This window comes from Mesorhizobium sp. RSR380A (assembly GCF_054719385.1).
Window position 1 is genome coordinate 4,851,802 of sequence record NZ_JBTTIB010000001.1, and the last position, 54,004, is coordinate 4,905,805.

Annotated in this window: 56 protein-coding genes, 1 pseudogene and 1 riboswitch (2 of these 58 running past the window's edge); of the genes and pseudogenes, 29 read left to right on the forward strand and 28 right to left on the reverse strand. The window is 64.6% G+C overall.

Annotation, left to right across the window (positions count from 1 at the left end; all coding sequences use genetic code 11):
• On the reverse strand, nt 1-181 hold the start of the coding sequence (dinB, locus tag ACYG9Z_RS23370) for a DNA polymerase IV (RefSeq protein WP_023751858.1). It extends 1,061 nt beyond the left edge of the window; 181 of the gene's 1,242 nt are visible here — the first part of the coding sequence; its start codon is at nt 179-181; the stop codon falls past the left edge of the window.
• A 233-nt stretch (nt 182-414) separates the two neighbouring features.
• On the opposite strand from dinB, the gene ACYG9Z_RS23375 reads away from it, so the two are divergent.
• The 3 genes from ACYG9Z_RS23375 (at nt 415) to ACYG9Z_RS23385 (ending at nt 1,697) form a co-directional block, all read left to right on the forward strand.
• Nucleotides 415-651, forward strand: coding sequence for a hypothetical protein (locus ACYG9Z_RS23375; protein ID WP_023670353.1), 237 nt, complete (start codon nt 415-417; stop codon nt 649-651).
• Between the two features lie 153 nt (nt 652-804).
• Complete coding sequence (locus ACYG9Z_RS23380; protein ID WP_023751859.1) at nt 805-1,212, forward strand: heme-copper oxidase family protein; 408 nt, start codon at nt 805-807, stop codon at nt 1,210-1,212.
• A gap of 263 nt (nt 1,213-1,475) precedes the next feature.
• Complete coding sequence (locus ACYG9Z_RS23385) at nt 1,476-1,697, forward strand: hypothetical protein (RefSeq protein WP_023670355.1); 222 nt, start codon at nt 1,476-1,478, stop codon at nt 1,695-1,697.
• Between the two features lie 393 nt (nt 1,698-2,090).
• On the opposite strand, the gene ACYG9Z_RS23390 is transcribed toward ACYG9Z_RS23385, so the two are convergent.
• On the reverse strand, nt 2,091-2,420 hold the full coding sequence (locus tag ACYG9Z_RS23390) for a hypothetical protein (protein WP_023705173.1): 330 nt from the start codon (nt 2,418-2,420) through the stop codon (nt 2,091-2,093).
• A gap of 160 nt (nt 2,421-2,580) precedes the next feature.
• Between ACYG9Z_RS23390 and ACYG9Z_RS23395 the strand changes: the two genes are divergently transcribed.
• The 4 genes from ACYG9Z_RS23395 to ACYG9Z_RS23410 all read left to right on the forward strand — a co-directional run bounded on the left by ACYG9Z_RS23395 (nt 2,581) and on the right by ACYG9Z_RS23410 (nt 4,198).
• Complete coding sequence (locus tag ACYG9Z_RS23395) at nt 2,581-2,883, forward strand: hypothetical protein (protein ID WP_023684824.1); 303 nt, start codon at nt 2,581-2,583, stop codon at nt 2,881-2,883.
• Between the two features lie 339 nt (nt 2,884-3,222).
• Complete coding sequence (locus tag ACYG9Z_RS23400; protein ID WP_023670359.1) at nt 3,223-3,552, forward strand: DUF1236 domain-containing protein; 330 nt, start codon at nt 3,223-3,225, stop codon at nt 3,550-3,552.
• A 98-nt stretch (nt 3,553-3,650) separates the two neighbouring features.
• The gene (locus ACYG9Z_RS23405; RefSeq protein WP_023670360.1) at nt 3,651-3,866 is read left to right on the forward strand and encodes a hypothetical protein; all 216 of its coding nucleotides are present in this window, start codon (nt 3,651-3,653) and stop codon (nt 3,864-3,866) included.
• A gap of 92 nt (nt 3,867-3,958) precedes the next feature.
• Nucleotides 3,959-4,198, forward strand: coding sequence for a DUF2934 domain-containing protein (locus ACYG9Z_RS23410; protein ID WP_023740111.1), 240 nt, complete (start codon nt 3,959-3,961; stop codon nt 4,196-4,198).
• A 155-nt stretch (nt 4,199-4,353) separates the two neighbouring features.
• Here the strand turns inward: ACYG9Z_RS23410 and ACYG9Z_RS23415 are convergent, their stop codons facing one another.
• Both ACYG9Z_RS23415 and ACYG9Z_RS23420 read right to left on the reverse strand, forming a co-directional pair.
• Nucleotides 4,354-4,605, reverse strand: a complete 252-nt coding sequence (locus tag ACYG9Z_RS23415; RefSeq protein ID WP_023684826.1) for a hypothetical protein — start codon at nt 4,603-4,605, stop codon at nt 4,354-4,356.
• A gap of 265 nt (nt 4,606-4,870) precedes the next feature.
• A pseudogene (locus tag ACYG9Z_RS23420) lies at nt 4,871-5,260 on the reverse strand (GSU2403 family nucleotidyltransferase fold protein); the annotation flags it as partial.
• Between the two features lie 210 nt (nt 5,261-5,470).
• Nucleotides 5,471-5,583: riboswitch (TPP riboswitch) on the forward strand.
• On the opposite strand from ACYG9Z_RS23420, the gene ACYG9Z_RS23425 reads away from it, so the two are divergent.
• The 4 genes from ACYG9Z_RS23425 to ACYG9Z_RS23440 all read left to right on the forward strand — a co-directional run bounded on the left by ACYG9Z_RS23425 (nt 5,574) and on the right by ACYG9Z_RS23440 (nt 9,063).
• Nucleotides 5,574-6,182, forward strand: coding sequence for a YkoF family thiamine/hydroxymethylpyrimidine-binding protein (locus tag ACYG9Z_RS23425; RefSeq protein WP_023751860.1), 609 nt, complete (start codon nt 5,574-5,576; stop codon nt 6,180-6,182). Its footprint overlaps the riboswitch before it by 10 nt.
• Before the next feature lie 255 nt (nt 6,183-6,437).
• On the forward strand, nt 6,438-7,280 hold the full coding sequence (locus ACYG9Z_RS23430) for an ABC transporter permease (RefSeq protein WP_023689011.1): 843 nt from the start codon (nt 6,438-6,440) through the stop codon (nt 7,278-7,280).
• A complete protein-coding gene (locus tag ACYG9Z_RS23435) occupies nt 7,277-8,059 on the forward strand; it encodes an ABC transporter ATP-binding protein (RefSeq protein ID WP_023695506.1) in 783 nt (260 codons plus the stop codon). The genes ACYG9Z_RS23430 and ACYG9Z_RS23435 overlap by 4 nt, the downstream gene beginning before the upstream one ends.
• On the forward strand, nt 8,056-9,063 hold the full coding sequence (locus ACYG9Z_RS23440; RefSeq protein WP_023672481.1) for an ABC transporter substrate-binding protein: 1,008 nt from the start codon (nt 8,056-8,058) through the stop codon (nt 9,061-9,063). Before ACYG9Z_RS23435 ends, ACYG9Z_RS23440 begins: the two co-directional genes overlap by 4 nt.
• A 168-nt stretch (nt 9,064-9,231) precedes the next feature.
• On the opposite strand, the gene ACYG9Z_RS23445 is transcribed toward ACYG9Z_RS23440, so the two are convergent.
• Nucleotides 9,232-9,894, reverse strand: a complete 663-nt coding sequence (locus ACYG9Z_RS23445) for a LexA family transcriptional regulator (protein ID WP_023672482.1) — start codon at nt 9,892-9,894, stop codon at nt 9,232-9,234.
• Between the two features lie 80 nt (nt 9,895-9,974).
• On the opposite strand from ACYG9Z_RS23445, the gene ACYG9Z_RS23450 reads away from it, so the two are divergent.
• The 3 genes from ACYG9Z_RS23450 to ACYG9Z_RS23460 all read left to right on the forward strand — a co-directional run bounded on the left by ACYG9Z_RS23450 (nt 9,975) and on the right by ACYG9Z_RS23460 (nt 12,003).
• Complete coding sequence (locus ACYG9Z_RS23450; RefSeq protein WP_023672483.1) at nt 9,975-10,349, forward strand: hypothetical protein; 375 nt, start codon at nt 9,975-9,977, stop codon at nt 10,347-10,349.
• Between the two features lie 86 nt (nt 10,350-10,435).
• Entirely contained in the window at nt 10,436-11,128 is a 693-nt protein-coding gene (locus ACYG9Z_RS23455) for a GcrA cell cycle regulator (protein WP_023693856.1), read from the forward strand.
• Between the two features lie 275 nt (nt 11,129-11,403).
• On the forward strand, nt 11,404-12,003 hold the full coding sequence (locus ACYG9Z_RS23460) for a DUF6456 domain-containing protein (RefSeq protein ID WP_023751861.1): 600 nt from the start codon (nt 11,404-11,406) through the stop codon (nt 12,001-12,003).
• A 65-nt stretch (nt 12,004-12,068) separates the two neighbouring features.
• On the opposite strand, the gene ACYG9Z_RS23465 is transcribed toward ACYG9Z_RS23460, so the two are convergent.
• On the reverse strand, nt 12,069-12,377 hold the full coding sequence (locus tag ACYG9Z_RS23465) for a hypothetical protein (protein WP_023693854.1): 309 nt from the start codon (nt 12,375-12,377) through the stop codon (nt 12,069-12,071).
• A 203-nt stretch (nt 12,378-12,580) separates the two neighbouring features.
• Here ACYG9Z_RS23465 and ACYG9Z_RS23470 point away from each other — a divergent pair, with 203 nt between their 5' ends.
• Nucleotides 12,581-13,465, forward strand: coding sequence for an NmrA family NAD(P)-binding protein (locus ACYG9Z_RS23470; protein ID WP_023751862.1), 885 nt, complete (start codon nt 12,581-12,583; stop codon nt 13,463-13,465).
• A gap of 57 nt (nt 13,466-13,522) precedes the next feature.
• On the opposite strand, the gene ACYG9Z_RS23475 is transcribed toward ACYG9Z_RS23470, so the two are convergent.
• Nucleotides 13,523-14,320 carry a COG3904 family protein gene (locus ACYG9Z_RS23475; RefSeq protein ID WP_156931521.1) on the reverse strand — a complete coding sequence of 266 codons (798 nt, stop codon included), beginning with the start codon at nt 14,318-14,320 and terminating at the stop codon, nt 13,523-13,525.
• Nucleotides 14,321-14,437: 117 nt separating this feature from the next.
• Nucleotides 14,438-15,712 carry a DUF763 domain-containing protein gene (locus ACYG9Z_RS23480; RefSeq protein WP_023751864.1) on the reverse strand — a complete coding sequence of 425 codons (1,275 nt, stop codon included), beginning with the start codon at nt 15,710-15,712 and terminating at the stop codon, nt 14,438-14,440.
• Between the two features lie 244 nt (nt 15,713-15,956).
• Here ACYG9Z_RS23480 and ACYG9Z_RS23485 point away from each other — a divergent pair, with 244 nt between their 5' ends.
• Nucleotides 15,957-16,949 carry an HNH endonuclease gene (locus tag ACYG9Z_RS23485; protein WP_023751865.1) on the forward strand — a complete coding sequence of 331 codons (993 nt, stop codon included), beginning with the start codon at nt 15,957-15,959 and terminating at the stop codon, nt 16,947-16,949.
• A gap of 49 nt (nt 16,950-16,998) precedes the next feature.
• Here the strand turns inward: ACYG9Z_RS23485 and ACYG9Z_RS23490 are convergent, their stop codons facing one another.
• Nucleotides 16,999-18,957, reverse strand: a complete 1,959-nt coding sequence (locus ACYG9Z_RS23490; protein WP_023751866.1) for an acyltransferase family protein — start codon at nt 18,955-18,957, stop codon at nt 16,999-17,001.
• A gap of 461 nt (nt 18,958-19,418) precedes the next feature.
• Between ACYG9Z_RS23490 and ACYG9Z_RS23495 the strand changes: the two genes are divergently transcribed.
• Nucleotides 19,419-19,772 (forward strand): cupin domain-containing protein, encoded by a 354-nt coding sequence (locus tag ACYG9Z_RS23495; protein WP_023672492.1) that lies wholly within the window; start codon nt 19,419-19,421, stop codon nt 19,770-19,772.
• A gap of 692 nt (nt 19,773-20,464) precedes the next feature.
• Here the strand turns inward: ACYG9Z_RS23495 and ACYG9Z_RS23500 are convergent.
• The 4 genes from ACYG9Z_RS23500 to ACYG9Z_RS23515 form a co-directional block, all read right to left on the reverse strand.
• On the reverse strand, nt 20,465-21,292 hold the full coding sequence (locus tag ACYG9Z_RS23500) for a metal ABC transporter permease (protein ID WP_023685454.1): 828 nt from the start codon (nt 21,290-21,292) through the stop codon (nt 20,465-20,467).
• Entirely contained in the window at nt 21,276-22,070 is a 795-nt protein-coding gene (locus ACYG9Z_RS23505) for a metal ABC transporter ATP-binding protein (RefSeq protein ID WP_023685455.1), read from the reverse strand. Before ACYG9Z_RS23505 ends, ACYG9Z_RS23500 begins: the two co-directional genes overlap by 17 nt.
• Before the next feature lie 26 nt (nt 22,071-22,096).
• Complete coding sequence (locus ACYG9Z_RS23510) at nt 22,097-22,978, reverse strand: metal ABC transporter solute-binding protein, Zn/Mn family (protein WP_460222852.1); 882 nt, start codon at nt 22,976-22,978, stop codon at nt 22,097-22,099.
• 300 nt (nt 22,979-23,278) lie between these two features.
• Nucleotides 23,279-24,340 carry a maleylacetate reductase gene (locus ACYG9Z_RS23515; protein WP_023743878.1) on the reverse strand — a complete coding sequence of 354 codons (1,062 nt, stop codon included), beginning with the start codon at nt 24,338-24,340 and terminating at the stop codon, nt 23,279-23,281.
• Between the two features lie 309 nt (nt 24,341-24,649).
• Here ACYG9Z_RS23515 and ACYG9Z_RS23520 point away from each other — a divergent pair, with 309 nt between their 5' ends.
• The 6 genes from ACYG9Z_RS23520 (at nt 24,650) to ACYG9Z_RS23545 (ending at nt 31,564) form a co-directional block, all read left to right on the forward strand.
• Entirely contained in the window at nt 24,650-25,534 is an 885-nt protein-coding gene (locus ACYG9Z_RS23520; protein ID WP_023702911.1) for an AraC family transcriptional regulator, read from the forward strand.
• 229 nt (nt 25,535-25,763) lie between these two features.
• On the forward strand, nt 25,764-26,828 hold the full coding sequence (locus ACYG9Z_RS23525) for an ABC transporter substrate-binding protein (protein ID WP_023751868.1): 1,065 nt from the start codon (nt 25,764-25,766) through the stop codon (nt 26,826-26,828).
• Between the two features lie 151 nt (nt 26,829-26,979).
• A complete protein-coding gene (locus ACYG9Z_RS23530) occupies nt 26,980-27,804 on the forward strand; it encodes an ATP-binding cassette domain-containing protein (protein ID WP_023688990.1) in 825 nt (274 codons plus the stop codon).
• The gene (locus ACYG9Z_RS23535) at nt 27,801-29,060 is read left to right on the forward strand and encodes a sugar ABC transporter permease (RefSeq protein ID WP_023695496.1); all 1,260 of its coding nucleotides are present in this window, start codon (nt 27,801-27,803) and stop codon (nt 29,058-29,060) included. The genes ACYG9Z_RS23530 and ACYG9Z_RS23535 overlap by 4 nt, the downstream gene beginning before the upstream one ends.
• A gap of 27 nt (nt 29,061-29,087) precedes the next feature.
• Nucleotides 29,088-29,816 carry an SDR family oxidoreductase gene (locus ACYG9Z_RS23540; protein WP_023751869.1) on the forward strand — a complete coding sequence of 243 codons (729 nt, stop codon included), beginning with the start codon at nt 29,088-29,090 and terminating at the stop codon, nt 29,814-29,816.
• Nucleotides 29,817-29,956: 140 nt separating this feature from the next.
• Complete coding sequence (locus ACYG9Z_RS23545; RefSeq protein WP_023751870.1) at nt 29,957-31,564, forward strand: FGGY-family carbohydrate kinase; 1,608 nt, start codon at nt 29,957-29,959, stop codon at nt 31,562-31,564.
• 10 nt (nt 31,565-31,574) lie between these two features.
• On the opposite strand, the gene ACYG9Z_RS23550 is transcribed toward ACYG9Z_RS23545, so the two are convergent.
• Genes ACYG9Z_RS23550 through ACYG9Z_RS23575 form a run of 6 tightly spaced genes read right to left on the reverse strand, consistent with a single transcriptional unit; the run spans nt 31,575 to nt 37,427 of the window.
• On the reverse strand, nt 31,575-32,504 hold the full coding sequence (locus ACYG9Z_RS23550) for a phosphatidate cytidylyltransferase (protein ID WP_023751871.1): 930 nt from the start codon (nt 32,502-32,504) through the stop codon (nt 31,575-31,577).
• Nucleotides 32,505-32,524: 20 nt separating this feature from the next.
• Nucleotides 32,525-33,193, reverse strand: a complete 669-nt coding sequence (locus tag ACYG9Z_RS23555) for a lysophospholipid acyltransferase family protein (protein WP_031198069.1) — start codon at nt 33,191-33,193, stop codon at nt 32,525-32,527.
• A 3-nt stretch (nt 33,194-33,196) separates the two neighbouring features.
• On the reverse strand, nt 33,197-33,631 hold the full coding sequence (locus ACYG9Z_RS23560) for a hypothetical protein (RefSeq protein ID WP_023751873.1): 435 nt from the start codon (nt 33,629-33,631) through the stop codon (nt 33,197-33,199).
• A gap of 10 nt (nt 33,632-33,641) precedes the next feature.
• Nucleotides 33,642-34,997 carry a phosphatase PAP2/dual specificity phosphatase family protein gene (locus ACYG9Z_RS23565; protein WP_023751874.1) on the reverse strand — a complete coding sequence of 452 codons (1,356 nt, stop codon included), beginning with the start codon at nt 34,995-34,997 and terminating at the stop codon, nt 33,642-33,644.
• Between the two features lie 4 nt (nt 34,998-35,001).
• Nucleotides 35,002-36,783: a bifunctional alpha/beta hydrolase/class I SAM-dependent methyltransferase gene (locus ACYG9Z_RS23570; RefSeq protein WP_031208640.1), complete on the reverse strand. Its 1,782-nt coding sequence runs from the start codon at nt 36,781-36,783 to the stop codon at nt 35,002-35,004.
• Between the two features lie 41 nt (nt 36,784-36,824).
• Nucleotides 36,825-37,427: a CDP-alcohol phosphatidyltransferase family protein gene (locus tag ACYG9Z_RS23575; RefSeq protein WP_023703071.1), complete on the reverse strand. Its 603-nt coding sequence runs from the start codon at nt 37,425-37,427 to the stop codon at nt 36,825-36,827.
• A 240-nt stretch (nt 37,428-37,667) separates the two neighbouring features.
• Here ACYG9Z_RS23575 and ACYG9Z_RS23580 point away from each other — a divergent pair, with 240 nt between their 5' ends.
• Genes ACYG9Z_RS23580 through ACYG9Z_RS23590 form a run of 3 tightly spaced genes read left to right on the forward strand, consistent with a single transcriptional unit; the run spans nt 37,668 to nt 40,427 of the window.
• The gene (locus ACYG9Z_RS23580) at nt 37,668-38,651 is read left to right on the forward strand and encodes a sugar phosphate isomerase/epimerase family protein (RefSeq protein ID WP_023695492.1); all 984 of its coding nucleotides are present in this window, start codon (nt 37,668-37,670) and stop codon (nt 38,649-38,651) included.
• A 13-nt stretch (nt 38,652-38,664) separates the two neighbouring features.
• On the forward strand, nt 38,665-39,540 hold the full coding sequence (locus ACYG9Z_RS23585; RefSeq protein WP_023730361.1) for a MurR/RpiR family transcriptional regulator: 876 nt from the start codon (nt 38,665-38,667) through the stop codon (nt 39,538-39,540).
• Nucleotides 39,537-40,427 (forward strand): ribokinase, encoded by an 891-nt coding sequence (locus ACYG9Z_RS23590; RefSeq protein ID WP_023751875.1) that lies wholly within the window; start codon nt 39,537-39,539, stop codon nt 40,425-40,427. The genes ACYG9Z_RS23585 and ACYG9Z_RS23590 overlap by 4 nt, the downstream gene beginning before the upstream one ends.
• A 140-nt stretch (nt 40,428-40,567) precedes the next feature.
• On the opposite strand, the gene ACYG9Z_RS23595 is transcribed toward ACYG9Z_RS23590, so the two are convergent.
• The gene (locus ACYG9Z_RS23595) at nt 40,568-41,068 is read right to left on the reverse strand and encodes a hypothetical protein (protein WP_245259886.1); all 501 of its coding nucleotides are present in this window, start codon (nt 41,066-41,068) and stop codon (nt 40,568-40,570) included.
• Between the two features lie 68 nt (nt 41,069-41,136).
• A complete protein-coding gene (locus tag ACYG9Z_RS23600; protein ID WP_023730364.1) occupies nt 41,137-42,108 on the reverse strand; it encodes a LysR family transcriptional regulator in 972 nt (323 codons plus the stop codon).
• A 106-nt stretch (nt 42,109-42,214) separates the two neighbouring features.
• On the opposite strand from ACYG9Z_RS23600, the gene ACYG9Z_RS23605 reads away from it, so the two are divergent.
• Nucleotides 42,215-43,225 (forward strand): zinc-dependent alcohol dehydrogenase family protein, encoded by a 1,011-nt coding sequence (locus ACYG9Z_RS23605; protein WP_023751876.1) that lies wholly within the window; start codon nt 42,215-42,217, stop codon nt 43,223-43,225.
• 184 nt (nt 43,226-43,409) lie between these two features.
• On the opposite strand, the gene ACYG9Z_RS23610 is transcribed toward ACYG9Z_RS23605, so the two are convergent.
• The 3 genes from ACYG9Z_RS23610 to ACYG9Z_RS23620 are packed head-to-tail and all read right to left on the reverse strand — an operon-like array spanning nt 43,410 to nt 47,181.
• Nucleotides 43,410-45,710: a xanthine dehydrogenase family protein molybdopterin-binding subunit gene (locus ACYG9Z_RS23610; RefSeq protein ID WP_023751877.1), complete on the reverse strand. Its 2,301-nt coding sequence runs from the start codon at nt 45,708-45,710 to the stop codon at nt 43,410-43,412.
• Nucleotides 45,707-46,690, reverse strand: a complete 984-nt coding sequence (locus tag ACYG9Z_RS23615; protein WP_023705139.1) for an FAD binding domain-containing protein — start codon at nt 46,688-46,690, stop codon at nt 45,707-45,709. The genes ACYG9Z_RS23610 and ACYG9Z_RS23615 overlap by 4 nt, the downstream gene beginning before the upstream one ends.
• Nucleotides 46,687-47,181, reverse strand: coding sequence for a (2Fe-2S)-binding protein (locus tag ACYG9Z_RS23620; protein WP_023705138.1), 495 nt, complete (start codon nt 47,179-47,181; stop codon nt 46,687-46,689). Before ACYG9Z_RS23620 ends, ACYG9Z_RS23615 begins: the two co-directional genes overlap by 4 nt.
• 459 nt (nt 47,182-47,640) lie before the next feature.
• Between ACYG9Z_RS23620 and ACYG9Z_RS23625 the strand changes: the two genes are divergently transcribed.
• Entirely contained in the window at nt 47,641-48,258 is a 618-nt protein-coding gene (locus ACYG9Z_RS23625; protein ID WP_023709407.1) for a TetR/AcrR family transcriptional regulator, read from the forward strand.
• A gap of 9 nt (nt 48,259-48,267) precedes the next feature.
• Here ACYG9Z_RS23625 and ACYG9Z_RS23630 read toward each other — a convergent pair whose 3' ends face one another.
• Nucleotides 48,268-50,364 (reverse strand): alpha/beta fold hydrolase, encoded by a 2,097-nt coding sequence (locus ACYG9Z_RS23630; RefSeq protein WP_023705137.1) that lies wholly within the window; start codon nt 50,362-50,364, stop codon nt 48,268-48,270.
• A 134-nt stretch (nt 50,365-50,498) separates the two neighbouring features.
• Between ACYG9Z_RS23630 and ACYG9Z_RS23635 the strand changes: the two genes are divergently transcribed.
• On the forward strand, nt 50,499-50,861 hold the full coding sequence (locus tag ACYG9Z_RS23635) for a hypothetical protein (RefSeq protein WP_023733969.1): 363 nt from the start codon (nt 50,499-50,501) through the stop codon (nt 50,859-50,861).
• 24 nt (nt 50,862-50,885) lie between these two features.
• Here the strand turns inward: ACYG9Z_RS23635 and ACYG9Z_RS23640 are convergent, their stop codons facing one another.
• The 3 genes from ACYG9Z_RS23640 to ACYG9Z_RS23650 form a co-directional block, all read right to left on the reverse strand.
• Nucleotides 50,886-51,191, reverse strand: a complete 306-nt coding sequence (locus ACYG9Z_RS23640) for a hypothetical protein (protein WP_023727043.1) — start codon at nt 51,189-51,191, stop codon at nt 50,886-50,888.
• A gap of 14 nt (nt 51,192-51,205) precedes the next feature.
• Entirely contained in the window at nt 51,206-53,755 is a 2,550-nt protein-coding gene (locus ACYG9Z_RS23645) for a caspase family protein (RefSeq protein WP_023751879.1), read from the reverse strand.
• Between the two features lie 242 nt (nt 53,756-53,997).
• On the reverse strand, nt 53,998-54,004 hold the 3' end of the coding sequence (locus ACYG9Z_RS23650) for an ROK family protein (RefSeq protein ID WP_023751880.1). The gene runs 1,229 nt beyond the window's last position; 7 of the gene's 1,236 nt are visible here — the last part of the coding sequence; the start codon falls outside the window, past its right edge; it ends in the stop codon at nt 53,998-54,000.

A 54,004-nucleotide genomic window follows, 5' to 3' on the forward strand; every position in this document is an offset into this window, starting at 1 on the left:
GCTCGCGCGCGCGTTGTCCGGGCATGCCGCCGCGCACGCCGAAAACCCTGGCTTCGTAGGAAGCGGCAAGCACGACGCCGCCGCCGACGGCGATCGGCTTGCCCCTGAGCGCCGGGTCGAGCAGCTGCTCGACCGAGGCGTAGAAGGCGTCGAGATCCGCATGCAGGATGGTGGGCTCCATCCCGACCGTTCCCTTTGCGGCGTTGCAGCATTAGCCGCGTCTGTTGTGAGAGGCGTTTTTGCCGAACAAATAGAGAACAAACAGGGCCTATTGTCAAGCGAAGCGGTTGTCGCCGGCCGGCCCGTTCCAGGTCGGGCTGTCGAGTGCTCCGCCTGGGCATCGGACCTGCGGAACATTGTCTCTCGCCTCGGCGTTCATATCCGCGACGGGACGCTGTTTTTGTGGAGGCCGGTATGGGCCAGTTCGAGATGATCGACCTCGTCAGCGTCATTGACGCCTGCACGAGCGATCGCGTTGCCGGGCACTGCGTGTCAATGGCCAGGGCGGTGGAGGAGTTGCGAGTGCTGACCGGTGATTTCGTATCGCCGGACGAGACGGTGGCCAACGCGCTGTCGGCAGTGGCGCTGGGGCGCGGCTGCGCGGTGGTGTTCGACGAGCGAGCGGGCGCCGACATCTTGCTGACGCCGTAGCGGGGCGGCGCCGGGTTGTGGCAGCCAGAAAAGTCGAACAGCGTGCAAAAAGCTGTGCAGGCATGGCCCATAAGCGCGGCGTGGAAAATTTCTGCGCGTGGGTGTATTCTCCAGGACGCAAGCGGTCGCAGACCGCATAGGGGGAGAAATGACATGCCGAGGATTTCGGAACTCTTTTTCAAAACTGCCATCTTTTTCCTGATGTTGGGGATTGCGGCCGGCCTGCAGATGGCGATCTCGGGCGACCACGCCGCTTTTCCGGCGCACGCGCATATCAATCTGCTCGGTTGGGTGACGAGCGCCATCTTCGGCGGCTACTACGCGCTCAATCCGCAAAAGGCGGCGCGTCGCGTCGCCATGATCCACTACGGGCTCTACACTCTCGGCTTGGTGATCATGCTGCCGGCGCTGTACGTGATGCTGCAGGGAAACCCGGCGCTTGAACCGATCGTCGCCGGCGGCTCGCTCATCGTCGCCGCTGCCGTTCTGGTTTTTGCTTTCGTGGTGTTTTCGCCCGAAACGGCGCGCTCGGTGTCCGGCGTGGTGCCGGCTTCTCGCTGACTGTTCGCGCAGCGATCAAGTCCGACCCGCGTTCGCGACCCGCCACGCGGGTTGGCCAGGCCGATGGCCGCAGCCGCTGGCTGCGGTGTCTATCGCCGCGTCGGCGCTCAACATACCCGAGTCCCACCACGTATTATTTCGTGACTATTTGGCGCCGGAACCTTCCCAGATATCGCGCGTTGCGGCGACTGTATTCGCGCTGCCTTATATATAGGCAGACTTGAGTACGTCCACAGCATGGGTTGGGGGAGGAGCAGGCCACCATGTCGAACAGAGAAATCGGAACGTCGGCCTCACTGGGCCGACGCATCGCCGATCTGAAAGCCAGGATGCGAGACGCCAGCGTTACTGAACACGAGATGCAGACCTTCCAGAAGGTCGCGGCCATCATGGGGGGTGTCGAAGGCTCCCTACGCCTCGACGCCGACGACCTGATCGCGGCGTCCTTCGTCACCGAGGCGCTCGGCGATCCCGGGTCGAACTGAAGGTCAGAGCCCGTCGGCACTCAAGTGCCGGCGGGCGATGGCCCGGTTCGCAGCGTTGCGATGCTGGAGCGTGTCTGCACCGCCCGCGGCGGGGATTTCTTGCGCACTTTGAAGATTTCAGGCGAGCGGCCTCGACGGCGCTTGAAATATTGGGCTTCGCGTTCGTGCTTCTCGGCTGCTTCTCGGCTGTCGAAGGTGCCGAGATTGTCGCCGTCCAGCCCTTGACCACAAGGGCTAAGCCAAACCGCCAAGGCGCCTTAAACGAAGGATCCGGCCAGCCGGATCCTTCGAAATATCGCGATGCTCCGGCATCGCCTTCAGCTCATCCTTGGTCCAACTGGTGACGGCGTGGACGTCCCGGGAAACCTCTCGAAAGTATCCGCGGTCGCTGCCTTACACGTCGTCGAACGGGCCGCCGCGCCTCGCCAGATCGTGACCAATGGCGGCTTCCTCGGCGTCGTCGGGCAAGGCATCGTCACTGTCCTGGTAGGGGTTGTCGTCATCCTCCTCGGGCAATTCGCCTTCCTTCTCGACACCGGTGGTGTCCGGCAGGCTTTCCTCATCTGCTCCGTCGGGCAGGACCGTTGCGCCACGCAGCGCATCCCAATCCTGCCGGCGCGGCGTCGGCGCTTCCACCTCGTCATTGGCGATCCTGTCGCGGGCATCGTTTTTGCTCGGTGGCGCCTCGACCTCGTCATTGGGTTTTCTGTTTCGTTCTTCCATGATTGCCTCCTCCGGGCGGCTTTGCGTCGAGAAGGTGGAACTCACTTCCGGCTGTCAGGTTCCGGCAACCACTCCATCTCCGTGGAACCAATTGCCGCCAGTCTGCTTTGCCAAGGACTAGTCTGCTTTGCCAAGGAGATGAATCCAGAGGAGCTGGACCATGAAGACTTTCCCCCTCATCCCATGCGTGCTGCTCTTGGCGCTGGCCGACCCGGCGGCTGCGCAGGACAATGGCGACCAGCACGGCCCTGCCGCGCCTTGCCAGGCGCAGCCTCAGGACGATGGTCAGAAGCCGCCGGTCGCCAATGGCGGCGGCGAATCGACCAGCACGCTCGGTCCCTGCGGCGGCGTGCTGCAGCCGCCGCCCAGTGGTGACCAGGGTATGACGCAGCCGCCGCCGGACCAGGGCAAGACGCCGGTGATCAAGCCTGGCGAGGTGCCTGCGCAGCCGCCGAAGCAATGACCTTTGCTTGAAACTTCACGGCGTGGCACGAAGGCGGTCGGTTCCCGTCTTGGCCGGGCGACGCGGTCACCGGATCAATGCCGGCGCCGGCCGCAATCGCCCGGAATTGGAGCCGTGCATCATCCATGTCGAAGGTCTCCTGAGGGATTGTGCTTCAATGCGAATCTTGCGGGTGCGGGTTCTGCTGGCATGACCGGGAAGCCGATCAATTTAGTCTCCGCTTGCGGAACAAGACCGTACCGGCTGCGTTTGCCTCCAGGAGCCCGCCACCTCGATCTGCGCTGTTTTCGCCTCATGCGGGAACACGGCGGAGCTCGCCAACAACGACAGGAGACGAAGATGAAAACCATCCTTATTCCCGCCGTCGCCGGGCTCGCCATGATCGCTGGTATCGGCATTGCCGCCGCCGACGAGGTCATCGTCACGCAGCCGGCACAGCAGCAGGTGATCATCACCCCGGAACAGCGCACGGTCGTGCACCAGTACGTAAAGAAACATCCGCTTGCCTCGGTCAATCTGCTCGGCGTCGAATTGAATGTCGGCACTGCCTTGCCTGACACTGTCGAGCTGCAGGAGGTTCCCGACGTTCAGTACAGATACGCCGTCGTCGACAACCATACCGTGTTGGTCGACCCCAGCACGCGCAGGATTGTCGAGGTGGTCGAGTAACGCTCGACAACCTAACCATTCATCGGTGATACGGCCCTGTCGTTCTTCCCAAAAGGGCGGCAGGGCCGAATGACGAACATGATGAAAGGAGAATTGCCATGTTGCCGCATGTCGAGACCCCGAACTCCGCCAATGTTGCGGCGTGTTGCGACAAGTTGCTGGCCGAGCGCAACACGGCGCTGTTATCGATGAAGGAAGCGATCGCGCTCCTGCGGGAGCGCACCGGCACCGATCGTTCGGATGCCGACCTCGCGGGGCTGATCGTCAAGAAAGCGGCGCTGCTCGGCGTTGCGGTGATTTCCGACCCGCGCTGAGATGTCTCGTCACTCAAGACGCCGGCCGAATTTTCGGCTAATGTTTTCGTGGAATCTGGACCAACCGACCGGACCCAACCACGGAGGCTTAAGTGACGGACGACAAACAGGACCGCATTCGCCAGCGCGCGCACGAGATTTGGGAAAAGGCCGGCCGGCCTGAAGGCGCGCATCAGGAACACTGGGAGCAGGCCACGGCTGAAGTCGATGGCGCGGTCGCCAAGCCAAAAAAGGCGGCGAAGAAAGCTGACGCCAAGCCCGCCAAGGCAGCCGCCAAGTCAAAGGCAGCGAAGCCTGCCGCCGCAAAGTCCGGCAAAGCCAAATCGAAATAAGGCCAGAAATAAGGCCAGTCGAAATAAAGCAAGGCCGGAATTCGCTGGCCGGGCCATCCTTGGCGCCCGCCGTTCAGGCGCGCCCGAGCCTCTCAACCTGACGAATTGCGCCTGCGACGGGCAGCGCAATTCCTTGTGTTTGGCGACAGGCGCCCTCATGCCTCCCAGGCATAACTCGACAGCGCAAAGCGAATGCCGGCAGCTGTCATGGCCAGTTCGCATTCGGTGATCTGGCGCAGGTGGCGCAGATAGCGCGTTACAGTCTGTGGCAGCCAGCCGGCGCAGGCCTCGACATAGGCGCGGCTGTGAACAAGGGTGCCGGTCGACAGCCTCTCGTCCTTCTCGGCAACGACTTTCAGATATTGGCGGATGAAGCGGATGTCGTCGGCGATGTCTTGGCTGGCCATTCGCCAAGCCCCGGCGAGGCGTTCGCACTGATCGAATGACAAGGGCAACAAAGGGGGCGGCAATAAAGGCGGCGGCAACAAAGGCGGCGGCAACGACGGGGGTGACAGCAAAGGCCGAGAGAGATCGGCGAAGGCAACATGGTTCGCTGTGCTCAAGGACATTCCTCTCTGCGAAAAGAGATATCGTACTTTATGTACGAATAAGCGTCAAGCCAATTTCGTACGGTTGGGACGATGGAAATGAATATAGCAGCGGTCGCTTCAGCTAATCCCGCATCGTGAATCCTTCAGGAGTCGCACCAATTTCGCGGAGGGATTTCCCCAGGATGGTGTGACTGTTTTCCCTCGTGGCGGCGTCGAACAGGTTCAAGCCGCCCCGGATCGTCTCGCGCCAGTTTTCGCCCTTGTCCCACGCTTCCATGAAGGCGAAGGCAAGGTCGTCCTGGCGACGCGTGGCTTCGAGCGCTTGGGTCAGCAGGCGCGCTTGATGGAGATCCTTCTCCCGCTTGGCGCCAGCGCTCGGCCCGCGTCGCGAGGCGACGATCAGCTTGTGGATGGCGTAGCGCTGGGGCGAGGGGACCAGCACAGGCAAGCCCGAGCGATGCAGGAGCACAGTCCGGATGGGGTCGCGGATAAGGAAATCCAGAAACCGTAAGGGCTGCGCGGAGTCTCTGCCGTTTTCTTATAATTACGTTTATCAGCTTGAATTTCAACGCAGTTATAAGAAGTTCGTGGAAACGTTATAACGCAACGAACTGACGAGTCGTCTGTTAACGCCCGGGCGCCCGGCACGTCTGGCCCAAAACACTTTCCCGCAGTGCCTCAACAAACGGCTTCCCCAATGCCGCGAACGGTGCTTTAACCCGCCCATCCACAGGGGTGCTCCGTATCGTCGGGGCTGAGATGAGGGCGGCAAGCCTTCGGACCCTAAAGCTGATCTGGATAATACCAGCGGAGCGAGGCGGGCGATGTTTTCAGGCGCACAGATTTCCCTTTATCCCATGACCGACGATTTCGTCGGCGTCATCCTCGGCGCGCTCGGCGCGCTCGATCCCTGGCGCGACCGGCTGCGGATCGAAACCGATGACATCTCGACCCTTATGGTCGGGCCGCCCGAGGTGCTGTTTCCCGCCATGCGCGACCTGTTCGTCGCGGCGGCCAAAAGCGGCAAGCACTGCGTGCTTTCGGCGGCGATCTCGCGCGGCTGTCCGGGCGAGCCCGACGATCCGATCTGCCGCTCCGACGAGACCGGCGGCCCCGCCATTCCGCTGGACGAGCGCAAGATCGCCGCGATCCGCGCTGTCCAGGCCACGCCGTCGACCGGCCAGCCGGTGGCGGCGCAGTTCTCGCTCTACGTTATGGGCACGGGCGACCATATGGACGAGATCTACGGCTGCATCGATTTCCTGAAACAGTCCGGCGTCTTTGAGCGCTCAAAGAACTTCTGCACCAAATTGCGTGGCGATGCCGGTGCGGTGTTTGCCACGCTCAACGAGGCCTTCTGCCGCTTCGGCCCCGGCGCCGGCCACGTCACCCTCGACATCACGATCTCGGCGAACAGCCCGAGCGCCGTCTGAGCCGCGGCTCAAGCGTCGTTCCTTGAGGATATTGCCGTGGCTGGTTTATCTGACCCATTGCGTGGAGGAGATGCCTCTGACCCCTCAGCACAGAGAGGAGGGGAGCCATTGGCGATTGGCGAAGACCGCGATGCCCACGAATCTCCCCCCTCGAGCAGGAGATGGCCGGCAGGCCAGAGGGGGTCCCAGCGCGTGGAGCGCCGACGTCCTTTTCGCATCGGCAAGGCGTGGGCGCTCTATGCGAGACGACCCCCTCTGTCGCCTTCGGCGACATCTCCCCCTCGAGGGGGGAGATTAGCCGCAGCCATCGCCAAGACCATCCCCGCCGCCTGCGCCTCCGCCCTGCTCCTCGCGGCGTGGGAGCTCTACGCCCGCTATGGTGGCGCTGCGCCCACCATGCTGCCGGCGCCGTCGCGCGTGCTGCAGCAGGCCTGGGAGCATCGCGCTGCCCTTGCCGACAACACGCTGCCCACCATCCGCGCCACATCAGCCGGCTTCGCCTGCTCGTTGGTCGCTGCCTTCGTGCTTTCGGCGCTGGTCGATTTCTTGGCCCCGCTGCGCCGCGCGCTGTTTCCGCTGCTGATTGTCAGCCAGACCTTGCCGCTGGTCGCGATTGCGCCGCTCATCGTACTGTGGTTCGGCTTCGGGCTGATGCCAAAAATCTTGCTTGTGGCGCTCGTTACCTTCTTCCCGATGATGGTGGCGCTGGTCGAGGGTTTTGCCGCGACCAGCAAGGCGATTTCGCAGATGCTCGCCACCATGGGGGCAGGGCGCTGGCGCATCTTCTGGCTGGCGCGCCTGCCTTCGGCGCTGCCCTATTTCTTCGCCGGGCTGCGCATCTCCATCACCTACGCCGTCGTCGGCGCGATCTTCGCCGAATATGCGGGGGCGGCGAAGGGGCTGGGCATCTACATGCTCAATGCCAAGAACAACTTTCGGCCCGATCTGGTGCTCGCCGCGGTCGCCGTCAGCGCCGCGCTCACGCTTGTCTTGTTCGCCATTGCGGTGCTCGTCCAGCGCTTCGCCATGCCTTGGGAGAATGCAGGGAGCGAAAGCCGCGACGGCAAGGTTGAAGCTGCAGAAGAGAACCGTCAATGACGCGGCTCGAACTCCGGGACATCAGGAAGAACTTCGGCGCGCTTGAGGTGCTCGCCGGCATTTCGCTTCATGTCGCGGCCGGCGAGTTCGTCTCCATCCTCGGCCCTTCCGGCGCCGGCAAGTCGACGCTGTTCCAGTTGCTGACCGGCGCGCTGAAAGGCGAGGGCGACATGCGCTTCGACGGCGCGCCATTGCAGGGCAGCCCCTTCGCCTTCATGCCGCAGCGCGACGCGCTGATGCCGTGGCGGCGCGTCATCGACAATGTGACGCTGGGGCTGGAAGTGCAGGGTCTTGGCCGCAAGGCGGCGCGCGAACGCGTCGCGCCGTTGTTCGCTGAGTTCGGCCTTGCCGGTTTCGAGCGCGCCTGGCCGGCCGAGCTTTCCGGCGGCATGCGCCAGCGCGCCGCCCTTTTGCGCACCGTGGTGCAGCAGCGCGACATGCTGCTGCTCGACGAGCCCTTTGGCGCGCTGGATGCACTGACCCGCGCGGGTATGCAGCGCTGGCTGGAAGGCATGTGGCAGCGCCAACGCTGGACGGCGCTGCTGATCACCCATGACGTGCGCGAAGCCGTCTACCTCTCCGATCGCATCTATCTGATGTCGGCGCGGCCGGCCCGCATCATCGGCGAGATTGCCGTGCCGCTGCCGCGCCCGCGCACCACCGGCAGCGATGCCGCGCGCCAGGCCGCCGCGCTCGAAGCCGACATCCTCGACACGCTGCTCAATCCCGGGACTGACCGGGGCTTGTTTCCGCAGACCGCTCAAAGGAGTTTTTCATGACCGAATTCACACGCCGGCAGGCTTTGCTGCTGACGCTGGCTGCCGGACTGCCGCTGGCCTCGCGCGCTCATGCGGCTGCGCAAAAAATCACCGTTGCGCTCGACTGGACGGTCAACACCAACCATGTCGGCCTGTTCGTTGCCCGCGACAAAGGATTCTACAACGAGGCCGGGCTCGATGTTGAGATCCTGCCCTATGGCGATACTGGCGCCGGCACGCTGGTCGCCAACCGCATCGCCGATTTCGGCATTGCCGGCGTTGGCCTGTTTACCCAGCGGGCTGCCGGCGCCGATCTCAAGGCGGTCTACGCCGTGGTCCAGCAGGAGACCGGCCGGTTGGTCTTCAACGCGGATCGCGGCGAGATCAAGAGTCCCAGGAATCTCGACGGTCTGACCTATGGCGGCTTCGGCAGCGCCTGGGAAAACACGCTGATCTCGACCATCATCCGCCACGATGGCGGCAAGGGCGTTTTCGAGACGGTGACATTAGGCACCTCGGCCTATGAGGCGCTGGCCAACGGCTCGGTCGACTTCACGCTGGAGGTCTCGACCTGGGAAGGCGTCGCTGCCGAGTTGAAAGGCGTCAGGCAGCGCGGCTTCCGCTACGCCGACTACGGCGTGCCCGACGAGCACACCACCTTGATCGCCTCCAGTGATGCCTATCTCCAGGCAAATCCAAAGGCGGCGTCATCCTTTGTCGAGGCGACGCGGCGCGGCTACCAATTTGCCTGCGATCACCCGCAGGAAGCCGGCGATCTGCTGATCGCTTCCAACAAGGATGCGCTGACCGACCCGGCGCTGATCCACGCTTCGCTGAAGATGCTCGTCGACGGGCACTTCCTCAGAAGCCAGGCCGGCGTCATCGGCACCATCGACAAGGCCAAGATCGAGGCGATGGGAACCTATCTCTTCAACGCCGGCATATTGCTCGATGGCGATGGCAAGGTTCTGAAGGAGAAGCCGGATTTCGGGGGGTATTTTACGAACGAGTTTTTGGGCGCGTAATCTCCCCCCTCGGGAGATGTCGCCGAAGGCGACAGAGGGGGTCGGTACGTCCTGACGCGACTTCCTATCGCGGACAGAGGACGTCAGCGCCTTACGCGCGGCGACCCCCTCTGGCCTGCCGGCCATCTCCCCCTCGAGGGGGGAGATTGCGCCTCACCGCCTTCTCCCTCACATATCGATCATCGAGCGCTTCACCCGGCCGATGATGGTGATGGCGCCTTCGAGCGCCGGCGGCGGGATGTCCATGTAGGAGGCCGGCTGGAAGGGCGGGTTCTCGTTGGGGCGGTAGCGCTTGTAGGTGGCCTGGCCGGATTCGTCCGAAATGACGTAGCAGCCATTGGTCACCAGCCGCTTGTCCCTGAGGTTGACGAAGATGATCGAATCCGGTGGCGAGATCTTGTTCATCGACGGGCCGTCGACGCGCAGAGCAATCCATTGGCCCTGCTCCAGATCGGTGGTGGGGATGGTCGGATAGTCGCTCAGATTGACCACCATGTCCTGGCTGCCGAGTTCGCCGGCGCTGATCCATGAGACGATGGGCACATCGACGGTGGCCAGCGACGGCATCGGGATCTGCCGGCCCGACTCGTCAAAGCCGAAATGGCCCCCCGCAAGGCTGCCGCCGTCACCGTTGAACAAGAGCCAGCCGGGATCGACGCCGAACAGGCGGCCGTATTTCTCCGCCGCCTTGCGCGACAGCGGCCGGTTGCCGTTCTCGTGACTGATCAGCGTGTTCTTGTTGATGTCGCGCAATGCCCGCGCGGCGTCGCTCGGCGAGGCATAACCCGCCTCCGCCCGTGCCTGCTGCAATCTGTGCCTCGGTTCCTGCATCGTACAAATTGCCTGAAATTTATCGTCCAATACGTACGATTTCGCTTGCGTACGTTTCGTACATATCGTACGCTTAGCGCATGATCGAACAAACCGCAAGCGTTTCCGCAGGCATCCTCAGCTTTCTCCCATCGTCCGGGCTGTCCTCCTCCCCGGTCCGGACGCAAACCGGGGCTCTTGCCCCGGATCCGGTCGAACCGTCGTTCCCCCGATCGACCGGAACGGCCGGAGCCGCTCCTCTCCCGGCTCCGGCCACCTCTTCGGCCCATGGCGCCGCCGGTGCGCCAAGGGCTGTTTCCGGCGGGCAGGGCCTTTCCTGCATCCGCACGGAAGATGGCACCGTCATCCTGTTCGACCGGCTGACGGGCAGGGCGGTTTCCGCCCTCACCAAAGCGGCCGCCGAAGCCGCCTTGCGACATCTCGCCGGCTCGCTGCCGGCCGCCAGTATCGGATGACCGCACCGACCATCCGCTCTGATTTTTTCCCGTGGGCCCTCGGGGCCGGCGCTCGGCCTTTGCGCGCGCAATCAATGGATACCGACATGACTGCCTATACCGACACCGAATTGCAGGAGATCGCCGTCTGGCTGAGGGATGGCCTGTCGGCCACAGGGATCGCCGTCCGCTTCACGGCGCTGCGCGGCAGTCCGGTCTCGCGCAATGCCATCATCGGCATCGTCCACCGCAACAGCGCGTTAAAGACCATCGGCTTCGCCAACCCCAGAGGCGGCAGGTCCGGCGGCCGACCGAGGAAGAATGCGACGGGGAAGACTGCGGCAAACGAGAATACCGCCAAGAGGAATCCGCCGGCGCAGCCAAGCAAGCTCGTAAGGGAAGTAGGAGTTTCGAAGCAGGCCGCGCCGGTCAAACCGGCCGCCAAACCGAGCCGTCAGCCATCGGCCAGGCCTCTGTTGCCAGCCCGTCCGGCGCCCTCGATCCCGGGCGAAGGACGGCTGGTGGTGGACGGCGAAATCTACCGCTTCAATGTGCCGGCGCCGCGCCCTGCCTCGCTCGGGCGTCAGCCGCATGTCGCCGCCATGCGCTTCATCGACTGCCTGTTCGACCGCTGCCGCGCGCCGCTCGACCTGACGCTGGAGGAAGACCCCGACAACGATGCTCCCGGCAGTCGGCCGGGGCTCGAGATGCTGTGCTGCGGCCTGCGCACAAGGGCGCTGAAAAGCTACTGCGAATATCATCAGACGCGTTTCCACCGACCTGTGGCGGAGGTGGTGTGAGCGGCTGGGCTCCGTTCCTCGCCTCGGGAACGACATCACCAATGATCGAAAGGTCGGCGGGACAGCGCCCCCCTCTGGCCTGCCGGCCATCTCCCCCTCAAGGGGGGAGATCGGATGCCACCACGGCATTTGCCGATCGCCGGCGTTGCAAGTCAGCGACATGACCAAAGCTGCCAATCTCCCCCCTTGAGGGGGAGATGCCCGGCAGGGCAGAGGGGGGCGCGAAGGAACGCCAACCTTCCGGCTCAACAACCCAATCCCACAAGGATCCCCCGATGAGCAAAAAAACCGCGCAGAAACGGCAGCCACCAAAACTCCCCATAGGCGAAGCCGAGCAGGTGCGCATCCGCCGCGAGATCGGCCATGATTTCGCGCTGAAGGACGATCGCTTCGGCCGCAAGCGGTTGAGCGTCGGCACCGAAGAGGCGCGGCGCGTCTACGAGGTCTCCAATGACGGCTACACCGCGACCGGCGGCATCGTGCGGGTGCGCAATGTCGATCCGCTGGTCGGCATCACCTCGCTGACCCGCCAGCAGCGTGAGGCCGGCCAGCGGTTTCGCGACGATTTCGAGCGCGCCTCGCGTGACGGGCTGCGGCCGATGCCGTGGGAAGAGCGCATTGACGGCGGCCGCATCAATGGCGGCATCCCCGACCGCGTGCTCAACGCCGGCCGCGCCCACACCCATGCCATCGCCGCCATGGCCCACTGGGAAGTGGCGGAGGTGGTTCGCAAGATCTGCCTCGAAGGCCAGTCGGTGAAGGCGCTCGCCGAACGCACCGGCGAGGGACGAGATGTGGTGGTGAAGCTGTTGAAGGTCGGGCTCGACCTTTTGGCCGTGGGTTACGGGATGATGCTGATGCGGAAGCCGCGATAAGGCCGGCAGCCGCGCAGGAAGCGGCCGGCCGGCAGATGCCGGCCGACCGGTTTCACCCTATCGGATCACCGTTCGCAAACGCGAATTTCCTCGACGATCCTGTGATGATGGCGCCAATGCTTGACCAACTCTATACGGCAATGGCGATGGTGCCTGTGATACCTGTGGTACCTGAAGCCGTTGTCGTAGGCATCATACTGGTAGTAGGGGCGAGGAGCGTAGCGATCGTAATAGTCGCCATAGCTGTCATTGTAGTCATCGTCATAGTAGCCGTTGCCGATGCCGATCACGACGCGCCCGCCGGCATTCGCCGGGGCGATCATCGCCGCCGCCGCAGTGATAGCGATAGCCGAAGCAAGCAGGAGCTTTCTCATAGCTGCCTCCTATTCAAGGTTGCGCTAATATAACTCGCTGGGCACGACCTCGTTCCATAATTTTGCAAGATGCGAACGACCCCTGCGCCGTGCATTGCGAGGAAAGCCGGCGTCACCTCCTGTCAGCATCGTCCCCCGATTTTTGAACCCTTCGCCGCCCCAGCCATTAATCCGGCATGAATCAGCAAGGGAAGGACGAGACCATGCATGTCATTCTTGGAGGTACCGGCCATGTCGGCTCGGCGGCGGCAATGGCGCTGTTGCGGCAGGGCGAGGATGTCACGGTGGTGACGCGCGACGAGTCGAAGGCCGCATGGTTGGTTGAACAGGGCGCGGAGGCCGCGGTTGCCGATGTGCTCGATGTCGAGGCGCTGCGTGAAGTCTTGCGGCGCGGCAAGCGGGCGTTTCTGCTCAACCCGCCGGCCGATCCATCGACCGACACCGACGCCGAGGAGCGCAAGACGGTTGGCGCCATTGCGGCGGCGCTGGAGGGCTCCGGCCTCGAAAAGCTGGTGGCGGAATCGACCTACGGCGCGCAGGCCGGCGAGGGTGTCGGCGATCTCACCGCCCTTTACGGCCTCGAGCAGAAGCTGAAGGCCCAAGCCATTCCGGCAAGCATCAACCGCGCCGCCTATTACATGAGCAACTGGGATCAGGCCCTGGAGACGGCGCGGCGCGACGGCGTCATCACCTCCTTCTTCCCGGCGGATTTCGAGCTGCCGATGGTGGCGCCGCAGGATCTCGGCGAGGCCGCGGCGAGACGTCTGCTGGAGCCGGCGGACAAGACCGGCACGCACTATATCGAGGGCCCTCGGCGCTACTCAGCCGCCGATGTCGCCGCAGCCTTCAGTGCGGCGTTGCGCAAAAACGTGCGCGTGGTCACGGTGCCGCGCGAGCGCTGGACAGAAACCTACGAAAAACTCGGCTTCTCCAAAACGGCGGCCGAGTCCTATGCCCGCATGACCGGGGCCACGCTGGACAAGCCGATGCAGCCGGAAAACCCGGAGCGCGGCACGACCAGCCTGGAAAGCTATATTGCGGCGCTGGTCGAGGGCCGGCCGGAAGACCTGTTGAAGGGTGCCGCGTAAAGTGAAGGGTTGCTGTTGAGAAACAGGCGCTTCGACGACCTACGTGGCCCGCTATTCCTATTGCCTGACCGTTCGGCAGTTGCCCGCCGGCGGCGTGGTCTTGCAGATATCGATGGAGGTGCGCGTGTCGCCGTGACCGGTTTCGGTTATCAGATTCAGGTCCAAAAGTTCGTATGTCATGAGGTATCGTATGCTGTCGTCGGGTGTTTTTTGCATGGCCGATACGATCCACGAACCTGCTTTCATCTCGGTGAAATAGCTGTCGACCTTGCGTTCATACCATTTGGGTATCGGAACGAGGACGATGGTCTTCTTGCCGTGGATTTTCTTGGCGGCCGGCAGCATGATCCGGTGAATGCCGACAAAGGCGCGGCTGTCTGCCAGGCGCCGTACGCCGCCCGCAAGAACCATCGTACAAGCTGACGAACAGACTGCGCCGACGGGGTTGGCGACGCCGAAGCGGAGGTCGCCCGGCCCGCAGGCTTTTGTGTCTGGCGCGCATTCGGAGAACTCCGTCTTGCCAACCATCGTGTCGAGCCCGCTGGCGCGGATCATATGGCCAAGCGCCATCGCCGCATCGGTCTCGCCGCCCGGGGAATTCAACGCCAAAGGCAATTTGCGGGGGCCGAGTTTTTTCAGCAAAGCCTTCAGCAAAGCTGGCGTGCCGGCCACGATGTGACCTTCCGCCGAAATCCATTCCGGGCATGTCGGCTCGCATCCTGGCGTGCTGTTGCGTACAACGACGAAGTGCATCGGCGGTGTATATGCCAGTATGGCAGGCTCAGGCGTCGTTTGGGCGATCGCGCCGCCAATCGCCAGCAGCACGAAAACCAACGTCCATGCGAATGTCTTCATGCCGAGCCTCGCCTGGCAGAGCATCACTTGGGAAATGGGTCTTTGCAAGCATTATCAAAACAAGCCGAGCACGTGTTTCTATGGGCCGCGCACTATCTCTGCATGATGGACAGGCCGCTACTGGCGGCCCCTGTCTGAACCGTCGTCGCTTTCCGCCGCCCCCTCCCACCCGAACACACTGCGCCCTCCAAGCAGATGCGACTGGTCGAACTCGCCGGCGACGATCTCCTTAAGGCTTGGCCCGGTGACGTAGCGCTCCAGCCGCCGCGACTCGCCATCCAGCCGCTGCAGCGCGCCGAGCTCTTGCTCGCGGCCGAGCTTGGCCTTGCCGACGGCCGATTTCAGCACCGCGATCGTCTCGTCATAGACTTTCAGCGGCACCGGGAAGGGGTGCCGGTCCTTGCCGCCATGGGCGAGCGAGAAGCGCGCCGGATCGGAGAAGCGGCAGGGCGCGCCATGCACCACTTCCGCCACCATGGCCAGCGCCCGCACCGTGCGCGCGCCGACGCCGGGCACCAGCAGCAGCTCGGGAAAGTCGGCCGGCCCGCTTTCTATTGCCGCGGAAATGTTGCCGTGCAGCCGGTGCATGACGATGTCGCTCTCGCGCACGTCGTGATGCGCCGGCATCACCAGATTGGGCAGCATCGGCTGCGCCGCCGGTTTCGCAGGCGCTGCTTTCGGCGGCGGCTCCAGCACGGCAAGCTCGTCGAGGATCCGTTCCGGGCTCATGGTCTTCAACAGGTCGATCTGGCCGCTACGTGACGGCGCGGCGCGATGGTCGGTCAGGTTGACGATCTCGCCCTGCCGCTCGCCCTCGATCGCCGCATGCGGCTGGTCGACGAAGCTTGTCAGCCCTTCCGACAGCCAGTGATAGCGCCGCGCCTGGCGGCTGTCGCCGTTCATGCCTTGCTGCACCACCACCCAGCGGCTGTCGTCGGTGACGATGAAGCCGTGCAGATAGAGGTCGAAGCCGTCCTGCACGGCCGCACTGTCCACTTTGGCGACCAGGCGGCTGGCGGTGGCGAGTGCCGCGCCATCGATGCCGACGCGTTCGCCGATCGCGGTCAGCTCCTGCGGCGTCTTGCGCGAATGCGCGCCGCGCCCGCCGCAGACATGGATGCCGAGCTCGCGCGACATCGGGTTCAGCCCGCGCTTCAGCGCGCCGACGACCGAGGTGGTGATGCCCGAGGAGTGCCAGTCCATGCCCATGACGGCGCCGAAAGACTGGAACCAGAACGGATGCGCCAGCCGCCGCAACAGCTCGTCGCGGCCATAGTGATGGATGATCGCCTCGCACAGCACAGCGCCCAGCCGAGTCATGCGATCGCCCAGCCATTTCGGAACCCGCCCGCCATGCAGCGGCAAATCCGCACTGCCGCTTCGCTGCGTCAAGTGAAAGCTCCGTGGCTAAGGCGCACCGGCGGTGCGCCTGTGATCTAGATGGCATTTGGGGGGCGATTTGCAAGTGGGGTGGGGGCGGCGACTATCGTCGCCCTACGCTCTTCTTGGCGTCTCGCCGAAAGATGCAGTTACGCCGCCTGTCGCACCTGGCAATAAGGTCGGCTCCATGCTTGTAGGCGAGACAGGTCTCGAATAGAGCTTACCCAGCCGACGGCAACTATTAAAATCAAAAACGATGTCGCAATTCTGGTGGGTAAATCACAGTCAGACCGCCTGCCAAGAGATCGACGGGCAATATCTCTGGTCGCCCAAAACTCAGAAGAATGGGGCACGCAGCGAGTTCTACAAAAATATGCGTCGGGCGACACCTGGTGACCTCGTGTTGTCTTTTTTCGGTCAAGCCGTGCGCTATATTGGTCGGGTAGCGGAGTTTGCATTCACAGCACCGAAACCACCGGAGTTCAAGAACACTGGAGCCAATTGGAACGAGGAAGGTTGGCTTCTCCCGGTGTATTGGGCGCCGCTCCTGCCGACGGTGCGCCCGTCGGACATAATTGGCGAATTGGGTCCGCTTCTGCCTGCCCGATACTCGCCCATCGACCCAAACTCCGGATCAGGCCGTCAAAACGCCTATCTCGCGAGCGTATCGCAAGAGGTGTTTCACACAATTGTCGCGGGTACAGCTTTCGACCGCGAAGCTTTGAGGCGTGGTGGCGCAAACAGTCTCACTTTCGAAGTCGTCAATGAAATTTTAGAGGACGTCGTTGAGCGCCGTATCCGAGACGACCTCCAACTCGAGGACACTGTAAAGACGAGCGTCATTCAAGCTCGTCGCGGCCAAGGTAAATTTCGTTCCAGTGTCGAAGCCATGGAGCGCTCGTGCCGACTCACAGGGGTCACCAATCCCTCGTTGCTGATTGCAAGCCACATCAAGCCTTGGCGCCTATGCGCTTCCGCGCAGGAGCGCTTGGACGGCATGAACGGGCTGCTCCTCACGCCTGATGCCGACCACCTCTTTGACCGTGGCTTCATCAGTTTTGAAGATAGCGGGCAGGTCCTCATATCCCAGCGCGTCGACAAGACTGATTTGCGGCGGCTCGGATTCGAGCAATTGGTGATGCAGAGTTTCGGCTTTGCCGAAGCCCCCGCCGTCTGGCGCACTAGCACCTTCACCCCGCCGCAGCAGGCTTACCTCGCTCACCATCGAGAGGATGTGTTTGTGGCATAGCTCGCATCAACTGAGCGTCAGCCGTCAGGTCCCCCTACCTCGCCGCCCCCTAAAACACCGCCTTCTCCAAGAGCGGCTCCAGTGATTCAGCAAATAGCGTCGCCAGGTGGTGCCGGTCGCGGAAGGCGAGTTGGCCGTTGATGAACACGTGGCAGGTTTGGGCGTCGCAGAACTGGCTGGTCAGGTCGACATAGGTGGCGCCGGGCACGCTGCGCACGACGTCGCGCTCGGCCGCGGCGATGTCGTCGTTCGCCGCCGCGTCCCTCGGCGTGTCGCAGACTTCAGGCACCTGCCCGCGCCACAGCGCCCGCGCCACGCATTTGTCGGCATAGCTTCCATTGTAGGGAACGTCCCGGATTACCGCGACCTTGATCCCGGCCCGGCTGAATGCCGCCAGCGTCCAGCGCAGGCCGGTCTTCCACTCCTCGTTCCCATCGGCGTGCTTCAGTTCCTCGGGCGATTCCTTCATCACATTGCCGATCGAAAATTCCGAGATCACCACCATGTGCGGGTGCAACGCGATAATGTCCTTGACCGATTGCTCCCGCCACTGGTCGCATTCGGTGTAGTCGCGCTTCAGCCGCCAGTTCCAGGTCGTCACCCGCGAGGCACGGCAGGACGATTTGAGATAGGTGACGAGGCGATAATTGTTCTTGGCCGCCGCCTCGATCAGCGGCGTCGACCAGTGGTCGGCATGCGAATCGCCGAACAGCGCAATCGAGCGCGGGGCGTCCTTGTTGCCGAACACGCAGGCCTTCGGCGTCACCGTCTCAAAGGAAAGAATACAGCCGGCCGCGCGCGCCGTGGAAGGCTGCGCGGCGCTGGCGGCAATGCTGCGCTGCTCAGGGTCCAGATCGTGGACGGCCAGCCTGGCATTGGCATATGCGGCTGCGACGCTGGTGCCGGTCAGGAGGACGGCCGGCACCAGCGCCCGCGCCGCACTGGCCATCAGCCAGCCATTGCGGCGGATCGGGTTCTCGATGACATGATAGGTGAAGACCGACAGCGCCAAAGTGAGCGCCAGGCAGGCGAGGCGTCCGAGCGGCGACAGCTCGGGCACCACCATCGTGGCATAGACGATCACCGGCCAGTGCCAGAGATAGAGCGAGTAGGAGAGTTTGCCGACCCATTGCAGGGGCGGCAGCGCCAGTGCCGCGCTCGGGCTTTTCTCAGCGCTCTGCCCTTGCTGCGCATGCGCTGAACCGGCGAGCAGCAACAGCACTGTGCCGGCCACCGGCACCAGGGCGAGGAAGCCGGGGAAGGGGGCTTCCTCGCTGAAGGAGAGATAGGCGCCGGCGATCAGCGCCAGGCCGAGCCACGCCAGCGGCGCGGCGAGCCGCGGGCGGTTTTGCCAGACTTGTTGCGGCACCATGCTGGCCAGCCCGCCGGCGGCGAACTCCCAGACGCGCAGCGGCGAGAAGTAGAAGGCCCAGGGCTGTGAGACCGTGGTGAGCCAGGCGCAGACGGCGAACGAGACGAGACCGGCAATGCCGATCACCAGGATCGCGCCGCGCTTGCCGGGGCGCAGCCATGCCGCCAGTGCAAGCAGCGCCGGCCAGGCGAGATAGAACTGCTCCTCCACCGACAGCGACCAGAAATGGACAAACGGGTTGCTGGCCGCATCTGCGGCGAAATAGTCGAACAACCAGCGGATCAGCCACAGATTGATCATGTAGGCCGAGGCGAACATGGCGCCCCTGGAATAGAGCGATTGTTCCTCCGGCGACAGGATGAAGGCGCCGGCCACCAGCGTGGCGAGAATGACGAACAGCGACGCCGGCAACAGCCGCCGCGCGCGCCTCGCGTAGAAGCGCCACAGGTTGAGCCGCCTGGTCTCGGTGATTTCGGCAAGCAGGTGTTTTGTGATCAGATAGCCCGAGATGACGAAGAAGATGTCGACGCCGGTAAAGCCGCCGGGCAGGCCGGTGAAGCCGAAATGAAAGGCGATCACGCCTGCCACCGCCAAGGCACGCAGTCCTTCGATATCGGGCCGGAACGATGCTGACACGATTTGCCACCTCGTGCTGGTGCATGACCCCGCCTCGGCGAGTAACGATCGCGCCGGGATCATACGTGCGGCAGCTTTGCGCCCAACGGGACACGGCGCTGCAACCGTTCACAGTCGGACCAAGACTCCGCCCTATGGGTCGATATCGCAATGCAACAAATCTAACGCAGTGCAACATTGGAGGAGGCGACGCCGCTGATCTCCCCCCTTGAGGGGGAGATGGCCGGCAGGCCAGAGGGGGTCGGTTCGACCGGACTCGGCCCAATCCTGCAAGTGAAGGCAGGCGCTCCACGCGCGGCGACCCCCTCTGTCGCCTTCGGCGACATCTCCCCCTCGATGGGGGAGATTAGGTCCCCGCCTCCTTCGCCAAATCTCCGACATCCGGGGTCGGCCCTTGCGTTGCCCCCGTCACACGCATCGGCTATCCAACCGGCAGCCATGCAATTCAAACGGAGCCTCCCATGACCAACACCACCATTTTCAAATTCGGCGCTGTCGAGCATGCCGAGGGCGGCGACTTACCGGGCTGGATCGTTGTCGCGGGCCGGCCGACCATGCAGACCGCCGTGCAGCACACCACCGCCGACGGCAAGGTGCTGTCGGGCACCTGGCGGGCCTCGCCCGGCACTTATCACGCCACCTACACCGACTATGAGTTCGTGCACATGATCGCCGGCCGCATCATCATCACGCCCGATGGCGGCACGCCGGTCGAGGTCGGTCCGGGCGATGCGTTCGTGGTCGAAGCCGATTTCAAGGGCACCTGGCAGATCATCGAGCCGGTAACCAAGCACTTCGTCGTCAAGCTTGCTTGATCGACGTCGTCAGGCTTGCCTGATCGGTGCCGATACACCTCGGCCGGCGCGGTTCATCGCCAGCGTCCCCCTCGCCCAGCAGGGGAGGGGGACGTAGCGAAGCGAATATCGGTTAAGAGGGCGTCACCTCGTTCGCTTCGAACCGATGCGGATCGAAAAGCTGAGACGATGGCGTTCTGCGGAGCCTGGTCGAGAGAACGCAGGCCAGGACTGCTGCCGGGTCGCCGGCGCGTCAGCCAAGAGCGAGCGGCGCACTTCGAGAGTGCATGCCGCCCGTCCGGCGCCGGGCCGTCAATGCTGTTGTTACGAAACCCCCCAGCCCCGTCTCAACCGCCACGGCCATGGCGTGACCCATGGCTTGCTATACGCATGCAGCACCGCGGTCTGTCAACGCCGCCCGCGATGGCCGCGGGGGGTCGCCTTTGCACCTCCCGGCCAGCTTCCAACCGGCCGCGCGGACGCCATTCGCCGCTACAAAATGCGCTTGAAATGGCGGTTTTCCGGGTGTTCCGGCCGCTCCGGAGCGGCCCTTTGGCGCGACAGAGGTCGCGATCTAGGCGATTGGATGAATTTGTCTTTCGCGGCTGAAACGTTTCAGGAGCCGATTTGTAAACCTGACTTTTTTTGGGTGTATTTCCCTCACGTCAGTTTTGCACTCCAGCCGGCCCGATCGACCCGCCGGAGGGCAAGCCTCAGGGGCCGGCGTCGGCGCTCTGAGTCTCTCGGACCGACGGGCGCCGGACCATGCCGCTGACGACATAGGCCGCCGCGCCCAGCGCCGTGATCCAGAAGCTCGTCGGCCAGTCGGTCAGGAAGGCGAGCGTCAGGCTGATCCAGGCGATGATCACGGCAAGCGCGATGGACGTCAGCACGCCGGCTCCGACGCCGCTAGTAAGCCTGAGCGCGGTGGCTGCAGGCGCCACCATCAGCGCGAAGACGAGCAGCACGCCGACGATCTGCACCGCCTCGGACGTGGCGACGGCGACCAGCACCATGAACAGGGTCGAGACAAGAGTGAGCGGCACGCCGCGCGCTTCGGCGAGTTCCGGCTGCAGGCTGGCGAACAGCAGCGGCCGCGCGATCAGCAAAAGCGCGACAAGGATCGCCACCGCCAGCACCGCAAGCACGATAACGGTGCGCAGGCTGATGCCCAGCACATTGCCGAACAGCACGTTGGTCGCCTGCGAGGCGAAGGCGGTGTAGAAATGCAGAAACAGCAAGCCCAAGCCGAGCGACAGCGTCAAAACGATGCCGATGGCGACGTCGCGATGCGCGCGTTCGCCGAGCAGGCCGATGCCGATGCCGGCGGCGACGGTAAACACGGTGAGGCCGAGAAACGGCGACAGCCCGATCAGGCCGGCGCCGGTGGCGCCGGGAAAGCCGACATGGGAGAGCGCATGACCGGCGAAGGTCTGGCCCCGGAGCACGAGGAAATAGCCGACCGCGCCCGAAACGATGCCGACGATGGTGCAGGCATAGAAGGCGTTGCGCATGAATTCATAGTCAAAGATCGTGGACATGCGCCCCGCTCTCCAGTTCGACATCGTCGGCCATGACGAAGATGCGGCCGGCAACCCGCACCACATTGATATGCGTGCCATAGAGTTTCGACAGCACCGGACCGCTGATGACCTCGTCGACGGAACCGATCGCCGCCTTGCGGTTGCCGAGATAGAGCACGCGGTCGACGGCGCGCAGCAGCGGGTTGATCTCGTGCGAGCAGAACAGCACGGCAATGCCGAGCCGCTCGCCGATCTGATGCACCAGGTCGATGATCGCGCGCTGATGGCCTGCATCGAGGCTGATCAGCGGCTCGTCGAGCAGCAGCAGTTGCGGATTGCCGATCAAGGATTGCGCGATCAGGATGCGCTGGCGCTCGCCTCCGGAAAGCTCGCCCAGCGGCCGCCGCGCAAGGTCGCCGGCGCCCACCTCTTCAAGAGCCTTCCACGCCGCCTCCTTCTCGGCAGCCGATGCGACGGGCCAGCCCCAGCGATGCCCGCCGGCGGCACTCAGCACGAAGTCGAGGCCGCTGACGCCGACATCGCCAAGCGCGCGCCGCGCCTGCGGCATATAGCCGATGTCGGCGTTGCCGCGCGTCGGCGATTTGCCAAGCACCGAAATGGCGCCGCCGGCCGGTTTGATCAGGCCGAGAATGGCGCGCAGCATCGTCGTCTTGCCGGCGCCATTGGCGCCGAGCAGGCCGACAAAGGCGCCTTGCGGTAGAGAAAAGGAGACGTCGGATAAAACCCGGCGTCCCCCATAGGTCAGCGTGACCTTGTCGAATTCGATTGCGTTCATTTAGTCACATTCATTCGCAGTCACATTCATTGTGTGCGGGCGGCGAGCGCCTTCTGGACCGCGTCGATCTGGCCGCCGAACCAGGTCTGGATCGTCTGGCCCGCCGGTTCCGTCTCGGTGACGCCGATGACCGTGACCTTGTTCTGCTTGGCGATGTCGAGCAGCCTTGTCGTTGCCTCGTCGGTCACCTGCGAATTGTAGAACAGGATCTTGGCCGAGCCGCCCTTCAGGCTGTTTTCGAACGCCGCCACCTGCGTGGCGCTCGGCTCCGCATCGTTCATCAAGGCCACCTGGAAATCGTAGTTCAGCATCTTGAGACCGAGCGCTTCCGCCATGTAGCCGAAGACCGGCTCGGTAGCCGTCACCTCGGTGCCGGCATAGGTGTTCTTGACGTCGGTGATTTCCTTGTCAATGGCCTCGAGCGAGGTCTGGAATGCCTTCAGGTTCGTCTCATAATACACGGCATTGGCCGGATCGCGCTTGGCAAGGTCGGCGCTCAGCGCCTTGGCGATGGCCGGCAGCGTCGCCGGGTCGTACCACAGATGCGGGTTGTCGCCCGACTTCTTGCCGATCAGGTCGGCGGCGACGATGGTCGTGCGATCCTTGGCTGTCGAGGCCGACAGCAGCTTGTCCATCCACGGATCGTAGTCGGCGCCGTTATAGATGACGATCTTGGCGTCGGCGATGGTGCGCGCCGTCGACGGGCTGGTCTCGAACAGATGCGGATCGTCATCGGGATTGGCCAGGATGCTGGTGACGGTGACGTTGCTGCCGCCGATCTGGCGGGCAAGGTCGCCATAGAAATTCTCGGCCGCCACGATGGTCAGCTTGTCTTCGGCGCGGGCAGCCGTGCCGGTCAAAAGCGGCACCGCGACGAGCAGCGCGGCGAGAAAGGGAATGCGACGCATCCGTGGTCTCCTTGCAGTCTGAAATGTATGTCGCCGGAGAGGCGGGCTGTGTAACTGTATAACAGTAACAATATAACGTTTGCGTCGAAAATACGGCTGATGTCAATGGGCTTTTCGAGCCGCGCAGTTTTTCACGCGCACAAACCGTGAGCGGCCTGCGCCGATCAGGCGGAGCCACTCATGCGTGTCGGCTATATGCGAAAGGGCAGGCGATCGCCGGCACCGCGAGGCCGCCGCGAGCACACCGTCGTGGCGGTATCCTGATGAATTCGCGGCGGGTAAGTTCCTTGCTTGTTGCCGTCAGTTTTGCGGACGCCTTCCCTCCCACGCGTCCTGCAACAGGGCGCGGATTGCGGCGCGGTCGAAAGGCCGCGGATTCCAGTATGGGTTCCTGGTCGCGATCTCAGCGGCGCGGTCGAGATCGGCCTGCATGAGGCCGAGTTCTTTCAATGTAAGGGGCGCGCCGACCGCCTTGGCGAAATCGTGGAGACCGCCGCCCGCACTGCCGCCAAACAAGTCGGCGACCGGCTTCAACGAGTCGGGCACCGCGACGGCGTTGAAGCCGATCGTGTGCGGCAACATCACCGCATGGGTCTCGGCATGCGGCATGTCGAAAGAGCCGCCCAGTGTGTGACAGATCTTGTGATGCAGCGCCATGCCGACGGCGCCGAGCACCGTACCGCACAGCCAGGCGCCGTAAAGCGCATCGCTGCGTGCATCGATATTTCCAGGCTCCTTGGTCAACACCGGCAGCGCCGCCGTCATGGCGCGCAATCCTTCTTTCGCCATCAGGGTGGAAATCGGATGGCGATCCTGCGCGTAAAGCGCTTCGGCCGCGTGCGCCATAGCGTTGAGTCCTGACGCGACGCTCATCGCTATCGGCAGGCCGACGGTCAGCTCTGGATCGTAGATCACCACTTCCGGCAGGATCCTTGCGTCACGCATTGTGGTTTTTTCGCCGTTCTCGGTCTGACCGAGGATCGGCGTCACCTCCGAGCCGGCATAGGTGGTCGGGATGACGATCTGCGGCAGGTCGGTGCGCCAGGCGATCGCCTTGCCGAGACCGGTGGTCGAGCCGCCGCCAAGCGCGACAACGCAGTCAGCGTTGACCTCGGTCGCCTTGGCCATTGCCGTTTGGGTTACCTCGACCGGCGTGTGCATGGCGGCGCCCGAAAAGGTGCCGGCCGCCAGCGCGCCGAGGGATTTGGCAAGCGCCTCGCCGTCGGCAGCCCGATGCGGCGTCGACAGCACCAGCGCGCGATTGCAGCCGAGCTTTTCGATCCAGGTGCCCACCTCGGACGACGCGCCATTGCCGAAGACAATATGCGCAGGGCTGCCGGAGTAGGTGAACGTCCTTGTCATGCCGATCCGCTCCCTTTGCATATTGTCACTGTGACGGAGCCGAAATCGAGCGACCAGCTCTCGCCGCCGGCGACATCGTTTGCGTCGTCACCGTCTCGCAAGCGGGGCCTGATCTCTCCCGCGTACTCGCAAACGTATCGCCTTGACCACAAAAACGTCAAAAAAGTATCAGTGAGGTGGACACACCGTGGTGGCGGCTGCATGAATTGCCGCCTAAGCTTCGATCACTGCAGAGAGCGGCAAACGCGGCCTGCGGGAGATGGCACTGCAACTGGTCGCATGACCGGACCGGCGCCGGGAGGAACTGACATGAATCCGGACTTGGAAGTCGTCCAGATCAGACGCGGCGAGTCGTTCAAGGCCTGGGCCCACGGCTACCCCTTCCACACGGTGCGCTGGCACTTCCACCCCGAATACGAAATCCATCACGTCGTCGCCACCACGGGCCATTATTTCGTCGGTGACTTCATCGGCGAGTTCGAGCCCGGCAATCTCGTGCTCACCGGCCCGAACCTGCCGCACAACTGGGTCAGCGACGTGCCGGCAGGCGCCAGCGTGCCGCTGCGCGGCCGCGTCGTGCAGTTCTCGCAAGAGTTCATTGCCGACGCCACCGCCGCGTTGCCGGAACTTGCCGGTTGTGAAAACATTCTCGAGCTCAGCCGCCGCGGCGCGCTGTTCTCCACCGCTACCGCCAAGCTCGCCGCACCTGTGCTGGCCGAACTGGTCGAGGCGCAAGGCGTTCGCCGCATCGCTTTGTTCATGGAGCTCATCGACATTCTGAGCCGCGCCGCCGATGTGCGGACGCTGACCAGCGCCAGCTATCTGCCGGATCCCTCAGGCTTCATGTCGGCCGGCGTCAACAAGGCGCTTGCCTATATCAACGCCAACCTGACCGAGCCGTTCAGCGAAAGCGATCTGGCGGCGATCGCCGGCCGCAGCCCGAGCGCGTTTTCGCGCAGCTTCCGCCGCCATACCGGCATGGCGCTGGTGCAGTATGTCAACCGGCTGCGCATCAACCTTGCCTGCCAGTTGCTGATGAGCGAGGCCGACATGCCGATCACCGAGATCTGCTATGCCGCCGGCTACAACAACATCTCGAATTTCAACCGCCAGTTCCTGACCCAGAAAGGCATGTCGCCTTCGCGCTTCAGGGCCCTGCTGGCGGAAAACGTCAGCGCGGAGATTGCCGCCTAACAGGGAGGACCGGGAGGAGCCTAGACATTTACTGAGGTAAGAACGCGGGGTGCGTTGGAGGCGCTCCGTGCTGGAGATCGCTTGTCCCGAAATCCAGAGATATCTAGAGGATGCGCAGCACGGATCAAGTGCTCCGTTGTTCCTCGCAACAGCCCGACTGCAGTCAAGGCCCGGTGCCGTATGGTGTCCAGGGCTTCATGAAACCATTCCTTGAAACGGAGCTATCGAAATGACCAGATTTGCCTGGAAATCGACGGGAGCCATCGCGCTCACTCTTTCTCTTCTTGGCGGCACCGCTGCCTTTGCTGCCCCGGCTACCGACGCCACGGTCGCCTTCTTGATGCCCGACCAAGCCTCGACGCGCTACGAGCAGCACGACTATCCCGGCTTCGTCGCCGAGATGAAAAAACTCTGCCCCGGCTGCAAGGTGATCTACCAGAACGCCGATGCCGACGCCTCGCGCCAGCAGCAGCAGTTCAACTCGGTGATCTCGCAAGGCGCCAAGGCGATCGTGCTCGACCCTGTCGACTCGACCGCCGCCGCCTCGCTGGTCAAGCTGGCGCAGAGCCAGGGCGTCAAGGTCATCGCCTATGATCGCCCGATCCCGACTGCACCTGCCGACTTCTACGTCTCGTTCAACAATGAAGGCATCGGCAAGGCCATTGCCGACTCGCTCGTCGAACACCTCAAGGCGCTGAAGGTCGACCCCGCCAGCGGCGGCCTGCTGCAGATCAACGGATCGCCGACCGACGCGGCCGCCGGGCTGATCAAGAAGGGCATCCATTCCAGCCTCGACAACAGCGGCTACAAGATCCTTGCCGAATACGACACGCCGGAATGGGCGCCGCCGAAGGCGCAGCAATGGGCAAGCGGCCAGATCACCCGCTTCTCCACGCAGATCGTCGGAGTCGTTGCGGCCAATGACGGCACCGGTGGTGGCGCCATCGCCGCCTTCAAGGCCGCCGGTGTCGATCCGGTGCCGCCGGTGACCGGCAACGACGCGACGATCGCCGCACTGCAGCTGATCATCGCCGGCGACCAGTACAACACCATCTCCAAGCCGAGCGAGATCGTTGCGGCGGCTGCCGCCAACGTCGCCGTCCAGCTTCTGTCGGGCGAGACGCCGAAGGCCGAAATGACCCTCTACGACACCCCATCGCAGCTGTTCACGCCGGCGGTGGTGACGCAGGAAAACCTCAAGGCCGAGATCATCGACAAGAAGATCAACACCGCCGAAGAGCTCTGCGTCGACCGCTATGCCGAAGGCTGCAAGAAGCTCGGCATCACAAAGTGACAATGCAGGTCGCCCAAAATCGCGCAGCGGTTTTGGGATAAGACATGCATAGAAGGATGACCTAGAATCCTCATCCTGCTTTCCGGCCGCCCTTGCGGCGGCCGGAAGTTCGCAGTCACTCTTGACCGCCCATCCGGAAAGGTTTGCCACCATGTCTGACATCTCTGACGGACCGGTTTCGGCAGGCGAGCTGGTGCTCAGCCTGCGCGGCATCTCGAAGAATTTCGGCGCCGTTTCGGCGCTCACCGATATCGATCTCGATGTCCATGCCGGCGAGGTGGTGGCGCTGGTCGGCGACAATGGCGCCGGCAAGTCGACGCTGGTCAAGATTCTGGCCGGCGTCCACCAGCCGAGCTCGGGCACCATCAATTTCCGCGGCAGGCAAGTGACGATGCCCGACCCGAGCGCCGCGCTGACGCTCGGCATCGCCACCGTCTTCCAGGATCTCGCACTGTGCGAAAACCTCGACGTCGTCGCCAACATCTTTCTCGGCAAGGAGATCAACCCGCTGCGGCTGGACGAGGTGGCGATGGAAATTCGCGCCTGGACGCTGCTCAACGAATTGTCGGCGCGTATTCCAAGCGTCCGCGAGGCGGTCGCCTCGCTGTCCGGCGGCCAGCGCCAGACCGTGGCGATCGCCCGCTCGCTGCTGCTCGACCCCAAGGTCATCCTGCTCGACGAGCCGACCGCCGCTCTTGGCGTCGCCCAGACGGCGGAAGTGCTGAACCTCATCGACCGGGTGCGCGAGCGTGGGCTCGGCGTGCTGATGATCAGTCACAATATGGAGGACGTGCGCGCCGTCGCCGACCGCATCGTCGTGCTCAGGCTCGGCCGCAACAACGGCGTCTTCGAACCCGACGCCTCGAACCAGGAACTGGTCAGCGCCATCACCGGCGCCGCCAACAATGCAGTGTCGCGCCGCGCCGAACGGCGCAAGGCCGCCGAACAAGCGCACAACCAGGAGCAGCGGCCATGAGCGCGGAGCCCAAGCAGGACACCTCCTCGTCGACGGCGCTCGACCGCAGCGACGTGCGCGTCAAGCACCAGGCCGGCGTTGGTGGCGCCATCAGCGCCTTCTTCGACCGCGTCCGCTCCGGCGACCTCGGCTCGCTGCCGGTGATTGTCGGACTGGTCATCATCTGGAGCGTGTTCACTGCCCTCAATCCGGTCTTCGTCTCGTCGAGCAATCTGGTCAATCTCCTGTTCGACTGCTCGACCGTCGGCGTCATCGCGCTCGGTATCGTCTGTGTGCTGATGGTCGGTGAGATCGACCTGTCGGTCGGCTCGATCAGCGGCTTTGCTTCGGCCATGGTCGGCACGCTGTGGGTCAACCAGGGCTGGCCGGTGGCGCTCGCCATCCTCGCCGCGATCGCCGTCGGCGGCTTCATCGGCGCGCTCTATGCCTTGCTGTTCAACCGGCTCGGCATGCCGAGTTTCGTCTCGACGCTGGCCGGCTTGCTCGCCGTGCTGGGCCTGCAGCTGTATATTCTGGGCTCCACCGGCTCGATCAATCTGCCCTATGGCTCGAACCTGGTGAATTTCGGCCAGTTGCTGGTCATGCCGGACTGGCTGTCCTATGCACTGGCGGCATTGCCCGGCATTGTCATGCTGATCGCCGGCCTGCGCACCGTCAGCCGCCGCCGGGCCGTCAATTTGTCGGCGCCGTCTGTCGGCGGCCTCATCGTGCGCGTCGCCGCCCTGACCATCCTGCTCGAACTGATCGTCGGTTATCTCAACCAGGCGCGCGGCATACCGTGGATGTTCGGCCTGTTCGTCGGCCTGGTGGTGGCGATGAACTATGCGCTGACCCGCACCCAATGGGGCCGCTCGATGACCGCCGTCGGCGGCAACCGCGAAGCGGCGCGCCGCGCCGGCATCAAGGTGCGCTCGATCTACCTCAGCGCCTTCGTCATGTGCTCGATGTTCGCCGCCCTTGGCGGCGTGCTGTCGGCGGCGCGGCTGGCCTCTGCCAGCCAGCAGGCCGGCACCGGCGACGTCAACCTCAACGCCATTGCGGCGGCGGTCATAGGCGGCACCAGCCTGTTTGGCGGCCGTGGCAGCGCCTATTCCGCGCTGCTCGGGATCATCGTCATCCAGTCGATCGCCAGCGGGCTGACCTTGCTCGATCTGTCATCGTCGCTTCGCTACATGATCACCGGCGCCGTTCTGGCGATTGCGGTCATCGTCGACTCCCTGGCACGCCGCTCGCGGGTTTCCCACGGCCGCGCCTGAACCAACAGAGAATACGAGGATAGAAGAATGGCTCAGGATTTGAGTGGAAAAGTCGCGGCGATCACCGGCGCCGCGTCGGGCATAGGCCTGGAATGCGCCAGGGCGCTGATCGCCGCGGGCGCCCGCGTCGTGCTTGTTGACCGCGCCGAAGACGCGCTGAAAGGCGTCTGCACCGAACTCGGTCCCAACGCGATCCCGCTGGTGATCGATCTGATGGAGCCGGCCAGCGTCGCGACGATGATGCCGCAAATCCTGGACAAGGCCGGCCAGCTCGATATCTTCCACGCCAATGCCGGCGCCTATGTCGGAGGCCCGGTGCTCGAAGGCGACCCCGATGTGTGGGACCGCATGCTGAACCTCAACATCAACGCGGTGTTCCGTTCCATACACGCCGTGCTTCCGCATATGGTCGAACGAAAGACCGGCGACATCATCGTGACGTCTTCGATCGCCGGACTGGTGCCGGTGGTCTGGGAGCCGATCTATACGGCATCCAAGCATGCCGTGCAGGCCTTCGTCCACACGGTGCGCCGGCAGGTCGCCCCGCACGGCCTGCGCGTCGGCGCGGTGCAGCCGGGGCCGGTGGTGACAGCGCTGATCAGCGACTGGCCGAAGGACAAGCTTGAGGATGAACTGGCCAAGGGCGGCCTGATTCAACCGGTCGAGGTCGCCGAAGCCGTGCTGTTCATGCTGACTAGGCCACGGAACGTCACCATCCGGGACCTGGTGATCCTGCCGCAGAGCAATGATTTGTGAGGCAGTAGGCGTTAGGCCTTAGGCGTTAGGCAGTAGGGAATGGGGAGAGGCTCTTGCAACTGACCATTCACTGCCGTCCATCTCGCCTACTGCCTACTGCCTAATGCCTACTGCCTACTGCCTAACTTCTGAGGTTCCCCATGTCCCACTTCCTCGGCATCGATGTCGGCACTGGCAGCGCCAGGGCAGGGGTGTTCGACAGCAAGGGCACCATGCTCGCCTCGGCGAAGCGTGACATCGCACTGTTTATCGAACCCGGTGAGATCGCCGAGCAGTCGAGCGAGGATATCTGGCGCGCGGTGTGCGCCAGCGTGCGTGAAGCCGTGACCAAGTCGGGGCTCGCCGGGCGCGACATTGCCGGCATTGGCTTCGACGCCACCTGTTCGCTGGTCGTGGTCGGCCAGGATGGCGCGCCGTTGCCGGCCGGCAGTTCCGGCGACAGCCAGCGCAACATCATCGTCTGGATGGATCACCGCGCGCTCGACCAGGCGCAGCGCATCAATGCCGGCAAGCACGCCGTGCTCGACTATGTCGGCGGCACCATCTCGCCGGAAATGGAAACGCCGAAGCTGCTGTGGCTGCGCGAGAACCTGCCCGCCACCTTCGATGCGGCCGAGCATTTCTTCGACCTGACGGACTATCTGACCTGGCGCTCGACCGGCAGCCTGGCGCGCTCGATCTGCACGCTGACCTGCAAATGGACCTATCTCGGTCATGAGCGGCGCTGGGACGATGCCTATTTCCGTGCCATCGGCCTCGGCGCGCTCGCCGATGAAGGCTTTGCCCGCATCGGCACCGAAATCGTCGAGGGTGGCACGGCACTTGCCCAAGGCCTCACTGAGGCCGCCGCGGCCGATCTCGGCCTGCTGCCGGGAACGCCGGTTGCGGCCGGCCTGATCGATGCCCATGCCGGCGGCGTCGGCACGGTTGGCGGGCAGGGCTCGGTCGGCACCTTGCAGTCGCGCATGGCCTATGTGTTCGGCACTTCGGCCTGCACCATGGCCAGCACCAGCGAGCCGGCCTTCGTGCCCGGCGTCTGGGGTCCGTATTTTTCCTCGATGGTGCCGGGGCTTTGGCTCAATGAAGGCGGGCAATCGGCGGCGGGTGCTGCAATCGACCACCTCGTCGCTTTCCATCCGGCCACGGCTGAGGCATCCGCAAAAGCCAAGGCGGAAGGTCTCGGCCTGACCGCTTGGCTTGGTCAGCAGGCGGCGAAGCAGTCCGCCGACCTGTCCGCCGTAGCGCACCTGGCCGGGAGACTGCATGTCGTGCCGGAATTCCTCGGCAACCGCTCGCCCTTCGCCGATCCCGAGTCCAAGGCCCTGATCGCCGGGCTTGGCATGGACACGTCCCTCGACAGTCTGGTCGCCCTCTATGTCGGCGGCCTGCTGGGCATCGGCTACGGCGTTCGCCAGATCCTGGCGGCGATGGCCAAAAAAGGCATTGCCATCGACACTATCGTCGTCAGCGGCGGTGCGGCGCAAAGCGAGCTGGTACGTCAGCTTTTGGCCGACACGACGGGGCTGACCGTCGCCGGTTCGACCTCGCCCGAACCGGTGCTGCTCGGCTCGGCCATATTGGCGGCGGTGGCGGCGCAAAAATATCCCGATGTGATCGCGGCGATGACCGGCATGTCGCGCATCGGCGACATCTATCGCCCGGCCGGTGGCGACCTCGTGCCCTGGCACGACAAGCGCTTCGCCGCCTTCGAATTGCTGCAGCAGGCAGGCCGCGCCATCCGCGATTGAACGGCTTGGCTCACGTCCAGAAATAGCGGACGATGTGGAAGAACACCGGTGCGGCGAAGACCAGGCTGTCGGCGCGGTCCATCATGCCGCCGTGACCCTCGATCAGGTGACCCCAGTCCTTGACGCCCTGGTCGCGCTTGATCGCCGACGCCACCAGCCCGCCAAGGAACCCCATCAGGCAGGCGATGAAGGCGACGCCTGCCGCCGCGAGCGGCGAGAACGGCGTCAGGAACGACAGCAGCGCGCCGAGCAGGCTCGATGACACCAGCCCGCCGATCAGCCCTTCCCAGGTCTTTGATGGCGAAACGGACGGCGACAAAAAATGCCGGCCGAACAGCTTGCCGAAAATGTATTGCAGCACGTCGCTGCCTTGCACGGTGATGATCAGGAAGGCGATGAGCAGGAGGTTGCGGCCCTCGAAACCGGGCACGTTGAGCGTCAGCAGCGCCGGCACATGGCTGACGCAGTAGACCGAGATCATGACCGCCCATTGCTGCGCCGACACCCGCTCGAGGAAGCGCTCGGTGTCGCCGTTGAGCGCAGTGATCGCCGGCATCAAGAGGAAGCAGTAGACGGGGATGAAAATGGTGAAGAGCCCGTACCAGGCGGTCCACACCAGCCAGTACTGGAAGGGAATGATGATGCCGAACATGCCGAGCAGCACCCAGTGGTCGCTGCGCCGGCTGTGCGTCAGCGTCACGAACTCGCGCAGCGCGGCAAACGAGATCAGCGCAAACAGGATGGTCATGCCGGTGCGGCCGAAGAAGAACGCGACGGTGATCGCCAGCACCATCACCCACCAGGCGTTGATGCGCTGGTTCAAGTTGACGAGCGTCGAGGGCAGCGGCTTCGGCGCCCGCCACGACAGGATGCCGGCAATGACGCTCGCCGTGGTCAGCACGCAGACAAGGCCGACCAGCAGGATGACGGTTTCATGCATCGGTGGAAGCGTGAGTGGCATCAGCCGTCTCGATCCGGACGCGGGTTGAGCGACAGCAGCGTCTGGCGCGCGCGCTCGAGGAAGGTGCGGCGTTCTTCGCCGGGCGCGATCGCCACCGGCGGACCAAAGACGACGCGGCACAGAAGCGGCACCGGCAGGAACTGGCCCTTGGGCAGCACGCGCGACATGTTCTCGATCCAGCACGGGATGAGTTCGACATCGGGCCGCGCCATCGACAGATTGTAGAGGCCGGAGCGGAACGGCAGCAGATCCGCCTCCGTCGTGTTGCGAGTGCCTTCGGGAAACAGGATCAGCGAGTGGCCGTCGTCGAGCACCGACAGCATGATCGAGATCGGGTGTTGCGTTTCGTCGGTCCACTGCCGGTGGATGAGCACGGACGACAGCATGTCCTGCGCGATGAAGCGGCGCAGCCGCGACTTGCCCCAATATTCGGCCGCCGCGATCGCATGGGTCCGGGCGCGCACCTTCTCGCTCAGACAGGCCGACAGCAGGATGAAATCACCATGGCTGGCATGGTTGGCGAAGTAGATGCGCTGCCGCTCCGACGGCTGGCTGCCGTTCCAGATTGGTCTGACGCCGGTTACCACCCAGGCCGCCGCCGACAGGCCGACCGACGTCACCGTCTGCAGCAAGGTGAAGGTGTTGGCGCGCAGGTGAAGTTTTGTCATGGCTCAAACAAATGCTGCGAAAAGGGATGCCGCAGCAAACATGGCGAGTGCTATGCGCTGCCTTGTCAGCAGGCGGCGCGTGCCTGCAATGCGACGGTCAAGCGAGCGGCCGCCGGCAGCGGTGGGCTTCAGGCGCATGCGCGTCAGCACATCGTCGACCGCGGCACCGCCGGCGGCCTCGCTGGCGTGGCTTGCCATCAGCCGGAACAGCAGCGCATCGAACAAAAGCAAGGCCGAAAGAGCCAGCGTGGCCACGGCGCTCGCCGCCGCGACCAGCCAGGCCGCCGCGGACAGCGCTGTCGTCTGCGGTCCGGCCACCAGGCCGATGACCGGCGCTGCCATCACAGCCGCGACCACCAGCAGGATCGGCCACACCGCCTGCACCATCAGCCCGGCGGCGAATATTTCGGCCTTCTCGGGAAAATTGTCGCCACTCATGCCGGCCAACTCATGTCGGTTCTTCCAGCCCCGGTTCATCCAGCCCGATCTGAAGGTGCACGGGCCTGCCCGACGCGGCGAGTTTCTTGCGCGCCTGTGCAGCTGTGTACGAGCGCCCCGTCACCACCAGCCAGTCGGCGACGACGGCTGCACTGCGCTGGAAGCCGAGCGCGCAGCAGACCAGGACGGTGCCGCGCCGGCGCGCCAGCTCGATCGCCGCCACCGCTCGCTCCAGCCTGTCGTGAGGCGGCGCCACGAGGTCGAGCATCGCGTAGCTGATCCAGCGGCAGGTCACGCCGCGCGGCCGTTCCATCTCGCCGGCAAGGTCGATCACTGTGCCGAAGCGGTTGGCCTCGTCGGCACTCGGAAACCGGCCGAGGAAAACACCGTCGGTGATCTCCGCTTGCGGCGCCAACTGGCGGGTCCATACCCACACATTGATCCGGGCGCCAAGCCGGTAGGGCAGGAGCAGGATACGGTTGGCCAGTGAGACGCTACCATCGGCTGCCTTCTGGAACACTTTGGCGCCGGCCCCAGCATAGCCGAAGGCGACGATGGCCAGCGCCAATGCCGGCCACAACAGGATGAGAAAATCGGCGGAGACAAACGCTCGGCCGGCAGCGCCGGTCAAGGCAAGGGCGGCGCCCAGCGCGTAGTAGCCCGCCAGCTGCCACGCCTTGGGGTCGGCGGTCAGCCGAAAACCGCAGAAAGGCAATTCGCCCTTGGACGGAAACAGCCACAGCGCAAACAGGCCGAGCAGGGCGCCGGTCGGAATGTCGATGAAATGATGCTGCCAGGTCGTCAGCACCGAGGCGCCGATGAGAAAACACCAGACGTGCCAGACGGGGCGGAGAATGCCGCCGAGACGGTGGCGTGCCAGAACGTGACGCCAATGGTCCCAAATGATCACCAGCAGCGCGATGTGCAGGGATGGCGCCTGGTTGAACGGCTTGTCGAAACCACCGAGCACTGCAAACAGGAAACCCGGCAGGCCGGTGGTTTCCGGCCGCACGAATGTCGCCGTCAGCGGGAACGCGATGAAGCAGGCGACGGCAATGATCTGCGCCGAGAGATAACGGCCGGCGAGCCGGTCGACACCGCGCCTGGTCGTGTTGAGCAGCAACGATAGGCCGTAGAACAGATTGATCGACCAATAGGGCACGATCGTCCAGGCGACGAAAGGGATGGCGTGTTCCCAGGCAAACACGATGCTGCCGACATGGTCGCGCCGCGACGCCAGCCAGTTGGCAAAGCCATAGGTCGAATAGAAGAACGGCGCCAGCAGCGCCAGCCAAAGGGCGGCCCTCAGCACGATGCCCAAATAGGGTTCCCGCGCCGGGGCAGGGTCAGTGACAGGCAGGGCCATGGTCTCAGACGCGCCGTGCGACCGAGACGGTGAAGATGCCCCATTGGTCGATGCGCTGGTCGATCTTTTCGAAACCGGCAGCCGTCACCAACTGGTCCATCTCGCCCTGCGTGCGCCGCCGCATCACCCAGGCCTGGCCGCCGCGATGCGAGGTCAGGCTGCGCGCGATCATCTCCAGCTGCGGATGCCATGGCTGGTTGGTGTAGACGAGCAGGCTGCCGGACTGCATGGCGCTGGCCAGCCCGCCGAGCGAGCGGGAAATCATCGTGTTGTCGGCGAACAATTCGTAAAGCCCGGAGACGATGGCGAGGTCCGGCGCCGGCTTTTGCCCGGCCAGCATGTCGGCATCGAAGGCGTCGGCCTGGTGGAAGCTGACGCTGGTCGGCAGACGCCGCTCGGCGATCAGCTTCGAACCCAACCCGACATTGAGCTCGGAATAATCCTGCAGCCGCACGCTTGCTGGTGGTTCAGTGCATTTGGCGACGGCATCGAGCACATAGCGGCCGTGACCGGCGGCGATGTCGAGCATGTGGACGGGACGGCCGGCTGCCTTCAGGCTGGCGGCGGCGTTGCCGATCAGCTCTTCCAGATGCAGCTTGCGCTGGCGGATGCCGCGCCAGCCGATGGCGTCGAGGAAGGTGCGGTCGACCATGCGGCCGATGAAGCCGGTGCCGCGCGCATCGTTCTCGTAGACATAGTCGAGCGTCGAGCCGGAATCGAAGCCGGTGGCGATGCCGATCTTCATGCCCGAAGACAGCCAGGCGCCCATGCGGATCGAGGCGCGACTCATCGCCCAGAAAATACCCTTGGGCGACAGCAGCGTCAGCGGCGAGGCGAGCCTCTCGGCCTCGTCGCGGGTGTAGCCGGCGCGGTCGGCCTGAAGCAAGTCGATGGTTCTCCCCGGCGTGGCAAATTGCTTTTCGAGGAATGGCCGGATCAGGTCCAGCGCCTGCTGGCGATCGCGCTCGCCCAGCGTGTCGTGGAAGAAGCCGGGCAGCACATGCCGCTCCTTGGCGCTGCTGCCGAGATTGACGAAGAACTCGTGCTGCGGTCCATGCCGCACCACCCAATCGCTGCCGGAGATCAAGAGCTGCGTCGGCGCGGTGATGGCGCGCGCGTCCGAGACGATGCGGGCAGCGTGGTCGTAAAGCTCGACCAGGATGTTGGAGGCGATCGGTCGCGTGATCAGCGGATCGGCGTCGAAGGAAGCGATGCGCTCGGCATCATGCGTCAGGAACTTCGCCTTGACGTAGGAATTGACGAAGAAGCGGCCCTTGAGCTTCTGCCACAGCGCAATGCCCTCCTTGGCGAAGGGCACGTAGAGCTTGACCGAAAAGGCCGGTGAAGCCACCACCAGCGCGCGGATGTCGGGCGCATAGTCATGCACCCAGGCAGCAGCCAGCACGGCGCCGAAGGACTGCGCGATCAGCGCGATGTCGCGCTGGCCAAAACCATCCCGGCCGATCTCGCGCACCAGGCAGTCGATATCACGCACCAGGGCGGCAAAGGACGGCGCATAGCCGCGCTCGCCGGCCGATCGGCCATTGCCGCGGGCGTCCCAGGCGTAGAAGGCATGGTCGGGCATGGCGAGCTCGTCGACCAGATGCGCCATGCGGCCGCCATGCTCGTGGCCGCGATGGAACAGCAGGATCGCACCCTTTGGCGCCGACCCGGCGGCCGGCCAGTAGCGGTAGAAGATCTCGGTGCCGTCATGGCTCTTGAACGTGCGCTCCTGCGCGATGCGCTCGAGGCTTGCCGGTGCTAGGGCGGCGATGGTCTGGTGGATCATGGTTTCCCTCTGGCGGTCGGGTGCCTGACGCTTTGGCATCAGGTGCCGCCCGCTCTAAGGCCGCTGCGTATCCGGTTGATGGCGGTTATCCCCGACAGTGTAGCCATGATCGGAAACACAAATGGCGCGATCCCCGCCACCCACAGGCCGCAAGCGAGGAGAAAGCCGATGACGCCGAGCACCAGGGCTCGGTCGCTCTTGCCGAACGGCCCGGCATAGTTGCGCCCGCTGCCTGCGGCAACGCCAAGCACGCCGGCGAACTCGACAAGCATGGCGGTAATAGCGAAGGCGACGACACCCCAGGCCGGGAACAAGGTGGCAAAGGCCAGGATCAGCGCCAGGTCCGAGACGACGTCGCAGAGTTCGTTGAGAAACATGCCGAGTTTTGATGCTTGCCCATGTTCCCTGGCCAGCATCCCGTCAATGGCGTTGAGCGCCATGCGCACGAACAGCACCACCGGCATCAACAGGAAAACCAGGGGATGGTAGGCAAAGGCCGCGACCACCAGGCCGGTGGCGATGGAGAGCGCGGCGGCGAGAAGCGTGATCTGGTTGGCGGTGACGCCGGCATCGGCCAGCCGGTCGGCCAGCGGCCGCAGCCTGGCCTGAAAGGCCGGTTTCAGTTGATAAAGCGTTGGCATGTGCGATCCCCCAACCGCGGCTCATGACAGTGTCGGCGAGATTGGTCAATCGGCAGGCAGGGCGCAAGGGCTTGCACCAGCATCCGCACCGTTGCGGGATTCGAAACTCCCGGCATGGATGCAGAGGCGCAGCCGAAGATCTCGGCCAAGCAGGATGTTGCGCGCGCTACAAACCGCCTCGCAAATGAGAACTTTACAAATATTCGTATTTATATGAAGTAAATCACTGAAAGGTCCATCATGACAAACAGTCGCTTCGCCACCCGCCTGAATTCCTTCGCCTCGCGGCCGCAAGCCGAATGGCCTGATCTTACCGGCAAGCCGTCCATGCTGCAGATGGCAGCCCGCGCGGCCAAGGTCGACGGGCTGACCGACCTTGATCTTAATTTCCCCGACCATGTCAGTGAAAAGCCGGCTGAAATCGCCCGAAAGCTCGGTGATTTCGGGCTTTCCATCAATGGCTTTGCCATGCGTTACTACTCCAATCCGGCCTTCAAGCTCGGCGCCTTCACCAATCCGGACCCGGCGGTGCGCCGCGAAGCCATTGACTTGACCAAGGCCGGTATCGATGCGGTGCGCGCGGCCGGCGCCAGTCTGATGACGCTGTGGCTGGGCCAGGATGGCTTCGACTATGCATTTCAAACTGACTATGCGACGCTCTGGCAGCACGAAATCGAGGGGATTCGTGAAGTTGCCGCGCATGATCCCGGCTGCCAGATCAGCCTGGAGTACAAGCCTAACGAACCGCGCTCCTACTCGCTGATGCCGGATGCGGCGACCACCTTGCTGGCGATCCGCGAGGTCGGCCTACCCACTCTCGGCGTCACGCTCGATTTCGCCCATGTGCTCTATGCCGACGAACAGCCGGCCTTCGCCGCGGCGCTGATCGCTCGCCACAGCAAGCTGCTCGGCGTCCATCTCAACGATGGCTATGCCAAGCGCGACGACGGCCTGATGGTCGGCGCGGTGCACACGCTGCAGACCATCGAACTGCTGCGCCAGATCCGCCGCGACGGCTACGCCGGCGCCATCTACTTCGACACCTTCCCCGACATGACCGGGCTCGATCCGGTGCGCGAATGCGAAGTCAACATCGCCACCGTCAAGCGCCTGCTGCGCGTTGTCGACCGGCTGGAGAAGGATAACCGCCTGTCCGCCGCCATGGACAGCCAGGACGCCGTGACGTCGCAGGCTATCGTCCAGGAAGCCATGCTCGGGTCGTGACGAGGGGACGTGGATGACGTTGAGCAATCTCGATCTGAAAGCCGTGGGGCCGCGCATCCGCATGATGATGCCGCATCTCACCCCGCTTGAGGCCAAGGTGGTGGAAACCGTCTTCGGCCGGCGCGGTTTCGACGAGACCATTCCGCTCAAGCAGATCGCCGAGGAGGCCGGCGTGTCGGAGGCGATGGTGGTCAAGATCGCCAAGAAACTCGGCTTCTCCGGCTACCGCGACTTCCGCACCGCCGTCTATGAATACAGCCGCCTCCCGACCGCCGAGATGCACCAGGAACTGTCGGTCGACGACAGCTCGGCCGAGATCGTGCAGAAAGTGTTCCGCACCTCGATCCAGGCGCTGGAGGAGACGCTCGCGATCCTCGACATGGACGATTTCGACCGTGCCGCCGATCTGCTCTACCGCGCCAGGAACCGCGATTTCTATGGTGTCGGCGGCTCCGCCCAGATCGCCCGCGACGTCTCGCACAAATTCCTGCGCATCGGCATCCGCGCGTCTGTCTATGACGACTCGCACATGATGCTGATGTCGGCCTCGCTGCTCGGCGCCGACGACATCGCCGTCGGCTTTTCGCATTCCGGCAACACGTCGGCCGTCATCGACGCCATCCATCTTGCCCGCAAGAGCGGCGCCCGCACGCTGGCCATCACCAACTACGACAACTCGCCGCTGGCCCGGATTGCCGACATCGTGCTGTGCTCGACCGCGCAAGGCTCGCCGCTGATGGGCGAAAACGCAGCGGCGCGCATCGCGCAACTCAACATCCTCGACGCTTTGTTCGTGGCGGTGGCGCAGCGCGACTACCAGGCGGCGGAGCGCAATCTCGGCCGCACCATGTCGGCGGTCACCTCGAAACGAAAAGACCGGGGCACATGACGGTTCCGCTGGTCACCGTCTTCGGCAGCCTGCACTACGACATCATGGTCGACGCGCCCGACCGTCCGCGCAAGGGCGAGACTGTGACCGGCCATGCCTGGCAGCCGAAATGCGGCGGCAAGGGCGGCAACCAGGCGGTCTCGGCGGCACGCGCCGGCGTGCGTGCGGCGATGATCGGCGCCGTCGGCGACGACGATTTCGGCACGGCGCTGCTGGCCAATCTCGATCGCGCCGGCGTTGATCGCCGCTTCGTGCGCGTGGCGGCAGGCGCAGGCTCCGGCATCAGCGTGGCGATCTTCGACAGCGATGGCGACTATGGTGCGGTGATCGTCTCCGGCAGCAATCTCACCCTGGGCAGTGATGACATCGCGGCTGCGGGCGAGGTGGTGGTACAGACGGCAGTGCTGTTGCTGCAGAACGAAGTGCCCGATGCCGCCAACATCGCTGCCGCGCGCGCGGTGAGGGCATCCGGAGGCCGCGTCGTGCTCAACGCCGCACCGGCGCGAACACTGTCGGCCGAATTGACCGCGCTGATAGACATCGTCATCGTCAACGCCATCGAAGCGGAATTTTTGGCCGGCGTTCCGGTCGTCGATACGCTCGCCGGCGCAACCGAAGCCGCGCGGCGGCTGATCGATACCTACCCCTCGGCGATCGTCACCGCCGGCGGCGCAGGCGTCGCCTATTGCGACCGGATCGGCGCGGCCTTCGCGCTGGCGGCCATTCCGGTAAAAGTCGTCAGCACCCATGGCGCCGGCGACGAATTCGTCGGCGCCTTCGCGGCAGGCCTCGCGCGTGGCCATCCGGTGGAAGCGGCGATTGCCACCGCCAATGCCGCCGCCGCCTCGCTGGTGGCGACTCCGGAGGGAGAGCGCAGCTCGCGTTGAAAACTCAGGCCGCATGTTGCGCCTCCAAAACCCGTGCCCCCGTCGATGAGCGAAACGGCAAACCGGGCGCGGCGAGAACCTGCTTGGCTTTGCCCTGACGGAGGCGCGGGACCAAGCTGCGTGGTCGAAAGTAGGGAGCTTCAGTCCGCGTCGCCGGCCGAACCTTTGCCGCACTGCGTCAGCACCTTGCCGATGGCCGCGCTCGAGCCGGTCAGCGGAAAGCTGTTCTCGCCATATTTGTCGGCCGTAACCGTGACGTCGCCCTTGCCGCGCAACAGGCCGAGCAGTGGATCGTCTTTGCTCAGCTCAGCCGTGAAGTAATTATACATGGCCTCGAGGTCGAGCTTTTTGGTCACGCTCTTGTCACCGCCCTTGAAGGTGAAGGAAGCGCTGATGCCGGGCTCCAGCTGCTGGCCGGCCGCACCCAGATCGTAGCTCAGCACCGGCTTGTCGAAACAGACGAGCATCAGATGCGCATCGGCCTTCGGTCCGCCGCACACCGAAGCCGTCAGCACGCTGCCGCCTTCGTCTTCTTCCATCTTGGCGCTCCAGTTGCAGGACGCGGCAAAAGCCGGCTGCGCGGCTTGCAGCGCGGCCAGAACGGAACTTGCCATGATGAACTTCGCCAATGCACTTTGCATGATCCCCTCCCAAGCTACATCAACGAGATCATACAGGACAAAGGGCCTGGTGACAGCGGCATGCCGTCTTAGCCCCCGGCGCGCCCCATTGAGCAAGCCTTTGAGACCGGCCTCGACGTCCAGGGCGGCTCCGGCGCGAAGCGCTTACCGATCCAGTCGGCGAAGGCGCGTGTCTTGGCGGCTTGTCCCCTGGCCGAGGGCATGACGACATAGACAGCGCCTTCGTCGGCCAGCGTCCAGTCCTCCAGCAACGGCACCAGCCGTCCGTCGGCGAGTTCGCGCCCGACCAGCCAATCGGTGCTCATCATCAGGCCGAGGCCTTGCACCGCGGCTTCGACCAGCACTTCGGCATCGTCGCAAACCATCGGCCCCGAGACTTCGACGTTAACGCGGCGGCCCGAACTGTCGGTCATCTCCCAGGTGGGAAAGGTCTGGAAGCCGGAGAAGCCGAGGCAGGCGTGTTCGGTCAGCGCTTCCGGCGCTTCCGGCGCGCCCCTGCGGGCGAGGTAGGAGGGAGCAGCGCACAGCAACCGCCGCCGTGTCGCGATCTTGCGCGCCACCAGGCGCGAGTCCTCCAGCGCGCCGAGACGGACGGCGACATCGAAGTTCTCTGCAACGAGATCGACGAACCGGTTGGAGAACTCGGCCTCGATGCGGACATCCGGGAACGTCGCTAGAAAGTGCGGCAACAGCGGCCCGATCCACATACGCCCAAAGGTTCCCGGCAGCGCCAGCCGCAGCAAGCCGCGCGGCGTCCCGCTGGCATGCGCGGAAGCAGCAGCCTCAGCTTCGTCCACCGAGGCCAGGATGGCGCGGACACGCACCAGGAACTCCGCTCCGGCCTCCGTCAACGACACGCTTCGGGTGGTCCGGTGCAGCAGCCGCACGCCGAGCCGCTCCTCCAGCGATTGCAGGCGGCGTGACAGAACCGTCGAGTCGCGCCCGACGCGCAACGCTGCCTTGGTGAAGGATCCCGCTTCGGTGATTGCCGCAAAGGCGGCCATTTCGGCAAGGCTGGCGAGGTCGTGTGATTGCTGCATAAAGCACAGGATTCAAATGTAGAAATTCAGGATTATCTGCTTGTAGCGCAGCAGATAGCTTCACTCAATCCCGACGATCGACCCTTTCAACAGGAATGCGTGAGCCATGAAAGCTATCGAACTGACCGCCGCCAAGTTGGACGCCTTTCGCGCCACCACCATTGCCACGCCTGAACCGCAGCGCGGCGAAGTGCTGATCCGCCAGCGCGCCGCGAGCCTGAATTTCGTCGATGTGGCGGTGGCCAGCGGCAATTATCGCGTGCCCGGCTTTCCGCTCATTCCCGTCGCCGACGGCGCCGGCGAGATCGTCGCGCTGGGGGAGGGCGTTACGGATTTCCCCGTCGGCGATCGCGTCGTTGCCCATGCCAAGCCGCGCTGGATCGGCGGTCCGCCGCGGCCTAACGAGATGACGCAGATGCGCGGAATTTCGCTGCCGGGGTCGCTCGCCGAATATGTCGCGCTGCCGGCGAACTCGCTCGTGCCGGTACCGGCTCGTCTCTCTTTCGAGGCGGCGTCGACCCTGCCGATCGCCGCGACCACCGCCTGGAACGCCGTCCGCGCCGCCGATGTCGGGCCGGGCTCGGTCGTCGTGCTGCTCGGCACCGGCGGCGTCTCCATCTTCACCCTTCAGCTGGCGAAAGCCGCCGGCGCAACCGTCATCATCACTTCTTCGTCGGACGAGAAGCTGGAGCGGGCGAAGGCACTCGGCGCCGATCATCTCATCAACTACCGCGCGACGCCCGACTGGGACGGCAAGGTGCTGGAACTGACCGGCGGCCTCGGCGCCGACCTCGTCGTCGAGACCGCCGGCACCGCCACCTTCGCCCGCGCCGTCAACGCCACCGCGCCTGGCGGCACGCTGTTCACCATCGGTTTCGTCACCGGCGCTGAGGCCACGGTCGACCTGCTGCCGATCATCATCAAGGCGCTGAAGGTGGTCGGCAACAACACCGGGTCGGTATCCGACCTTCGCGCCGCCGTCCGCGCCATCGCCGCCGCCCGCATCGACCCGGTCGTCGACAAGGTGTTTAGCCAAGAGCAGGCGGCCGAAGCCTACGCGCACATGGCGGCGGGCGGGCAGCATTTCGGCAAGCTTGCGTTCAAGCTCGACTGGTAGCCGAGGCGCGCGAGCTGCCAATCTCCCCCCTTGAGGGGGAGATGCCCGGCAGGGCAGAGGGGGTCGGTCCGACCGGGCTCGACCTACTGCGGCGGAAGGAGGTTGGCGCTCTACGAGAGGCGACCCCCTCTGTCGCCTTCGGCGACATCTCCCCCTCGAGGGGGGAGATTACGCACGCCGCTTCCTAGATCAACTTCTCCAGCGTGATCGGCAAGTCCCGCACTCTTTTTCCCGTCGCATGGAACACCGCATTGGCGATCGCCGGCGCTACGCCGACGATGGCCAGTTCGCCGACACCCTTGCCGCCGAGCACCGAAGAGTGCAGGTCGGGAACGCCGACCGAGATGACCTCGATATCGGGGATGTCGGCATTGGTCGGCACCAGATAGTCGCCGAGATTGTTGTTGACGATGCGGCCATGCCTGCGGTCGACAATGCCTTCTTCCAGCAGCGCCTGGCCGATGCCCATGATGATGCCGCCCTTCCACTGGCTCTCCGCGAGTTTCGGGTTGTAGAGCCGGCCGGAATCCAGCGCCGACACCACGCGCGACACGCGCACGGTGCCGAAATCCTCGTCGACGCGCACCTCGATGAAATGCGCGCACCAGGAGTGGCGCGAATAGTCGCCCTCGGTGTGCGGCAGTGCCGCCGCGATGGTGGTGTAGTTCTTGTAGCGATCCTCGGCGGTCGTGTTCGCCGGCATGGTGTCGCCGGTGGCCTCGATGCGGTCGCGGCCGACGCTGGCCAGCAGGTCGGCGATCGAGACATCGGGACCATCGCCGCGCGGCGACCTGATGCGGCCATTGGCGACGACCAGCGTGTTGGCCTGGAGCGCGTGGAAGGGCGAGCGCGGATCGCTGATCGCCAGTCCGACAAGCTGATCGAGCGCCGATGTCGCCGCCTTGTAGACCGCGCCCGTCATCACGCCGGCCAGCCGCGACCCGCCGGCCACGCCGGCGCGGGGATACCGGGAATCGCCGAGCTTCACGACGACATGGTCGGCCGCCACGCCTACCGTTTCGGCCGCCGTCTGCGCCAGGATCGTGTACGTGCCTTGGCCCATGTCGATCGAGGAGCTTTCGACCTCGACCGAGCCGTTGGCAAGGATACGCACGATGGCCTCGCCGTAAGCGCGCCGTACCGGATAGGTGCCGGCGGCGACGCCCCAGCCGATCAACTGGTTGCCGTCGCGCATCGAACGCGGTTTGGGCGTGCGCTGGGCCCAGCCGAAGCGTTCGGCGCCAGCGGCGAAAGCCTCGCGCAACTGCCGCGTCGACCAGGCCTTTTTTGCGTGCGGATCCTGCTCGGCGTAATTCCTCAGCCGGATCTCCAGCGGATCGATGCCGACCTCGTAGGCGAGCTCGTCAATGGCGCTTTCGATGCCGAAGGCGCTAGGGTTTTCGCCCGGCGCGCGCATGGCGCCGGGCACCACCGAATTCACCCGCACGACATTCTGCTTCGAGGAGAAGTTGGGCGTCGCATACATGATCGAGGTGACCACGCCCAGCGGCTCGACCCACATGCCGTCGATCGACGTTTCATTGACGCCGCGATGCACGATCGACTGGATTTTTCCGTCACGGTCGGCGCCGATCGTCACCGTCTGGCGGGTCGCGGCACGGCCGCCATAGCCGGTAAAAGTCTGTGGCCGAGTCATGACCACCCTCACGGGCCGTCCCAGCATCTTGGCTGCGGCAGCCGCTACCGCGCCGTGGCCGAGCGCCAGCGCCTTGGAGCCGAAGCCGCCACCGATATAGGGCGAGACCAGCCGCACATTCTCGAAAGGCAGGCCGAACCATTCGGCATAGGTGCGGGCCATACCGTCGACCCACTGGCTTGGTTCCCACACGGTGAGCTTGTCGCCCTCCCAGCGGGCGATGAGGCCATGCGGCTCCATCGGCGCCTGATATTCGCGCGGCGTGTTGTAGGCGCCGCAGACGCGCACCGGGGCAGCGGCGAAAGCGGCCTGCGCATCGCCCCATTCCTTGGTCATGGCGGCGATCGGAATGCCGTCACCGGCCTTGGCGTCGCTGAGGTCTACGATGGCCGGCGTCTCGTCATAGCTGACCTTGACCATCGCCGCTGCCGCGACGGCCTGCTCGAAAGTCTCCGCGATGACCGCGGCGACATGCTGGCCCGAAAAGGTGATGTCGCGCGCCAGCGGGCAGTAGGGTTTGTCCGGCGGCGGCGTGCCGAACCAGTCCGATGCGGTCCGCAGGCTCATGATGGTATCGGGCGTCAGCACCTTGAGCACGCCAGGGGCCGCCTCGGCAGCTGACGTGTCGATCGAACGTACCTTGCCGGCGGCGACAGTGCTTTCCACCAGCACGCCATAGGCAAGCCCGTCGAGCTGCTGTTCGACGGCGTATTTTGCCGCACCGGTAATCTTGGCCGGGCCGTCGACGCGCGACAGCCGCCCGCCAACCTGATCGGCAGTGCCGTCCGAAGCGTCGCCGTGCCGAGTTCTTGGGTCGTGAATGGTCATGCCATGGCTCCCGTCTTGAGGATGGCGCGGGCAACGACGCGCGGCGCCAGTTCGATCTTGTAGTGGTTGGCGCCGTGGTCGACGGCGCCTTCCACGGCGAGCAAGCTGGCGGCCCGCACCCTGTCTTCGCTGGGCACCTTGCCCTTCAACGCCGCTTCCACGGCGTGCGCCCGCCACGGCTTCGTCGCGACGCCGCCCAGCGCGACGCGCAGGTCGCGAATGGTGCGGCCATCGGCTTCGAAGTCGATGCCGACCGCGGCGCTTGCAGCCGCGAACTCATAGGACTGCCGGTCGCGAACCTTGAGATAGGTCGACCGCCGGGCGGCGGCTGAAGCCGGGATGCTGATGGCCGTGATCATCTCGCCCGGTTGGATGGCATGTTCCCTGTCGGGCGTGGCGCCGGGCAGGAGAAAGAAGTCGTCGACGGCAACCTGGCGTTCGCCAAGATGAACCACGGCGTCGAAGGCGACCAGCGCGGTGGCGAGATCGCCGGGATACATGGCGATGCAGGCGTCGCTGGTGCCGAGCACGGCATGGCCGCGGGTGACGCCGCCGATCGCCGAGCAGCCGCTGCCGGCCGAGCGCTTGTTGCAGGCGGAAAAATTCGCGGGATCGCGGAAATAGGGGCAGCGCGTGCGCTGCATCAGATTGCCGCCGATGGTCGCCATGTTGCGCAGTTGCGCGGAAGCCGCCTGCCACAGCGCTTCGGAGACCGCGGGAAAGCGGCTCTTGATCTCGGCATGGTCGGCGACGTGGCTCATCTTGGCCAGCGCGCCGATCATGGCACTGTCAGCGTCGACCTTGATGGCGTCGAGCCCTTTGAGATGGGTGATGTCGACCAGGCTCTCGGGTTCGGCAACGCCGCATTTGGCGAGATCGACCAGCGTCGTGCCGCCGGCAAGCAGCATGGCGCCGGGCAGGGCGGCAGCTTGGCGTGCGGCGTCGATGCTATGGGCGCGAACGTAGGAAAAATCCCTCATGACGCGACCTCCAGTGCCGCCTGGCGCACGGCGGCAACGATGTGCGGATAGGCTCCGCAGCGGCACAGATTGCCGGCCATGTATTCGCGGATCTCGTCATCCGAGCCGGCATGGCCCTCGCGGATGCAGGCCACCGCCGACATGATCTGTCCGGGCGTGCAGTAGCCGCACTGGAAAGCATCCTGGTCGAGGAAAGCAGCCTGAACCGCGTTGAGCGTGCCGTCATCGCCGGCCAATCCTTCGATGGTGGTGATCTCGCGGCCTTCGGCTTGTGCTGCAAGCGTCAGGCAGGACAGCACGCGCTGTCCCTCGACATGCACCGTGCAGGCGCCGCACTGGCCCTGGTCGCAACCCTTCTTGGTGCCGGTCAGGTCGAGGCGATCACGCAATGCATCGAGCAGCGTGACGCGCGGCTCGACCTGCAGTTCGTGACTGTGTCCGTTGATGGTGAGACGGATTGGGATAGTGGTGGATTTGGTTTGGTCGGTCATGAGGCGTCTGGCTCCAGTTGCTTGACGCTAGGGGATTGAAATGGGCTCGAGTGGGAGAGGACAAGGGAAGAGGCGACGGTGCGCCTAATCTCCCCCCTTGTGGGGGAGATGCCCGGCAGGGCAGAGGGGGCGCGAAGGAATGCGACGTTCCCGATTTACATGCGTCGACACGAATCTTGTCCGAGGAGGCGCTAGTCAGGCCTTGATAGGCTGGCGGGACAGCGCCCCCCTCTGTCCTGCCGGACATCTCCCCCACGAGGGGGAAGATTGGCAGCTCTGCCGCCCCGACTCTCCAGCCGGCAGGGGATGCTTCAGTCTTCACAATCTCAACACGTGACATATCGGCTCCCCTGATTATATGATAAGACTGCTCCACTAAAACGGAGGCGCCTCCGTTTATCTAGTTGGGGGCTTACCCCTTTGGGTTCAAGCCCCCATATATCAACAGTGGAGAAAAAATTGACCGAGCAGTCGCAAGCAATTGCCGACGAGAAGCGCGAAGCCGCAGCGCCAAGGCCGCTGCGCGCCGATGCGCAGCGCAACCGCGACCGGCTGGTCGAGGTTGCGGCAGCGGCCTTTGCCGAGCACGGTGTCGATGCCTCGCTGGAGGAGATCGCGCGCCAGGCCGGCGTCGGCATCGGCACGCTCTACCGGCATTTCCCAACCCGCGAGCATCTGGTCGAAGTGGTCTACCGGCGTGAAGTCGAGGCGCTCTGTGCGGCGGCCGATGACCTCGCCAGCCACCATTCGGCCGACATGGCGCTGGAACAGTGGATGCAGCGCTTCGTCGACTACATCGCCACCAAGCGCGGCCTGGCGGCCAGCCTGCGCATCCTGTTCAACACGAATTCCGCCGTGTTCTCCGACATGTCGGGCCGGGTGTCGCTGGCCTTGCGGCAACTGGTCGAGGCGGCGGTGGCCGAAGGCTCGATCCGCAGCGACGTCGATGCCTCCGATGTGCTGCACGCACTCGGCGGCATCTACTCGGCCCCCGACACCAAGGACTGGCGCGACCGCTCGCGCCGGCTGGTCAAGCTGCTGATGGACGGGCTGCGGTTCGGGGCAGGGAAGAGGTGACCTAGCGGCTCAAGCCGAACCATCGACCGCATAGAACGGAAACGCGCCGGGCAGCCCGCTTGCCGCCATTTCGCCACGCTTCTCGAACCGCAGGCCGGAGCCGACCACGAGATCGCGCACCGTCCTTGATGCGATGATTTCGCCCGGCCGCGCATGGTCAAGCAGACGCGATGACAGTTCGATCGCCGCGCCTGAAAATTGATGGCCCCGCTGCTCGCACTCGCCGATATGCACCGCCGAGCGGACCTCGACACCGGATTGCCGCAAGCGATCGCGGATGGCGATCGCGCACTGGATCGACCGCGTTGGCCGCTGGAACACCGCGAGCACCTTGCCGTCCGATCGCCTGATCTCTCTGCCTTCGGCCGCGAGGAGTTCGCCACGGAGCGCTTCGGCGTGCCGCTCGGCCGGGTCGATGCCGAAAGGCGAGCCCGTCATATCGAGGGACAGCACCGACACAAGCAGCCGTTCGCCTGGGGCCGCCGGCAAGGCGCCGGTGACGAAAGCCTGGATCTCGTCGACGATCCGATCGGAATTCTCGCCCCAGATGACGTGGTCGCGGCCGGCGAACTCAATGTATCGGGCGCCCTCGATGTGCGTCGCCAGGTAACGTCCTTCTTCCCGCTTCACCCAGCCGTCGCCAGTCGTCTGCATGATCAGTGTCGGAACATGGACAGCAGGCAGAATGTCGCGAACATCGATTTCGGCTCCCCAGCGCCACAGGGCGATCGCGTCGGCGGGCGAGGCAGAATTCCTGAGATAGGCGGCGAACCATTCTGTCTCGAACGTGTCGCTCATCAGACTGGGCGCCGCGTTGCTCATATCCGCCGCCGCTCCCCATTCTTTCTCGACGATCGCCAGATCCTCTTCCACCTGCTCGCTTGTCTTCGCCCACGGATAGTCTTGTGACCACCTGCCGCGGGCGTAGGCCCCATTGAGCACGAGTGCCGCTGTGCGCTCGGGATAGGTCGCCGCGAACAGCATGCACATCGGGCCGCCCTCGGAGCTGCCGAAAAGCACCGTGCGCTTCGAGCCAACCGCATCCAGCACTGCCCGCACATCTTCCATCCGCTCTTCCAGGGTCGGCAGACCGACATTGCGGTCCGAGAGCCCGGTGCCGCGCTTGTCCATGCGGATTAGGCGCGAGAAAGTGCCGAGCCGCCGGTGCACATGCGAAAGCCGCGGCGAGCCCCAGGCGTGGTCGAGGTTGGAGACCCATCCCGGCACATGGATCAGGTCGACCGGACCGTCGCCGGTCACCTGATACGCGATGTTGATCCCGGCCGATTTGACATAGTGGGTCGGGGGGGCTGCGAGTTCGTGGCTGAAGCCGGTAGCGTCATCCGCATCGGTCGTGGGTGGCCGTGCCGGCGCCATTGTGCGGCGTGTGCGCAGCGTCTCAAACAATTGCCGCGTCTCCGGCTCCGGCTGCAGCTTGAGATCGCGTAGAAGCGCGGTGCGGCAGTGCTCATATTGCTTCAGCGCGAGATTGGTCCTGCCTTGCGCCGCATAGGCGCGCATCAGGGCCCGGTGGACATCCTCCCTCAACGGGTCCATGGCCAGCAGGCGCGCTGCCGCGCGCACGCATGCGGCAGGATCGTTCGTCGCTGCATAATGCGCGACGAGCCTGTCGAGCGCCGCGACGGCCAATGCCCGCAGCCGCTCGCGTTCGATCCTCAGCCAGTCCTCGAATGGCTCCTCCTTCAGGCCGAAGCCGTCGAGCAGGTCGCCGCGGTAGACATTGAGCGCCAGTTCGAGGTCTTCGGGTGCCGGGCTGGCGACCAGCGCCTCGAACCGCGCGACGTCGAAATCAAGGCCGTCGAGATGCAGAGCGACGCTGTTGCCATCGGTGAGGAAGCGGCCGCCGCCGCACGTCTGCATGGCCTTCCTGACAGACGATACCGCTTGCCGCAGGCTCATTCGCGCCTGCGCCTCGCTGTTGATGCCCCAGAGCAGGGTCGCCAGCTTCTCGCGCGACTGCGAATGCCCCGACTGCAGCGCGAGATAGGCGACCATCGCACGCGCCTTGCGGCTGATGGCTGGAACCGTGGCCCCGACGCCGGCAAAGTCGAAACCACCCAGCAGGTGAAGATAAGGTCCGGTCATCGGATCCGCCACGGTCACAGCGCGACGACGATCCGCTCAAGCTCGGTCCATTTCAACACTTATTCCGCCGCCGAGGCGCTTTTCACGATTCCATCACGCAGGTTCCCACGCGTTGCTCACGGCGCTTGAGGAGATTGTTCGCACTGGATCTCTTTTCGCAGGAGGATACCGTGCATCACCCTAGCCCGACCGAGTGGCCCATCTGGCATGACGACCCCGGGCGCGACCGGCAGGAGCTTGGCGCACCATCGCGTCACGATGTTGCGCTGGCCCGCTATCTCGAAACACAACAGGCCCATCGGGCATTGGCGGCTCGCAGACTCGATCCGGCGGCGGTCGTGGCCTCTGCACTGGCAGCGTTCGTCCGCTGCCTTTTCCGTGCAGCGCTGCGCCGAATTGTCCGCTGGCCAACCGATGCGGCGACAGGGATGGACGATTTCGGCTTGACGTTGTCCAAGGCTCATGCGGATCTTAGCAAGACCCTTTGGGGCCGCTGAGTGCAGCGCCCTTGGTCGACGATCTCATCCCCAACCGCCGCCGCCGCCGCCAGCCCCACCGCCTCCGCCGCTACCGCCGAGAGCGGGAATGACGGGCGGCTTTTGCGGGATCTCCTCGGCCGGCTTGATCACTTTGCCGGTGGCCGCCTTCTTGAATCTGACCACCTTTGGCTGGGGTGCTGCGCGAACCACCTTGCGATGTTTCACCGGCGATGCCGGCTCAAACATCGGCGACACCGAGGTGCAGCCCATGAGCCCGGCCAGAACGCCGGATAGAATTATCCCGATGAATGCCTGCCCGAATGTCTGCTTGAATGCCTTGCCCACCATGGCCTCCTTATTGTTCAGAACAAATCCCGACGCGGATTGGCTTCTTCCCAGACCCCCCGGGCCGCATTGACCAGTTGCGTGTCCAGCGAACCGGACGCGGGAATCTTCGACTTGAGCTCTCGACGCAGGGCGTCCAAAGCTGCCGTTTTCGGCTTGGTGCCGAACTGCGCCAGGCCCTTTTTGGCGTCCGGCAGCTCCTTGCGCAGATCGAGCGCGACGGCGAATGCCAGGAAGCGCACCGCGACAGCCTGATCGGCCTTGTCGCCTTTCGCCATTTCAAGCGCCGCGCGATCATAGGCGCTCGACGGATCGCCGCGCGTGGTCGCCAGTTCGAACAGCCTTTGCGCTTCCGCCGGGTCCTGGCGCACACCGGCGCCATCCCTGTACATGCGGGCGAGGCTGCCGGGCGCGTAGGGCTGGCCAAGATCGGTGGCCTGCTGGAACAGGGCCTGCGCCGTCTTCGGATCCTTGTCGATGCCCTGGCCGGCGAGGTAATTGCGGCCGAGCAGGTTCATCGAATACATGTCTTGGCGCTGCACCCCCGCTTGCAGGAAGGCGACGGCGCGGGCCGGATCGGCAGGCACGCCATTGCGGCCCTCGGTGAAGATGGCGGCAAGATCGTTCATGGCATAGGTGTGCCCCATGGCCGCCGCCTTGAGCAGCAGGTCGAGGCCCTTGGCCGTATCGCGGTTGACGCCATAGCCATTGAACAGCGCGCGTCCCCACGAGGTCATACCGTAAGGATCACCCTTGTCGGCGGCAGCCTTGTAGAGAGCGTTGGCCTGGGTGCGGTCTATGGTCGTTCCGGTTCCGGTTGCGTTGAGATAGCCGAGTTCGAAGACGGCGCGCACATGGCCTTTCTTGGCGGCGTCCTCGATGGCTGTCCTGGCCTCTCTAACCTGGCCTGCCGCAAGCAGGGCGCGGCCGAGCTCGTAGTGGAAGCGGGCGACGTCTGGATAGGTTTTCACGGCCGCCTCGCAGGCTGCCACCGCACCGGCGCCGATCTCGTTCGGCAGCAGGCCGGGCACCACCCCTTGCAGGTCGAGAGGCTCGCCGGCGGCGGTATCGCAGGCATCGACCGTCGGCGACAGCTTCATTGTCGCGGGCTTAGCCGAGCTGCTGTCGGCCCGGATTTCGAAGCCGACCTCGACCGGCGCGCCGGCGCCGATCTGCGGCTCGTAACGGAGATGGTCGACTTCACCGGCCAGAAGGCTGGATTGCGGCGACAAGGTTCGATCAGGCAATGACAGCGTTCCCGTTGCCGGATACCCCGTGACCTTCAGGCTGACCGCCGGATCGTCGGTGGGGAAATCCAGATTGAGCGCGACCGGGCCGACGCCGACGGGAATATCAAGCTCGCGGTTCTCGATCGCTTCGGCAGCGCCGGTGATGTGGATGCCGCGATCCAGCACCTGCTGCTTCTGCTCGGCCTCGAGCGAAGCCATGATCTGCTGACCCGCCGCACCTTCGCCGCTCTTGACGCGGAACACGAGTATGCCCTGGCTCCCGCCGCCCCAATTGTCATGCGTGGCATAGGCCAGCATATCCACCTCGTCCTGCGTGGCGGCGCCTTTGGGGACATCCATTTGCAGGCGCGGCAGGTCCTTGCCGGCGATCGGTTCGCCCACCGCGACGTCTTTGCCGTCCAGCACCAGACGGCCCATTGCCGGCGGACGTTCGATGCTGACGCTGATAGCGCCGCCATCGACATCGACCGGCTCCGGCAGGCCGAGAGCGACAGGACCGACCCCCGAGAGCACTACCTTCTCCAGCACTGGCGGCAGCGAAGGCCGGTTGTTGCGGCGCACCAGCACCACGTCATCGATCAGCGAGGAATTTTCCCAGGGCACCTGCATGCCGTTGGTGGCCTGCACGACATCGCGGCGCACCGCCGACATGACCGTGCGGATCTCCTGGTTCGGCGCCAGCGCGCGCCGCGAAAAGGCCGATGAAAACGGGCTGAGGTCGCCGCTGCCGTCATAGGCGACCGCGCCTGGTTCGGTGGCGAAGGCAATCAGCGTGTTGAGCGAGCTTCGCACCTGCGCCAGCCCGGTATTGCCGGCGGTGACAAGCTGGTCGCGCAGCCAGTAATTGTTGCGCGGGAAGGGGTTGTTGCGGCAGGCATCGAGGATGATCACCTGGATCTTCGACTTCGAGCGCAGCTGCTCCAGCACGTCGTTGAGCTTGATGGCCTGGACCTCGATGTCGGCCGCCTTCTTCAACGAGGCGTCGACGGGTATCAGGAAATTCTCGCCGCCGATCTGAAAGCCGTGCCCGGAATAGTAGACGACGGCGAGATCGGCGCCGTCGGCGGCGGCCAGATAGTCCCGGAACTGGCCTTCGAACTGCTGCTTGGTGAGGTTCTCGGCGACGAAAACCTCGAAGCCGGCCAGCCGGAACGTGGCCGATACGTCCTGGGCATCCTTGGCCGGGTTCTTCAGCGCCGGGATGTCGCGATAATCGGAATTGCCGATGACGAGCGCGACCCTTCGATCGGCGCAGGCCTCGAAGCTTGTGAAGCCGGCAAGGATGAAGGCCGCGATGAATCCGCAAAGTCGGAGCATGACAAAACTCCTGGTCGCGGCCTGACGCCGACGAGAACACCGCTTGCGGCATCAAGGTCCGTTGAGAGTATGCAACCTGCCACAGCATAAAGTGAAAGGCCCGTCACCGCCAGACCATGGCAGGCGATTTCTTTCGGCGTCGACCGACCGCAGGGTGCAAGTAGCACGCGCTTCACGAGCAGGTATGTGACAAGTCTCACAGTTCGCTGTTTGGGGAATGCCTGGTGCCGGCGGCTGCGCGCCTATTCC

What these genes read in the sequence shown, in the direction of transcription:
- ACYG9Z_RS23555 (WP_031198069.1), bottom strand. Translation starts at nt 33,193, where the DNA reads ATGACAAAACTTCACCTGCGCGCCAACACCTTCACCTTGCTGCAGACG.
- ACYG9Z_RS23485 (WP_023751865.1), top strand. Translation starts at nt 15,957, where the DNA reads ATGTCGCAATTCTGGTGGGTAAATCACAGTCAGACCGCCTGCCAAGAG.
- ACYG9Z_RS23590 (WP_023751875.1), top strand. Translation starts at nt 39,537, where the DNA reads ATGACGGTTCCGCTGGTCACCGTCTTCGGCAGCCTGCACTACGACATC.
- ACYG9Z_RS23595 (WP_245259886.1), bottom strand. Translation starts at nt 41,068, where the DNA reads ATGCAAAGTGCATTGGCGAAGTTCATCATGGCAAGTTCCGTTCTGGCC.
- ACYG9Z_RS23615 (WP_023705139.1), bottom strand. Translation starts at nt 46,690, where the DNA reads ATGAGGGATTTTTCCTACGTTCGCGCCCATAGCATCGACGCCGCACGC.
- ACYG9Z_RS23400 (WP_023670359.1), top strand. Translation starts at nt 3,223, where the DNA reads ATGAAAACCATCCTTATTCCCGCCGTCGCCGGGCTCGCCATGATCGCT.
- ACYG9Z_RS23640 (WP_023727043.1), bottom strand. Translation starts at nt 51,191, where the DNA reads ATGGTGGGCAAGGCATTCAAGCAGACATTCGGGCAGGCATTCATCGGG.
- ACYG9Z_RS23435 (WP_023695506.1), top strand. Translation starts at nt 7,277, where the DNA reads ATGACGCGGCTCGAACTCCGGGACATCAGGAAGAACTTCGGCGCGCTT.
- ACYG9Z_RS23460 (WP_023751861.1), top strand. Translation starts at nt 11,404, where the DNA reads ATGAGCAAAAAAACCGCGCAGAAACGGCAGCCACCAAAACTCCCCATA.
- ACYG9Z_RS23580 (WP_023695492.1), top strand. Translation starts at nt 37,668, where the DNA reads ATGACAAACAGTCGCTTCGCCACCCGCCTGAATTCCTTCGCCTCGCGG.
- ACYG9Z_RS23600 (WP_023730364.1), bottom strand. Translation starts at nt 42,108, where the DNA reads ATGCAGCAATCACACGACCTCGCCAGCCTTGCCGAAATGGCCGCCTTT.
- ACYG9Z_RS23620 (WP_023705138.1), bottom strand. Translation starts at nt 47,181, where the DNA reads ATGACCGACCAAACCAAATCCACCACTATCCCAATCCGTCTCACCATC.
- ACYG9Z_RS23520 (WP_023702911.1), top strand. Translation starts at nt 24,650, where the DNA reads ATGAATCCGGACTTGGAAGTCGTCCAGATCAGACGCGGCGAGTCGTTC.
- ACYG9Z_RS23605 (WP_023751876.1), top strand. Translation starts at nt 42,215, where the DNA reads ATGAAAGCTATCGAACTGACCGCCGCCAAGTTGGACGCCTTTCGCGCC.
- ACYG9Z_RS23455 (WP_023693856.1), top strand. Translation starts at nt 10,436, where the DNA reads ATGACTGCCTATACCGACACCGAATTGCAGGAGATCGCCGTCTGGCTG.
- ACYG9Z_RS23540 (WP_023751869.1), top strand. Translation starts at nt 29,088, where the DNA reads ATGGCTCAGGATTTGAGTGGAAAAGTCGCGGCGATCACCGGCGCCGCG.
- ACYG9Z_RS23475 (WP_156931521.1), bottom strand. Translation starts at nt 14,320, where the DNA reads ATGAAGACATTCGCATGGACGTTGGTTTTCGTGCTGCTGGCGATTGGC.
- ACYG9Z_RS23525 (WP_023751868.1), top strand. Translation starts at nt 25,764, where the DNA reads ATGACCAGATTTGCCTGGAAATCGACGGGAGCCATCGCGCTCACTCTT.
- ACYG9Z_RS23495 (WP_023672492.1), top strand. Translation starts at nt 19,419, where the DNA reads ATGACCAACACCACCATTTTCAAATTCGGCGCTGTCGAGCATGCCGAG.
- ACYG9Z_RS23530 (WP_023688990.1), top strand. Translation starts at nt 26,980, where the DNA reads ATGTCTGACATCTCTGACGGACCGGTTTCGGCAGGCGAGCTGGTGCTC.
- ACYG9Z_RS23545 (WP_023751870.1), top strand. Translation starts at nt 29,957, where the DNA reads ATGTCCCACTTCCTCGGCATCGATGTCGGCACTGGCAGCGCCAGGGCA.
- ACYG9Z_RS23425 (WP_023751860.1), top strand. Translation starts at nt 5,574, where the DNA reads ATGTTTTCAGGCGCACAGATTTCCCTTTATCCCATGACCGACGATTTC.
- ACYG9Z_RS23450 (WP_023672483.1), top strand. Translation starts at nt 9,975, where the DNA reads ATGATCGAACAAACCGCAAGCGTTTCCGCAGGCATCCTCAGCTTTCTC.
- ACYG9Z_RS23440 (WP_023672481.1), top strand. Translation starts at nt 8,056, where the DNA reads ATGACCGAATTCACACGCCGGCAGGCTTTGCTGCTGACGCTGGCTGCC.
- ACYG9Z_RS23375 (WP_023670353.1), top strand. Translation starts at nt 415, where the DNA reads ATGGGCCAGTTCGAGATGATCGACCTCGTCAGCGTCATTGACGCCTGC.
- ACYG9Z_RS23565 (WP_023751874.1), bottom strand. Translation starts at nt 34,997, where the DNA reads ATGGCCCTGCCTGTCACTGACCCTGCCCCGGCGCGGGAACCCTATTTG.
- ACYG9Z_RS23550 (WP_023751871.1), bottom strand. Translation starts at nt 32,504, where the DNA reads ATGCATGAAACCGTCATCCTGCTGGTCGGCCTTGTCTGCGTGCTGACC.
- ACYG9Z_RS23500 (WP_023685454.1), bottom strand. Translation starts at nt 21,292, where the DNA reads ATGTCCACGATCTTTGACTATGAATTCATGCGCAACGCCTTCTATGCC.
- ACYG9Z_RS23610 (WP_023751877.1), bottom strand. Translation starts at nt 45,710, where the DNA reads ATGACCATTCACGACCCAAGAACTCGGCACGGCGACGCTTCGGACGGC.
- ACYG9Z_RS23385 (WP_023670355.1), top strand. Translation starts at nt 1,476, where the DNA reads ATGTCGAACAGAGAAATCGGAACGTCGGCCTCACTGGGCCGACGCATC.
- ACYG9Z_RS23415 (WP_023684826.1), bottom strand. Translation starts at nt 4,605, where the DNA reads ATGGCCAGCCAAGACATCGCCGACGACATCCGCTTCATCCGCCAATAT.
- ACYG9Z_RS23390 (WP_023705173.1), bottom strand. Translation starts at nt 2,420, where the DNA reads ATGGAAGAACGAAACAGAAAACCCAATGACGAGGTCGAGGCGCCACCG.
- ACYG9Z_RS23405 (WP_023670360.1), top strand. Translation starts at nt 3,651, where the DNA reads ATGTTGCCGCATGTCGAGACCCCGAACTCCGCCAATGTTGCGGCGTGT.
- ACYG9Z_RS23445 (WP_023672482.1), bottom strand. Translation starts at nt 9,894, where the DNA reads ATGCAGGAACCGAGGCACAGATTGCAGCAGGCACGGGCGGAGGCGGGT.
- ACYG9Z_RS23575 (WP_023703071.1), bottom strand. Translation starts at nt 37,427, where the DNA reads ATGCCAACGCTTTATCAACTGAAACCGGCCTTTCAGGCCAGGCTGCGG.
- ACYG9Z_RS23395 (WP_023684824.1), top strand. Translation starts at nt 2,581, where the DNA reads ATGAAGACTTTCCCCCTCATCCCATGCGTGCTGCTCTTGGCGCTGGCC.
- ACYG9Z_RS23645 (WP_023751879.1), bottom strand. Translation starts at nt 53,755, where the DNA reads ATGCTCCGACTTTGCGGATTCATCGCGGCCTTCATCCTTGCCGGCTTC.
- ACYG9Z_RS23630 (WP_023705137.1), bottom strand. Translation starts at nt 50,364, where the DNA reads ATGACCGGACCTTATCTTCACCTGCTGGGTGGTTTCGACTTTGCCGGC.
- ACYG9Z_RS23505 (WP_023685455.1), bottom strand. Translation starts at nt 22,070, where the DNA reads ATGAACGCAATCGAATTCGACAAGGTCACGCTGACCTATGGGGGACGC.
- ACYG9Z_RS23470 (WP_023751862.1), top strand. Translation starts at nt 12,581, where the DNA reads ATGCATGTCATTCTTGGAGGTACCGGCCATGTCGGCTCGGCGGCGGCA.
- ACYG9Z_RS23515 (WP_023743878.1), bottom strand. Translation starts at nt 24,340, where the DNA reads ATGACAAGGACGTTCACCTACTCCGGCAGCCCTGCGCATATTGTCTTC.
- ACYG9Z_RS23380 (WP_023751859.1), top strand. Translation starts at nt 805, where the DNA reads ATGCCGAGGATTTCGGAACTCTTTTTCAAAACTGCCATCTTTTTCCTG.
- ACYG9Z_RS23465 (WP_023693854.1), bottom strand. Translation starts at nt 12,377, where the DNA reads ATGAGAAAGCTCCTGCTTGCTTCGGCTATCGCTATCACTGCGGCGGCG.
- ACYG9Z_RS23510 (WP_460222852.1), bottom strand. Translation starts at nt 22,978, where the DNA reads ATGCGTCGCATTCCCTTTCTCGCCGCGCTGCTCGTCGCGGTGCCGCTT.
- ACYG9Z_RS23560 (WP_023751873.1), bottom strand. Translation starts at nt 33,631, where the DNA reads ATGAGTGGCGACAATTTTCCCGAGAAGGCCGAAATATTCGCCGCCGGG.
- ACYG9Z_RS23535 (WP_023695496.1), top strand. Translation starts at nt 27,801, where the DNA reads ATGAGCGCGGAGCCCAAGCAGGACACCTCCTCGTCGACGGCGCTCGAC.
- ACYG9Z_RS23585 (WP_023730361.1), top strand. Translation starts at nt 38,665, where the DNA reads ATGACGTTGAGCAATCTCGATCTGAAAGCCGTGGGGCCGCGCATCCGC.